44 protein-coding genes and 1 tRNA gene (2 of these 45 only partly in view) are annotated in these 57,671 nt (G+C 43.8%); 33 read left to right on the top strand and 12 right to left on the bottom strand.

All coding sequences use genetic code 11. The annotated features are described in order from the left end of the window. The 6 genes from HNQ46_RS04365 to HNQ46_RS04340 all read left to right on the top strand — a co-directional run. Window positions 1–916: the 3' portion of a homoserine O-succinyltransferase gene (locus HNQ46_RS04365; RefSeq protein WP_183683348.1), read on the top strand. The gene continues 71 nt to the left of window position 1, outside the view; the window shows 916 of its 987 coding nt (coding positions 72–987); its start codon lies off the left edge, out of view; it ends in the stop codon at window positions 914–916. Window positions 917–964: 48 nt separating this feature from the next. Further along, entirely contained in the window at window positions 965–2,203 is a 1,239-nt protein-coding gene (gene pepT, locus HNQ46_RS04360; RefSeq protein WP_183683347.1) for a peptidase T, read from the top strand. A 1,035-nt stretch (window positions 2,204–3,238) separates the two neighbouring features. Continuing rightward, window positions 3,239–6,622, top strand: coding sequence for a glycoside hydrolase family 2 TIM barrel-domain containing protein (locus tag HNQ46_RS04355; RefSeq protein WP_243155846.1), 3,384 nt, complete (start codon window positions 3,239–3,241; stop codon window positions 6,620–6,622). A 357-nt stretch (window positions 6,623–6,979) separates the two neighbouring features. Continuing rightward, window positions 6,980–7,927 carry a DUF6033 family protein gene (locus tag HNQ46_RS04350; protein ID WP_183683343.1) on the top strand — a complete coding sequence of 316 codons (948 nt, stop codon included), beginning with the start codon at window positions 6,980–6,982 and terminating at the stop codon, window positions 7,925–7,927. Between the two features lie 145 nt (window positions 7,928–8,072). Continuing rightward, the gene (locus HNQ46_RS04345) at window positions 8,073–8,666 is read left to right on the top strand and encodes a 5-formyltetrahydrofolate cyclo-ligase (protein ID WP_243155845.1); all 594 of its coding nucleotides are present in this window, start codon (window positions 8,073–8,075) and stop codon (window positions 8,664–8,666) included. A gap of 134 nt (window positions 8,667–8,800) precedes the next feature. Beyond that, window positions 8,801–10,165 (top strand): uracil-xanthine permease family protein, encoded by a 1,365-nt coding sequence (locus tag HNQ46_RS04340; RefSeq protein ID WP_183683339.1) that lies wholly within the window; start codon window positions 8,801–8,803, stop codon window positions 10,163–10,165. A gap of 139 nt (window positions 10,166–10,304) precedes the next feature. Here the strand turns inward: HNQ46_RS04340 and HNQ46_RS04335 are convergent, their stop codons facing one another. Together HNQ46_RS04335 and rfbC are read right to left on the bottom strand one after the other, a co-directional pair. After that, entirely contained in the window at window positions 10,305–11,312 is a 1,008-nt protein-coding gene (locus HNQ46_RS04335) for an RluA family pseudouridine synthase (protein ID WP_183683337.1), read from the bottom strand. A 3-nt stretch (window positions 11,313–11,315) separates the two neighbouring features. Then, window positions 11,316–11,918 carry a dTDP-4-dehydrorhamnose 3,5-epimerase gene (rfbC, locus tag HNQ46_RS04330; RefSeq protein ID WP_040649518.1) on the bottom strand — a complete coding sequence of 201 codons (603 nt, stop codon included), beginning with the start codon at window positions 11,916–11,918 and terminating at the stop codon, window positions 11,316–11,318. Between the two features lie 363 nt (window positions 11,919–12,281). On the opposite strand from rfbC, the gene HNQ46_RS04325 reads away from it, so the two are divergent. The 6 genes from HNQ46_RS04325 to HNQ46_RS04300 all read left to right on the top strand — a co-directional run bounded on the left by HNQ46_RS04325 (window position 12,282) and on the right by HNQ46_RS04300 (window position 18,342). Further along, entirely contained in the window at window positions 12,282–13,091 is an 810-nt protein-coding gene (locus HNQ46_RS04325) for a flagellin N-terminal helical domain-containing protein (protein ID WP_183683335.1), read from the top strand. A 527-nt stretch (window positions 13,092–13,618) separates the two neighbouring features. Further along, window positions 13,619–14,020, top strand: coding sequence for a Fur family transcriptional regulator (locus HNQ46_RS04320; protein ID WP_183683333.1), 402 nt, complete (start codon window positions 13,619–13,621; stop codon window positions 14,018–14,020). Window positions 14,021–14,068: 48 nt separating this feature from the next. Beyond that, the gene (locus HNQ46_RS04315; protein ID WP_183683332.1) at window positions 14,069–14,611 is read left to right on the top strand and encodes an NADH peroxidase; all 543 of its coding nucleotides are present in this window, start codon (window positions 14,069–14,071) and stop codon (window positions 14,609–14,611) included. A gap of 207 nt (window positions 14,612–14,818) precedes the next feature. Beyond that, the gene (gene rbr / locus HNQ46_RS04310; RefSeq protein ID WP_183683330.1) at window positions 14,819–15,367 is read left to right on the top strand and encodes a rubrerythrin; all 549 of its coding nucleotides are present in this window, start codon (window positions 14,819–14,821) and stop codon (window positions 15,365–15,367) included. Between the two features lie 366 nt (window positions 15,368–15,733). Further along, window positions 15,734–17,269, top strand: a complete 1,536-nt coding sequence (gene gpmI, locus HNQ46_RS04305; protein ID WP_040649516.1) for a 2,3-bisphosphoglycerate-independent phosphoglycerate mutase — start codon at window positions 15,734–15,736, stop codon at window positions 17,267–17,269. 182 nt (window positions 17,270–17,451) lie between these two features. After that, window positions 17,452–18,342 carry a DegV family protein gene (locus HNQ46_RS04300; protein WP_183683328.1) on the top strand — a complete coding sequence of 297 codons (891 nt, stop codon included), beginning with the start codon at window positions 17,452–17,454 and terminating at the stop codon, window positions 18,340–18,342. Here the strand turns inward: HNQ46_RS04300 and HNQ46_RS04295 are convergent. Continuing rightward, the gene (locus tag HNQ46_RS04295) at window positions 18,339–20,945 is read right to left on the bottom strand and encodes a ComEC/Rec2 family competence protein (RefSeq protein ID WP_183683326.1); all 2,607 of its coding nucleotides are present in this window, start codon (window positions 20,943–20,945) and stop codon (window positions 18,339–18,341) included. The genes HNQ46_RS04300 and HNQ46_RS04295 overlap by 4 nt on opposite strands. 222 nt (window positions 20,946–21,167) lie before the next feature. Then, window positions 21,168–21,431, bottom strand: a complete 264-nt coding sequence (gene rpsT, locus HNQ46_RS04290) for a 30S ribosomal protein S20 (RefSeq protein WP_040649565.1) — start codon at window positions 21,429–21,431, stop codon at window positions 21,168–21,170. Window positions 21,432–21,801: 370 nt separating this feature from the next. Between rpsT and lepA the strand changes: the two genes are divergently transcribed. The 3 genes from lepA (at window position 21,802) to HNQ46_RS04275 (ending at window position 26,091) form a co-directional block, all read left to right on the top strand. Continuing rightward, window positions 21,802–23,616 (top strand): translation elongation factor 4, encoded by a 1,815-nt coding sequence (gene lepA / locus HNQ46_RS04285; protein WP_183683323.1) that lies wholly within the window; start codon window positions 21,802–21,804, stop codon window positions 23,614–23,616. Window positions 23,617–23,654: 38 nt separating this feature from the next. Further along, window positions 23,655–24,719 carry a branched-chain amino acid aminotransferase gene (locus HNQ46_RS04280; RefSeq protein ID WP_315272257.1) on the top strand — a complete coding sequence of 355 codons (1,065 nt, stop codon included), beginning with the start codon at window positions 23,655–23,657 and terminating at the stop codon, window positions 24,717–24,719. Between the two features lie 109 nt (window positions 24,720–24,828). Then, a complete protein-coding gene (locus HNQ46_RS04275) occupies window positions 24,829–26,091 on the top strand; it encodes a sensor domain-containing diguanylate cyclase (protein ID WP_007157990.1) in 1,263 nt (420 codons plus the stop codon). A gap of 56 nt (window positions 26,092–26,147) precedes the next feature. Here the strand turns inward: HNQ46_RS04275 and hemW are convergent, their stop codons facing one another. After that, window positions 26,148–27,455, bottom strand: a complete 1,308-nt coding sequence (gene hemW, locus HNQ46_RS04270) for a radical SAM family heme chaperone HemW (RefSeq protein WP_183683319.1) — start codon at window positions 27,453–27,455, stop codon at window positions 26,148–26,150. 64 nt (window positions 27,456–27,519) lie between these two features. Between hemW and holA the strand changes: the two genes are divergently transcribed. From holA to HNQ46_RS04200, 14 genes are all read left to right on the top strand, one after another. Further along, window positions 27,520–28,548: a DNA polymerase III subunit delta gene (holA, locus tag HNQ46_RS04265; protein WP_183683317.1), complete on the top strand. Its 1,029-nt coding sequence runs from the start codon at window positions 27,520–27,522 to the stop codon at window positions 28,546–28,548. Window positions 28,549–28,738: 190 nt separating this feature from the next. Then, on the top strand, window positions 28,739–29,224 hold the full coding sequence (locus HNQ46_RS04260) for a 3D domain-containing protein (protein ID WP_243155844.1): 486 nt from the start codon (window positions 28,739–28,741) through the stop codon (window positions 29,222–29,224). 140 nt (window positions 29,225–29,364) lie between these two features. After that, complete coding sequence (locus tag HNQ46_RS04255; RefSeq protein WP_183683313.1) at window positions 29,365–31,182, top strand: ATP-dependent helicase; 1,818 nt, start codon at window positions 29,365–29,367, stop codon at window positions 31,180–31,182. An 11-nt stretch (window positions 31,183–31,193) separates the two neighbouring features. Next, entirely contained in the window at window positions 31,194–31,868 is a 675-nt protein-coding gene (locus HNQ46_RS04250; protein ID WP_007157985.1) for a response regulator transcription factor, read from the top strand. 9 nt (window positions 31,869–31,877) lie between these two features. Beyond that, window positions 31,878–33,428, top strand: a complete 1,551-nt coding sequence (locus HNQ46_RS04245) for a sensor histidine kinase (protein WP_183683311.1) — start codon at window positions 31,878–31,880, stop codon at window positions 33,426–33,428. 70 nt (window positions 33,429–33,498) lie between these two features. Next, on the top strand, window positions 33,499–34,206 hold the full coding sequence (locus tag HNQ46_RS04240; RefSeq protein WP_183683309.1) for a Bax inhibitor-1 family protein: 708 nt from the start codon (window positions 33,499–33,501) through the stop codon (window positions 34,204–34,206). 187 nt (window positions 34,207–34,393) lie between these two features. After that, the gene (locus HNQ46_RS12030) at window positions 34,394–34,699 is read left to right on the top strand and encodes a hypothetical protein (protein ID WP_243155843.1); all 306 of its coding nucleotides are present in this window, start codon (window positions 34,394–34,396) and stop codon (window positions 34,697–34,699) included. Beyond that, on the top strand, window positions 34,689–35,369 hold the full coding sequence (locus HNQ46_RS04230) for a zinc ribbon domain-containing protein (protein ID WP_183683307.1): 681 nt from the start codon (window positions 34,689–34,691) through the stop codon (window positions 35,367–35,369). Before HNQ46_RS12030 ends, HNQ46_RS04230 begins: the two co-directional genes overlap by 11 nt. Before the next feature lie 149 nt (window positions 35,370–35,518). After that, window positions 35,519–36,130 carry a 5'-deoxynucleotidase gene (gene yfbR, locus HNQ46_RS04225; RefSeq protein ID WP_183683383.1) on the top strand — a complete coding sequence of 204 codons (612 nt, stop codon included), beginning with the start codon at window positions 35,519–35,521 and terminating at the stop codon, window positions 36,128–36,130. A gap of 142 nt (window positions 36,131–36,272) precedes the next feature. Beyond that, window positions 36,273–36,836: an alkyl hydroperoxide reductase subunit C gene (ahpC, locus tag HNQ46_RS04220; RefSeq protein WP_183683305.1), complete on the top strand. Its 564-nt coding sequence runs from the start codon at window positions 36,273–36,275 to the stop codon at window positions 36,834–36,836. Window positions 36,837–37,047: 211 nt separating this feature from the next. Further along, the gene (locus HNQ46_RS04215) at window positions 37,048–37,959 is read left to right on the top strand and encodes a leucine-rich repeat protein (protein WP_183683303.1); all 912 of its coding nucleotides are present in this window, start codon (window positions 37,048–37,050) and stop codon (window positions 37,957–37,959) included. Window positions 37,960–38,077: 118 nt separating this feature from the next. Beyond that, complete coding sequence (locus tag HNQ46_RS04210) at window positions 38,078–39,847, top strand: vWA domain-containing protein (protein ID WP_183683301.1); 1,770 nt, start codon at window positions 38,078–38,080, stop codon at window positions 39,845–39,847. Window positions 39,848–39,879: 32 nt separating this feature from the next. Then, window positions 39,880–41,385, top strand: a complete 1,506-nt coding sequence (locus tag HNQ46_RS04205; RefSeq protein ID WP_183683299.1) for an ATP-binding protein — start codon at window positions 39,880–39,882, stop codon at window positions 41,383–41,385. Window positions 41,386–41,603: 218 nt separating this feature from the next. Next, entirely contained in the window at window positions 41,604–41,879 is a 276-nt protein-coding gene (locus tag HNQ46_RS04200) for a TIGR04076 family protein (protein ID WP_183683297.1), read from the top strand. Here HNQ46_RS04200 and HNQ46_RS04195 read toward each other — a convergent pair. The 5 genes from HNQ46_RS04195 to HNQ46_RS04175 form a co-directional block, all read right to left on the bottom strand. Next, on the bottom strand, window positions 41,876–42,961 hold the full coding sequence (locus HNQ46_RS04195) for a prephenate dehydrogenase (RefSeq protein ID WP_183683295.1): 1,086 nt from the start codon (window positions 42,959–42,961) through the stop codon (window positions 41,876–41,878). The genes HNQ46_RS04200 and HNQ46_RS04195 overlap by 4 nt on opposite strands. Before the next feature lie 85 nt (window positions 42,962–43,046). After that, window positions 43,047–43,874, bottom strand: coding sequence for a carbohydrate ABC transporter permease (locus HNQ46_RS04190; protein ID WP_183683381.1), 828 nt, complete (start codon window positions 43,872–43,874; stop codon window positions 43,047–43,049). A gap of 14 nt (window positions 43,875–43,888) precedes the next feature. After that, window positions 43,889–44,806: a carbohydrate ABC transporter permease gene (locus tag HNQ46_RS04185; RefSeq protein WP_183683293.1), complete on the bottom strand. Its 918-nt coding sequence runs from the start codon at window positions 44,804–44,806 to the stop codon at window positions 43,889–43,891. Between the two features lie 62 nt (window positions 44,807–44,868). Then, entirely contained in the window at window positions 44,869–46,176 is a 1,308-nt protein-coding gene (locus tag HNQ46_RS04180; protein ID WP_183683291.1) for an ABC transporter substrate-binding protein, read from the bottom strand. Window positions 46,177–46,384: 208 nt separating this feature from the next. After that, entirely contained in the window at window positions 46,385–48,397 is a 2,013-nt protein-coding gene (locus HNQ46_RS04175; protein WP_183683290.1) for a DUF5696 domain-containing protein, read from the bottom strand. A 422-nt stretch (window positions 48,398–48,819) separates the two neighbouring features. Here HNQ46_RS04175 and HNQ46_RS04170 point away from each other — a divergent pair, with 422 nt between their 5' ends. Beyond that, entirely contained in the window at window positions 48,820–49,068 is a 249-nt protein-coding gene (locus HNQ46_RS04170; RefSeq protein ID WP_183683287.1) for a phage holin family protein, read from the top strand. Between the two features lie 282 nt (window positions 49,069–49,350). Here HNQ46_RS04170 and HNQ46_RS04165 read toward each other — a convergent pair. Together HNQ46_RS04165 and HNQ46_RS04160 are read right to left on the bottom strand one after the other, a co-directional pair. After that, window positions 49,351–49,424, bottom strand: a tRNA-Pro gene (locus tag HNQ46_RS04165). Window positions 49,425–49,580: 156 nt separating this feature from the next. Then, the gene (locus HNQ46_RS04160) at window positions 49,581–54,578 is read right to left on the bottom strand and encodes a bacterial Ig-like domain-containing protein (protein ID WP_183683285.1); all 4,998 of its coding nucleotides are present in this window, start codon (window positions 54,576–54,578) and stop codon (window positions 49,581–49,583) included. A 397-nt stretch (window positions 54,579–54,975) separates the two neighbouring features. Here HNQ46_RS04160 and rpsL point away from each other — a divergent pair, with 397 nt between their 5' ends. From rpsL to fusA, 3 genes are all read left to right on the top strand, one after another. Next, the gene (gene rpsL, locus HNQ46_RS04155; RefSeq protein WP_007157964.1) at window positions 54,976–55,398 is read left to right on the top strand and encodes a 30S ribosomal protein S12; all 423 of its coding nucleotides are present in this window, start codon (window positions 54,976–54,978) and stop codon (window positions 55,396–55,398) included. A gap of 162 nt (window positions 55,399–55,560) precedes the next feature. Continuing rightward, complete coding sequence (rpsG, locus tag HNQ46_RS04150; protein ID WP_007157963.1) at window positions 55,561–56,031, top strand: 30S ribosomal protein S7; 471 nt, start codon at window positions 55,561–55,563, stop codon at window positions 56,029–56,031. 14 nt (window positions 56,032–56,045) lie between these two features. After that, window positions 56,046–57,671: the 5' portion of an elongation factor G gene (fusA, locus tag HNQ46_RS04145; protein ID WP_007157962.1), read on the top strand. 492 nt of this gene lie beyond the right edge of the window; 1,626 of the gene's 2,118 nt are visible here — the first part of the coding sequence; its start codon is at window positions 56,046–56,048; the stop codon falls past the right edge of the window.

Below are 57,671 nucleotides of genomic sequence, written 5' to 3'. Positions count from 1 at the left end.
TGAACAGAGGGCGGTATCTCAGAATATTCGACCTCTGCATATTGCCATTCTCAACCTGATGCCCTTAAAGGAAGACACGGAGCTGGATTTACTTAGGGTGCTTTCCAACTTCCCGATTCAGACGGAAATCACGTTGATGAAGATGGAATCCCATGTTTCTACCCATACCAGCTCCGTTCATTTAAATACCTTTTATGTTAATTTTTCTTCCGTGAAGGAAGAGTATTTTGACGGCTTAATCATCACCGGAGCCCCGGTGGAGAAGATGCCTTTTGAAGAGGTTGGATACTGGAAAGAACTTACGGAAGTTATGGAATGGTCCAAAACCCATGTGTTTTCCACTTTCCATATTTGTTGGGGGGCCCAGGCGGGGCTGTACTATCATTATGGAATTCAGAAAGTGCCTTTGGAGAAGAAATTAAGCGGAATCTATTCCCATAGGGTTCTTCATAGGAAGAAAATGCTGATGAGGGGAATGGATGATGAGTTTTGTGTTCCCCAATCCCGTTATACCGGACTGGATGAAGAGGCGGTTAAGAAAAATAAAGAGCTTTATGTGGTGGCGGATAGTGAAGAGGCAGGAAGCTACTTGATTTTGGCCTGCTCTTCCCGCCAAATTTTTGTTACCGGTCATTCCGAGTATGACCGGTATGACTTGGATAAGGAGTATAAAAGAGATTTGGCAAAAGGAATCAATCCGGAGGTTCCAGTGAATTATTATCCTGATGACAATCCGGAGAATACCCCGATTTTATCCTGGCGCTCCAGCTCCAACTGTACCTATAGTAACTGGTTAAATTTTGTGTACCAGGAGACTCCCTATCGTTTGGAGGAAATGCGACCGGTTTCGGAGGACAGTTATCTTCGGGATGACCATAGAAGTGAAAGAGACAGTACCGTAAAGTCTGCCGATTAAGGGAACAAATAGTGACAGAAGCAATGAGTACAAGTAAAGGAGAAAATTATGGATGCAGTAGAACGTTTGATTCGCTACTTAAAGATTGATACGGAATCCGTACCGGATCAGGAAAAGATTCCTTCCAGCGAGAAGCAGTTTGATCTGGCAAGAGTCCTGGAAGCGGATTTAAAGGAGCTGGGCGTAAAGGATGTACAGTGTACCGACCATGCCTATGTTTACGGGAAAATTCCTTCCAATTTATCGAGGGAAGAGCAGGAAAAGACTCCTGCTTTAGGTTTTATTGCCCACATGGATACTTCTCCCTCCGCAAGAGGAAAGAATGTGGAGCCCAAAATTGTAAAGGATTATGACGGAAAAGATATTGCTTTAAACGAATCGGAAGTTCTTTCTCCGAAGGTATTTCCAAAGCTTTTAGAAGCAGTAGGACAGGATTTAATGGTGACCAACGGAAAAACCTTGTTGGGAGCGGATGATAAGGCAGGCGTTGCGGAAATCATGGCTATGGTGGAATATATTCAGACCCATCCGGAGTTTCGTCATGGAGATATTTGCATAGGTTTCACACCGGATGAAGAGGTTGGAGCAGGTGCAGACCTCTTTGATGTTCCTCTTTTCGGAGCAGAGGTGGCTTATACCGTAGACGGCGGCACCCTTGGCGAGGTGGAATATGAGAATTTTAACGCTGCCGGCGGAAAGGTGAAGATTCATGGGGTGAATGTTCATCCCGGTTCTGCAAAGGATAAGATGATGAATGCCAATCTTTTGGCGATGGAATTTAATGCTTTACTGCCAAATTGTACACCTGCCAACACAGAAGGGTATGAAGGTTTCTTCCACCTGTGTTCCTTTGTGGGAGAGGAAAGTCTGGCTACTTTGGACTACATTATTCGTGACCATGACTGGGAGAAATTCCAAGAAAAGAAGAGAATTTTTCAAGAGGTGGGAGAGAAGCTGAATCAGAAATACGGAGAAAAGGGTGCACATTTTTCCGTAGAAGTGAAAGACAGTTACTATAATATGGTGGAAAAGGTTCGCCCCCATATGTATTTGATTGATGTGGCAAAAACTGCCTTTGAAAAAGAGGGAGTTACCCCGAAGGTCTTCCCCATCCGTGGAGGTACAGACGGTGCCAAGCTTTCTTTTATGGGCTTACCCTGTCCCAACCTGTCTACAGGAGGAGAGAACTATCACGGTATTTATGAATATCTGAATCTTAATTCCTTCAAAAAGATGATTCCGGTGCTTTTAAAGATCTGTCAGGAAATGATTGGGAAAAAGAGCTAAGAGAAAGGACCTTCGAGTATACATTCGAAGGTCCTTTCTTTTATCATTATAGACTGCTTTGTCGTCCATCACTGGAATCCCTTTATGAAGGGACTTTTTTACAAGTTCTGTAGGTTTATCCTACTCGTCTTGTTTCTTATACTATATTCTTTTGTATGCTAAGCGTCTCACTTATCGCTTATCCATATTTTAAAAAGTAACCCGCTTGCTTTTCTTACGATTCATTCCTCCTCTATACTAATGCTCCTTCTCTGAAACATTCGTATCGGAATTCCCTTTCCTCTTATCTCAGAGAAGAGAGCTCATCGTCACTGTTTTCATCATGGATGCTGTACATCCGATAGCATTCCTTAGGAAACTCTATGCTTCCTTTTCGGGAAATGCTTAATATTCAATTGTCTTATCTAGCCATTGGTTTGTACCACCTTTTTCCGAATCGCTTCTCTATAATTTCAAAATGGAATTTCACCATGATTTTATATATTTAAAGCGCTTATGATGGGAAACCGATTCTATTGGAAACCTGTTCTTTTCAGAAAATAAGAAGAAAGTCTTCTGCAAACCGATAGCATAATTCCCGCTATACAAGAGTTAAGTTTTCTCTACTCAGTTAAGTCTCCAGTAGAAGTACTGTTCTTCGTCCATTGGATTGTACCTCTCTTTCTTGATTATAGTTCGCAAACCTTCCGTTTGCACTTTGCAAATCTCTAACTCTTTCTCTTCGAGCTAAAGATTTTTTGCTGTTATTTTCTTTCTTGTGCCTATAGGATAGCACAAAAAATTTCTTTTGTAAAGGAAAATTAAATAAATATTATTTTTATTTTTGCGAAAAAAGAGACGATAAAAAAGAACATTTCTCTTTGTAAATAAAATTTATCGTATTAATAAAACTAATTTTCAACAATCCGATTTATAGAATCCTCTTGTTTGAAAATCGATCCCGGAGAAAAGGGAAACTATAGACGGGAAGCTTTGTTTTGCCGTAGAATAGCATATGGAGTTCAGTTAATACTTCGTATGGAGAGGAATAAAGCTATGTTTCGTTATGAAGAAATTAAAAATCCGGAATATTATCAGGAAAATGTCCTTTTGCCCCATTCGGATCATATTGCCTACCGTAATGCTACGGAAGAAAAGCTGGGGAAAAGCTCCCTGCGAAAAAGTCTGAATGGATTATGGAAGTTTCATTATGCAAGGAGAATAGAAGACAGTATTCCGAATTTTGAAAGTTCGGAGTATTCCTGTAAGGACTGGGAGGATATTGTGGTGCCTGCCCATATTCAGTTGGAGGGATATGATGCACCTCAGTATGCCAATGTGCAGTACCCCTGGGAGGGGCATGAAAGCATCCGTCCGGGAGAAATTCCCCGGCATTTTAATCCGGTGGCTTCCTATGTAAAATACTTTATTCTGCCGAAGGAGTGGGGAGATCAGCCGGTGCGTATCTCTTTTCAAGGGGTGGAAAATGCCTTTGCCCTGTACTGTAACGGAGCTTATATCGGCTATCACAGTGATTCCTTTACTCCTGCTGAATTTTCTCTTGAGGGCTTTTTAAAGGAGGGAGAAAATAAGCTGGCTGTTCAGGTTTACAAGTGGTCTGCAGCCTCCTGGTGTGAGGATCAGGATTTCTTCCGTTTTTCCGGAATTTTCCGGGAGGTATATCTTTATACCCTGCCTAAGTTGCATTTAAAGGACCTGCATCTTCGGACAGAGATGAGCAGGGATTTTAAAGAAGGAAAGCTTTATTTTTCGGGAAAAATCGAAGGCCGGGAGAAAGAAACAGAAAAAGAAACAGAAAAGGAAACAGAAAAGGAAACAGAAAAGGAAACAGGGAAGGAAGAAGGAAAGGGAATTCTTCGCTATAGCCTTTTTGATGGGGGAGTCTGCCTTCCCAAGGGAAGAGGCTTTGCTGTAGAGCAAAAGATTGTTTCTAAAGGAGAAATCCCTGTATCGGGGGGAATGAGCGTTTCCGAAGAAAAAAATGCTTTGGATTGCAAAACGAAGCTTTCTCAAAAAGCCGGGGAAGAGTTTACAAAAATCCATCAGGAATTTCCTTACAGTACCGTGGAATTTTCTATTTCACTGGAAGCTCCCAAGCTTTGGTCTGCGGAACAGCCCAATCTCTATACCTTGGTTTTGGAGCTTTGTACGGAAGAGGGAGAAGTACTGGAATATATCGTGGAAAAAGCGGGGTTCCGTCATTTTGCCCTGGAAGACGGACTGATGAAAATCAACGGAAAGCGCATTGTTTTTAAGGGCGTAAACCGACACGATTTCAGCAGCTTAACGGGAAGAGCAGTAAGTGTTTCGGAGATGGAGAAGGATATCCAAACCATGAAGCGAAACAATATCAATGCCCTTCGTACCTCTCATTATCCCAACAATTCCGCCATCTACCGTCTGGCGGATGAGTACGGCCTTTATGTAATGGATGAGTGTAATATGGAAACCCACGGCAGCTGGGACACCTATGCCTTTACAAAAGATATAGACTATGTGCTTCCCAAGGATAAAAAAGAATGGGAGGCCATGCTTTTACAAAGAATTGAAAATATGTGGCAGAGGGACAAAAACCATCCCTCCATCCTGATTTTCTCCTGCGGAAATGAAAGCTTCGGTGGATCTGTCATTCATGAGATGGCAAAACGTCTTCGCAGCTTGGATTCCTCCAGACTGGTGCATTATGAGGGACTCTTTAATGACCGCTCCTATCCGGACAGCAGTGATATGGAAAGTCGAATGTACCCACCGGTTACGGAAATCAAAGACTATCTTTCCAAGCACAGGGAAAAGCCCTTCCTGCTTTGTGAATATGCCCATTCCATGGGGAATTCCTTAGGGGCTTTGTATAAGTACACGGAGTATGCGGAAGAGGAGCCTTTGTTTCAGGGAGGCTTTATCTGGGACTATGTGGACCAAAGCCTTTGGAAGAAAAACCGTTACGGTGAAAAATATTTAGCCTATGGGGGAGATTTTTCCGACAGGCCTTCGGATTTTCAATTCAGTGCCAACGGCATTGTTTTTGGGGGGGATAGAAATCCAAAGCCCCAGATGCAGGAAGTGAAATATCTCTATCAAAATATCTTTTGTACCTTGGAAGAGGAGGAAATTTTGATAAAGAATCATTCTCTTTTCCAATCCACTTCAGAACTGGATTGTAAACTTTCCCTTTATCGTTACGGAAAGCTTTGGAAGGAGTGTTTGTTGGAAACAAATGTTCCGCCCCAATCTGAGGGGAGAATCCCTAATCCGTTTTTAAAAGAAGAATTGGAGGGAGAGTATACTCTTCGGATTAGTTTTCATTTAAAGAAGGATAGTTTGTACGGAGAAAAAGGCTTGGAGATGGCCTTTTCGGAAAAAACCTATACGGTAGAGAAAAAAGAGACTTTGAGGCTGTATCTGTTGGGGGAAGAACAACAGGAGGAACATTGGGTGAGAAGCTGGGAGAAGCTTTTGGAAGAGTGGGGAAGTGCTTCGGAAGTGCTTCCGGAAGACTTTCAGATTCTTTCCTCGCCCCATAATATTGGTGTACGAGGCAGTTCTTTTGAGGCAATCTTTTCTTTGATTCAGGGAGGGCTGGTATCCTACCGATATGGAGGAAAAGAGTATTTGGAGGCCATGCCAAGACCTAACTTCTGGCGTGCTCCCACCGACAATGACACGGGAAATCTGATGGCTTTTCGCTATGCCCAGTGGAAAACAGCAAGTCAGTATTTAAGTACAAGAAGCCCTGAGGCAAGCCTAATGTTGGAAAAACCGCAAGAGGTGCTGATGAAAATGGAGAAAGGTTGCTTCCTTATTCGTTACAGCTATCATTTGCCTACCAATCCAAGAAGCAGCTGTCAGATGCAGTACAGCGTTTTCCCGGATGGAAAAATCAGCGTAAGTCTGGACTATAGTCTGCCCAAGGAGGGAGAATCTGTCCTTCTGAAACAGCTGTCCGAGCTTCCGGAATTTGGGGCTCTCTTTACTCTAAATGCGGATTTGGAAAACTTTTCCTGGTACGGCTTGGGCGAAGAGGACTGTTATGCCGACAGAAAGCATGGCGGAAAATTGGGCATTTATCATAGGAAGGTAAGGGATAATTTTGTCCCCTATGTTTTCCCCCAGGAGTCCGGAAACAAGGCGGAGGTACGACTGGCGACTCTCACTGATGAGAAGGGCAGGGGCTTAGTTTTCTTAGCGGAAAATGAAGAGGGGCAAATGAATGTTTCAGCCCTGCCCTGGACTCCCCATGAAATTGAAAATGCCTGCCACGGTTATGAACTTCCTCCGATTCACCATAGTATCCTGCGTCTTTCCAAGGCCCAGATGGGGGTAGGAGGAGATGACAGCTGGGGCTCCTATACCCATGAGGAGTTTTTGGTGAAAGTTAAGGATAGGATTCATTTCAGCTTTTCCTTCCGAGGGATTTGCTAAAGCGGAGTTACTTAAATAATATGTGAGAGGGCTGTAAAAAATCAAAATAATTTTCTAAGCAATATAGGTCTGAAATTGGGGCACGCTTTCGCTAGCTTCGCCACGTAGCAGTACTAACTTCAAGCTTCGTTTCACTTGCTTTCAGTAAGTACTGACGGGCTCAGACTACCCCTCAGTCAGACCTATATTGCCGAAAATTTCTTTATTATTTTGATTTTTACAGCCCCTTATTTTTTTGGAGAAAATGACGAAATTTTCCTTATAGAAATGTTTCTCCCTGTACAGGGTGTTTTTCACTTGCTTATTTTGGGAAATACTTTGTTTTTTCCGGAAATGGGCTGTAGTAAAGGAGGCAATATGCTGGAAAATGTGCGTGCCGTAGGAAAGGATTCCTACCAAAACAAGATTTTATCCAAGGTTGAGAGCGGAAAAACCAAGGAAAGCCAAAAAGTGGATAAACAAGCCTCCGGCAAGGAAGCGGAGCTTGCAAAGGCTACAGGAGGGAAAGAAGCTGTAGTACAAAGAGACAGCTTGGAGCTATCCGATAGAGCGAAGGAAGTGGCAGCCAAGGGGACACAGGCGACTAAGGCGGAAAAGACGAAAGCACTGAGTGCCGAGGAGGGACTTTCCGATAAGGCGAAAACCTACTTAAAGAATTTGCGCCGTTCTCGAAATTTTGTGGATTTTCGTATTGCGGAAAAGGGAAAAGAGAATGATGCCTTAGCAGGAAAGAGCAATAAGGAATTTACCGTTGTTTTAAGCAATGAAGAAATTGAAAAAATGGCAACGGATAAGAAATTTGAAAGAGAGCAATTAAATACATTGGATCAGACCGTAAAGTCTATGCTTATGGCACAGACAGGGATAGGGAATGATAACGGGGCCAATAAGACCAATGTGGAGGACATTAAGAGTATTGCGGCAAAAACCCAAGAGGACGGCACCACCATGCTGATTGCCAGCTTGGAGAAGAGTACAAGCTCTGCCAGAAAGATTGCGGAAGAGCAGGATAAAAAGCGGGAAGCGAAGAAGCTGGAAGAAAAGCAGGAAGCGAAGAGAACGGCAGAAAAGGAAGCGCTAAAAGGCGGTAAAAAAGCGGATAAGGCCCAAAAGACAGAGAAGGCGGAGTCCAAGGATAAATTATCGGGAACAGAAAAGTCGAAGGAGGGCGAAACAGAAACAGAGACGATTCATGATGTGGAAAAAACAGCTGTGAAGCGTGTGGAAGTAAGGGGAAGAACCATAGAAGAGCTTATGGAAAACTTGAAAAAGCTGGATTGGACAAAGGTTCCGGTGACAGAATAAAGAGATAGCTCTCCTGCTTTATTGTGAAATAAAATAGGGAAGTCAATTTATAATTTGCTTATATAAATTTTATTTTTGTTTATAATTAAAAAGATTCATGCTATACTTTCTCCTTGTAAGGGTTGAACTGTCTTTAGGAGGAAGTATGGCATTTTTTTCATTTTTGGATCAGAAAAAGAAAAAGGATGCACTTAGAGAGCTTGCAAAGGAAAGAAAGAGAGGAATTTCCGCAGAACAACTGGAAAAGGCCAATAGGGAAATTCATCTTCGCCTTTTGCAATCTCCTTTTTTTCTGGAAGCGGAAAGGATCTTCTCCTATGTGAGTATGGAAGGGGAGGTGGACACCAGAATTATTTTGGAAACGGCTTTACAGATGGGGAAAAGAGTGTGCGTTCCCCGATGTATTCCGGGAAAAGAGCATCTGATGGAGGCGGTAGAGATTCATAGTATGGAGGAACTGATTCCCCAGACCTATGGAATTTTAGAACCAAGAAAAGAACTCCCTTCTTCTACGGACTGGTGCTTTGACTTGTCTTTGATTCCCTGTGTAATGGCGGATCAAAGGGGGGGAAGACTGGGGCATGGAGCAGGCTACTACGATCGATTCTTGGAAAAGAGCAGGGGAAAAAAGTTATGTTTATGCTTTTCCTGGTTACTTTACGATAAGATTCCCATGGAAAAAACGGATATCCACATGGATGCGCTATTAACAGAGGAAGGCTACTTTGCATTTCATTAAGAATCTTTCACAAAAGGGGAAAATGATTTCTGTAAGAAATGCCAAGTTGTATTCTGTTAAAAATTTAGCTAGTATAAGTGAAGTCAAAAAATTAATTTGTTCCCAAAAAATATTTTTGGTCAGGAGGAGCGAAAATGGGCGTAGAGCAAAACAAAATGGACGAGTTGTTTAAATGGGATGGAAAGCCGGATGTGGCACCTACCATTTCTTTGGCGTTACAGCATCTGGTAGCCATGATTATCGGTTGTGTAACGCCGGCTATTATTATTTCCAACGTAGCCGGATTGGAAATCGGACAAAGAATCATCTTGATTCAGGCATCCTTAACCATGTCTGCAATTTGTACCTTCTTCCAGCTTTTTCCCTTAAAGAAAGGCGTATTTGGAGCAGGCCTTCCTATGATTTTAGGAATCAGCTTTGCATACCTTCCCAGTATGCAGGCGATTGCCGGAGAAGGCGGCGGAGTAGGAACCATTGTGGGTGCTATGATGGTTGGTGGAATTGTTGCAATTATTGTAGGAATCTTTGTAAAAAGAATTCGTAAATTCTTCCCTCCACTTATTACCGGAACCGTTGTATTTACCATCGGTCTTTCTCTTTATCCCACAGCGGTAAATTATATGGCAGGTGGAGTGGCAAACAACGCTGAGTTAATTGCCAAGAAGGGACTTACCACAGCTTTGATTTACGGTTCTTGGCAGAACTGGCTTGTGGCTTTTATCACATTGATTGCTGTAATGTGCTTCAGCACCTTCGGTAAGGGCGTATTTAAGCTGGCTTCCATCCTTTTGGGAATGGTAGTAGGATATTTGGTGGCTCTTGGCTTTGGAATGATTTCCTTCAAGGAAATCGGAACCGCTTCCTGGTTCTCTCTTCCCCACTTCCTGCCCTTTGGCGTTCAGTTTAGTGTACCTGCTTGTATTTCCATCGGTTTACTTTTTGCGATTAACTCCATTCAGGCTATCGGTGACTTTACCGCAACAACCATGGGCGGATTTAACAGAGAGCCCAGTGATGATGAGCTTCGTGGCGGAATCATTGCTTACGGTGCAACCAACTTCTTGACTGCATTCTTTGGCGGACTTCCAACTGCGACTTACTCTCAGAACGTAGGTATCGTAATTTCTAACAAAGTAGTAGCAAGAAGAGTATTCGCAACAACCGGCTTGTTTATCTTAGCTTGCGGTCTTTGCCCGAAGTTCTCCGCATTACTTACCACTATTCCTCAGTGTGTATTGGGAGGAGCTACCATTACCGTATTCTCTACCATCGCAATGACCGGAATTAAGCTGATTACCCAGGAACCGTTGACTGCACGCTCTACTACAGTGGTAGGTCTTGCAGCAGCAGTTGGTGTGGGAATTGCACAGGCTCCCGCATCTTTAGGACAGTTCCCAACATCCTTCACCATGATTTTCGGAAAGTCTCCTGTAGTATTGGCAACTATCATTGCAGTATTCTTAAATATTGTATTGCCAAAGGAAAATAAAAAAGCTTAACTAAACGAGATATCGCACGCTTTGCGCACGATACTCGTTATGAATTAAAAGAGACGTTACATAAGATAAAAGAAAAAGTGCTCAGACCGGGTCTGAGCACTTTTTCTTTTGGCATCCTTTTTTTCTTTTGCCCTAAAGTTTATTTTTGGAGCATAGATAAATCCGGAGGCAGCTCTCGCTGAAAGAACATTTTTTCTTTTCCAATCGGATGGGTAAAGGAAATGGAGTAGGAGTGGAGAGCCTGCCGGGACAAGCCTATATTTTGTGAAAAAACACTTTCTTCCCCATTGCCGTATAGACTATCCCCCAGTAGGGGGCAGGAGAGGTAAGAGAGGTGGACGCGAATCTGATGGGTCCTGCCGGTGGCCAGCTGAAGTTGCAGAAGAGAATAGTTTTTCCCGGGAAAATAGTTTAAGACATTAAAATAACTGAGGGCTTCCTGCCCTTTTTGAAAATTCACAGTTCTCAGCATTTTTTCTTCTTCTACTCTGGCGATAGGCGCAGATATGGCAAAGGCATAGTTTAATTCTTTTTTTTCCTTTTCCTCAAGCCGTGTGAATCCCTGAATCTCGCCTAGGGAAAATTCAGGATTTCCCTGACAAAAAGCCAGATAGCTTCTTTGAATACGTCCTTCTTTCATGTCTTTGTTTAGAACCGATGCCGCCAGACGATTTTTTGCCAGAAGGATTAAACCGCTGGTATCCAAATCCAACCTGTGGATAAAGTGGCAAACAAAAGAAGATGCAGAAGAATTCTGCATCTGATAAAAAACTATGGCTCCGGCTAAAGTCTGTTCAAAATGTCCCGGAGAGGGATGACAGGGAAGTCCTGCAGGCTTATTTAGCAGGAGGATATCCCGGTCTTCATAAACAATGTCCAAAGGAAAATCGTAGGGAGGTGCACTGTTCTCTTCCTCCATGGGAAGGTAGACAGAAAGGCAATCCCCCTCCGCCAAAAGATCCACGGTAAAGGCCCATTGACCATTCTTTTCAATCCCGTAATGTTCCTTTTTCTCCTCAAAAAAATGAACTCTCTTTAAGGCGGAAAGAAGGCTTTTGGTATAGCCCTGTTCTAAAAGAAAAGCTTCGATTGTCTTGTTTGCAAAATCTCCCGGAACGGTATAGGTAAAAAGAGTAGGAATGCTCATGGGTTAAAAGGAAAAGGTTTCTGCCAGAGGAAGCCAGAGCTCATCCTTTTCGGAGAGAAGAAGGGGACTGCCGTCTTCCATAGTGTAACCGTCTTTTTTCGCATTTCCGGCATAAGTACCCTTTAACTCCGGCCACCGGATGCCGATGCTTGGATCATTCCATGCCAGACCACCTTCATCTCCGGGATGATAGAAGTCTGTTACCTTGTAGGCAAATTCAGCGGTATCGGAAAGAACCAGGAAGCCATGGGCAAATCCCTCCGGAATATAGAACATTTTTTTGTTTTCTTCACTGAGGGTAATGCCGAAATGCTTTCCGTAGGTCTTACTGTTCTTTCTTAAATCTACAGCTACGTCATAAACTCTTCCTTTTAATACGCGAACAAGCTTTCCCTGTGGATATTGCTTTTGAAAATGTAGACCGCGTAAAACACCCTTTACAGACATACTTTGATTGTCTTGTACAAAGCGGAGATTAAGCCCCTGCTCCTGGAAATCTCTTTCATTGTAGCTTTCCATAAAATAGCCTCTGCTGTCCTGATGGATAGTGGGCGTAATAATGCATAATCCCTCAATGTCCGTTCTTTCTACCTGAATCTGTCCCATGAAATTTATCCTTTCTCCATTCTTGTAAGTTGTAGGAAATATAGCGCTTTCTTTTTCCGAAATAGGAATAAAGTAAGAAATACCATCGATATTTTAGCATAAAATTTTTTTTTCACATAATACTTATTTTTTAATATTTGTCTCCGATATATATACTGTAACAAGAATAAAACAAAAAAACTTGTTACAAAATATCTCTTCTATAAAGAAGAGGACATTGGTCTTCGGACCCTAACAGCCAAAAGGCAAAAATTCGTCGAAAGACAAGAAAAGGCAAAGAAAATTCTTCTTTTCTGGCGCCGGAAAAGGAGATTTGCATAGGACAGGGAGGTTCTGGCATGCCGAAATCAGGAGGATATTACTATGGTTATTCAACACAATATTGCAGCAAACAACGCTTACAGAAACCTTTCTTCTAACGCAACTAACAGCCAGAAGAACTTAGAGAAGCTGTCTTCCGGTTATAGAATCAACCGTTCTGCAGATGATGCAGCAGGTCTTGCTATTTCCGAGCAGATGCGTTCCAAGATCAACGGTCTTGATCAGGCTTCTGCAAACGCAAGTGATGCAATCGGCTTAATCCAGACTGCTGAAGGTGCTTTAACAGAGACTCACTCCATGTTACAGCGTATGGTAACTCTGGCTACTCAGTCTGCTAACGGAACTTACAACAGTACCGCTCGTGCAGCTATCGGAGAAGAGGTTACTGCTTTAAAGGCAGAAATCGACAGAATTTCTTCTACAACTGACTACAACGGTGTTAAGCCAATCGGTTCTACTTCCGCTATCACTGTTCAGATTGGACCAACTTCTGTAGAAACTTTGAGCATCGCTGCTGCAAAGATGGATGCAACCAGCTTAGGTGTTAGCGGAATTGATGTATCTTCTGTATCTGCAGCTAACTCTGCTATTACAAAGATCAACGAGGCTATCAACACTGTATCTACTCACAGAGCAAAGCTTGGAGCATCTCAGAACCGTCTTGAGCACACCATCAACAACCTTAAGACCACAAACGAGAACATGACTGCAGCTGAGTCCAGAATCCGTGATACGGATATGGCTAAGGAAATGGCAGCTTTCACTAAGAATAACATTCTTAACCAGGCTGCACAGTCTATGCTTTCTCAGGCTAACCAGCAGCCACAGGGAGTTCTTTCTCTCCTTAGATAAGCTTTATAGTATTTTTAAGACCATCGGAGCTGAAAGAAAAAAGAAGAGGCAAGGTTCATCAGCTGATTCTTTTCTTCCGATGGAGTCCCACTTAAAAATAGAATGGATTATTATGTCTATGGAAAGAAGTTATCATAGTTTAACTATGGTGACTTCTTTTTTTGTTCTATCTTATATTGAAAGCGATCTATCGAAACATCCCCATCGGAACCGATCTATCGAAATATCCCCATCGAAACCGGTCTATCGAAATATCCCCATCGGAACCGATATATCATGAAAACGGAGGAACGAAGGCTTGGTGAAAGCTAATGCCATTTCCTCGTAAAGCAAGAGAAGAAAGAGGAAAAATAGTTAGATGGAACTAACTTTCAGTATTTTTTAAAAAACAAAAAAATTTTCAAAATCCGTTGACAAGGACAAAAAAAAGCGATTATAGTATGCCATGTTGATAGTAATTATCAATTTTGTTTTTTGAAAGCCTCAGGAACTTTTGAAAGACAAAGCAATAAAAGAAAGGACGGCCGATGAATTATTCACGACAGCGTGCAGAGGTACTGGATCAGATTAGGGAGCATGAAGACCATCCTACTGCAGATGTAATATTTGCAGAACTACGCCAAAAGGATCCCAGCATCAGTTTGGCAACGGTATATCGGAACTTAAAGTTACTTTCGGATTTAGGAGAAATTCGGAAACTTAGCTTCGTATCAGGAGCGGATCGTTTCGATCCTACCGTAAAACCCCATTATCACTTTGTATGTGAGAGATGCGGGAAGGTTTATGACATTCCTATGAAGGTTGCGGAAGCACTGGATTCGGAGGCGGAAATGTATATTCCGGGAGCCATTACAGGTCATGATTTGGTGTTCCGAGGAATATGTGATGAATGTGGAGCTTTGGAGGGCTTCAAGGATTCACAAAAATAAGTTGAGTTTGAGCATTTGCCTTAAAAAAGGCGGAAAAGGAGAGAAGTTATGAAGACTTGGGTTTGTTCAGTATGTGGTTATGTTTATGAGGGAGAGACTGCTCCTGAGAAGTGTCCGGTATGTAAGGCTAGCAGCGACAAGTTCGTTGAGCAGAGCGGAGAGCTTACATGGGCAGCAGAGCATGTAATCGGAGTAGCTAAGGATGTTTCCGAGGATATCAAGAAGGATTTAAGAGCTAACTTCGAGGGAGAGTGCTGTGAGGTTGGTATGTACCTTGCTATGAGTAGAGCAGCTTACAGAGAGGGATACCCTGAGGTTGGTGATTACTACAGACAGGCTGCTTTCGAAGAGGCAGATCACGCATCTCGTTTCGCAGAGCTCTTAGGAGAGGTTGTATCTCCTTCCACAAAAGAGAACCTTATCGCTCGTGTAAAGGCTGAGAACGGTGCTACTGCAGGTAAGGTTGACCTTGCAAAGAGAGCTAAGGCTCAGGATTTGGATGCTATCCATGATACTGTTCACGAGATGGCTCGTGACGAGGCTAGACACGGTAAGGCATTCCAGGGTCTGTTGAAGAGATACTTCAGCTAATCACAACAGTTGGTAACACCGTAGTGCTTGCCCTTTCGATATTTGGAGAAAGGACAGCAGATTGTACAAAGGAAAAACTTGTTTTTTCTTATAGCTATTATAAAATGCTTTTGTAATAGCGCAGGTTGAGTCTTGGAACAGAGGAGGAGCGCTCCTCTGTTTCAATTTTTAGACAGGCGAGTATGCTTGTCGGGAAAGGAGAGCAGTATGGCAAATTATAAGGGAACAGAAACAGAGAAGAATTTATGGACAGCCTTTGCAGGAGAGTCTGAGGCAAGAAACAAGTATACTTATTTTGCTTCTCAGGCAAAGAAGGACGGTTATCAGCAGATTGCAGCAATCTTAGAGGAGACTGCGGCCAATGAGGAATACCACGGAAAGATGTGGTTTAAGGAGCTGGCAGGACTTGGCGGCGGAATCGGAAACACCCAGGAGAACTTAAAGGCAGCAGCTGCCGGTGAGCATTATGAGTGGACCGATATGTATAAGAGCTTTGCAGAAGTTGCAGCAAAGGAAGGCTTCCAGGAGCTTGCAGCAAAGTTCCGTCTTGTTGCTCAGGTGGAGAAGACTCACGAAGAGCGTTTCTTACAGCTTTTACAGGGAATCTTGGATGATACCACCTTTAAGGCTGAGCAGCCTACTCTGTGGCACTGCAGAAACTGCGGTTTCATCTATGAAGGAGAGGAAGCACCTGAGACTTGCCCATGCTGCAATCATCCTAAGGCTTACTTTGAGCGTAAGGCTGACAACTATTAAAAAGTACTTCATCTGATAGAAAAAGTACAGAAATTCTATTCAGTAAAAGTAAGCATCTGTTTTATAAATCCACAGTCTTTTCCGGACAAAGAGGAAGAGACTTGTGGATTTTTTTATGTGTGAAATACTCCTTTCTTATATGGACAGAAAGGAATTGTATGAAACTAGAAAAATTAATATTTTTTTCATTGCCGGAGGGCAGAATCCGTGAAAGCATGCATTGACGGAAGGAAAAGTTTAGGCTAGACTCTAAGCTTAGGGATGAATCCTTAAGACTGCTGTTTTCCAAGCAAAATAAAAGAAAAAGGAAGATGGCAAAGCACATTTTGTATAGAGAAAAGTAGAGATAGAGAAAGAGGCGTTGCAATGAAAAAAAGTACAGTTTTATTAATCCTGGACGGCTACGGAGATCGGAAGAGTAAAGAGGGAAATGCTATTGCTTTGGCGAATACGCCGGTAATGGATCATTTGAAAAAGGACTATCCCTATGTGGAAGGACAGGCTTCCGGCCTGGCTGTAGGACTTCCCGACGGACAGATGGGAAATTCCGAGGTTGGACACATGAACATGGGAGCGGGCAGAATTGTTTATCAGGAATTGACCCGTATTTCCAAGGCTATTCAGGATGGAGATTTTTTTGAAAATGCTGCCTTAAAGGGCGCTGTGGAGCATTGCAAGAAAAAGGACTCCGCCTTACATTTTATGGGCCTTTTGTCCGACGGAGGTGTGCATTCCCACATTGAACATATTTATGGACTTTTAGAGCTGGCAAAGCGTGCCGGTCTGAAGAAGGTTTATCTTCATGCCTTTTTGGATGGAAGAGATACTCCTCCCGATTCCGGAAAGCATTTCCTTATGCAGATTGAAAAGAAAATGCAGGAAATCGGTGTGGGAGAGGTAGCCAGCATTGCCGGAAGATACTATGCTATGGATAGAGACAAAAACTATGACAGAGTGGAAAAGGCTTACCTGGCGATGACCCAAGGAATCGGTGAGAAGGCGTCTTCCGTAGAGGAGGCTATCAGTGCGTCCTACGCCAAGGAAGTTTTTGATGAATTCGTATTACCTACGGTAATTGAGAAAAATGGAGCGACTCATCTTATTTCTGACGGAGATGCTTGCATTTTCTTTAACTTCCGTCCGGATAGAGCAAGAGAGATCTGTCATTGCTTCTGTGATGATGACTTTAGCTTCTTTAACCGTGGGGCAAGAAAAGAGGTATATTTTGTCTGCTTCACCGACTATGACCCCACTATTCCCAATAAGGAAGTGGCTTTCCATAAGGAAGAAATTTCCAATACCTACGGAGAGTATCTGTCCTCCCTGGGAAAGACTCAGCTTCGTATTGCGGAAACGGAGAAATATGCTCATGTTACCTTCTTCTTTAATGGAGGAAAGGAAGAGCCCTTTAGCGGTGAAGATCGTATTCTGGTTCCCTCTCCCAAGGATGTGGCAACCTATGATTTAAAGCCGGAGATGAGCTGTTACACGGTAACGGAGAAGCTTACAGAGGCGATTCGTTCCGGAAAATATGATGCTATTGTGGCAAACTTTGCCAATCCGGATATGGTAGGACATACCGGTGTTCTTCCTGCAGCCATCAAGGCTATTGAAGTGGTGGATGAGTGCGTGGGAAAGGTTGTGGAGGCTGTGCAGGAAGTGGGAGGTAATCTCTTCATTCTGGCCGATCACGGAAATGCGGATATGATGGTGGACGAGAAGACGGGAGAGCCCTATACCGCCCATACCACCAATCCGGTACCTTTCATTCTTGTGGCAGCGGACAAGTCGTTAAAGCTGAAGGAAGGGGGATGCCTTGCGGATGTAACTCCAACCCTTTTGGATTTGATGGGTATTCCAAAGCCGAAGGAAATGACAGGAAAGAGCCTGCTGGAGAAGTAAAGAAGTATAGCGTAGAGTGGCAACATATCCAAGGTCGGAAGTATAGCCAAGGACAGAAGCGTAGCCAAGGATAGAAGTGTAGCCAAGGACGGAAGTATAGCCAAGGACGGAAGTATAGCCAAGGACGGAAGTATAGAGAAGCTTAGAAGTAAGGACGCTAGAGTACCTGGAAGGAGTTATTCATGAAAATAGGAATCTGTACAGATTCCGGATCGGGAATACGGAAGGAAGAAAGTGAGATATTCGGGATTACCGTAGTTCCCATGCCCTTTCGAATGGGAGATCAGGAGTACTTTGAAGGAATCAATATGAGTCGGGAGCTTTTTTTTGAAAAGCTGGCAGAGGGGGAGGAAGTTTCCACTTCCCAGCCCTCCATGGAAAGCCTTATGAAGGCCTGGGATGCCCTGCTTTTGGAAAATGATGAAATCGTTCATGTTCCGCTAAGCTCCGGACTGTCCGGTTCCACCCAGACAGCTCTGATGCTTTCCCAGGAAGAACCCTATTTGGACAGAGTATTTGTTTCAGATAGCAGAGGGGTTTCGGTTACCCAGAGAATGCACTGCCTTTTTGCCAAGGAATTGGCGGAGAAGGGATATACCGGGAAGGCTATACAGCATCTTTTGAATTCTATTGCGGGAGATAACGGCATTTATATCGGGGTAAGTACCTTGAAGTATCTTAAGCGGGGAGGCAGAATAACTCCGGTAGCCGCAGCCATCGGCAGTCTTTTACAGATTAAACCGGTTCTATCCATCAATAAGGGAGGAAAATTAGACTCCTTTAAGAAGGTAAGGACGGAAAGACAGGTACGGGAAGCCATTATTGAAGGCTTGAAGGATAGTCTGGAACGAATGGGAGATTCGGAGGCTAGAAAGTCCTATATTGCTGTAGCATATACGGACAATCTGGCCCAGGCGGAAGAGTTTCGCACACAGCTTGCGGAGACCTTCCCCAATCGTTACGAGGAAGAAATTGTGATTTCTCCTTTGTCCTTACTGATATCCTGTCATATTGGAGAGAATGGTCTTGGCGCTGCTGTGATTAAGCGTCCGGATGCTTTGGAAAATACTTAAGCTTGGGGAGCAGTGATTTCAAACTGCTCTCCATTTGTTTTGATGAGAATTTCTCCCAGCTTGGCCGTTTCCAAAGGAAAGAGCCGATACTTCTTACAGTTTTCCACAGTGCTTTTGTGAGGATGTCCGTAGCGATTCTTCTTTCCATAGGAAAATAAGGCAAATTTTGCCCGGGTTTCTGACAGAAAACTGGGGCAGGAGGAGGTTTTGGAGCCGTGATGAGCGAGCTTCAAAACATCGACTATGGGAGATGCTTCCATCTCCCTGCAATTTTCCAATATTGCCTCCTCGGACTCCTTAGGCATATCTCCGGTGAAAAGCATACGAAAATGTCCATACTCCAAAAGACAGCCTATGGAGTGAGCATTAGCTTCTTCCATATATGAAGCATCATTGGGATAAAAACAACGAATATGAAGCTGATGCCCCTTAGTATCGGGGCCTCTTTTTTTGCTTGTAGAGGGACTTTCTGCCCAAGCAGTTTTTTTCGCGGAAAGACAGATTCCCTGTTCGGAAAAGACCAGTTCATCTCCCTTTTGCCAATAAGAAACATCCGCTCCGTGATTGTAGGCCAAACGCTTTAACAAGTCATAACGATGATCCTGCAAGGCGGAGGCAGGAAGAATTAAATGGGATAAGCTTATTGAGGGATTCTTTTCCAAGAGAGCCTGTATACCGCTGATATGATCCCGGTCACAGTGGGTGAGCAGAGCATAATCGATATGCTGAATTCTTTTAGCCTTACAATAGGGAAAGAAAATCTGTTCCGGAAATAAGTTCTTGCTGGTGGAACCGTTATCGATGGTAAAGACCAGAGCTCCTTTTCGAAGGACAAAGCCGTCACCCTGCCCCACATCAAGGGCGGCAATTTCCAGTTCCTTAGGGGGCTTGGGCAGGTAGAGAGGAAGGGAAAGTAAAAAGCCCAGGGAGAGCAAAAGGGACAAGCTTTTTGCTTTGGGAAAGAAAAAGAGAAGGTAGAGAAAAAGAAAATAAAATATCACAGAGAGTGCTTGCATTTTCCCAAGGAGAATCTGAGAAAAGGGGAGAGTAAGGCTTTTTTCCATGAAAAGGTGAAAAATTTGGAACAGAAGGTTTAGCAGAAATCGGGAAGAAAAGCTAAAAAGACGAAGAAGTAGAAAATCCCGCTCCGGCAGATAGGAAAGAAAGATAGATACTGCCCCAAGGAGAAAGAAAAAGGGAAGGAGCGGGAGTAGAAGCAGGTTTAATAAAGGGGCATATAGGGGAAAAGAGAACTGGGTTAAGGAAAAAAGGGGGAGCATAGCCAGATAAAAAAGGAAGCTGCCTTGTAAACGATGGGGTAGAGTAGAAAGTAAGCAGGGAATAAGCTTGGAAAGATAAGCAGGAAATTTCAAAAGAAGAGAGGGATGCTTGGAAAAGCCAAGCGCATGCTTTTTACAAAATTTGGAAAGGGCTTTTTCTTTCTTTTTTCGAACTGCTTTTCCGGGCCTTTCTTCTAAAAGAAAGAAAACAAAGAGGGTGAAAAAGGAGCACTGCATGCCGATGGAATAGAGGGAGAGAGGATTCAGCCAAAGTAAAAACAGTAAAGCGAAGGAAAGCTGAGAAAGCAGATCCTTTCCTTTGCCAAGCTGTATGGCGGCAAAACGGAGAAAAAGCATGAAAAGAGCCCGAAAGGCGGAGTGGGAAGAACCGGTAAAAAGAAAATAGGAGAAAAGAAAGAAGGAAGTGATAAGAGAGGAAAGTAGGGAAGATAGCTTTATTTTCCGAAGCAGCCGGTAGAAAAAACCTCCCAGAAGAGAAAGATGCAGGCCGGATATGGCCAGAATATGGGAGATACCGGCACTTTGATAGAGGCTTTTTTCCGATAAGGTGATTCCTGAGCGTTCTCCCAAGAATAGACTTTTTAAAAAGCCTGCCGGGTCTTCCGGATAAAGTGCATCTATTCTGTTTCCAAGGCTTTGCTTCAGAGTGAACAACTCTTTGGCAAAGGGGGAGGACTCTCCCCGGACCAGCTCTATAGTCTTGGCTTGAAATACACCGGAAATTCCTTCCCCCTTATAATAGGAGGGGAGAGAAAACTCCCCTTCGTTGGTGGCAGGGCTAAGCTCTAAAAAATGACCTTTTACAGAGCAGATTTGTCCCGGAAGCGGAAGGTGCATAGAGCCTTCCCCGGTGGATTCCTTCGGGAGATAAAGAATCAGCTTTTGAAAGTGCAGATCATTTCTTTTTTGATATTTTTCTTCATTCTTTAAAGAAGAATTCTTATTTTCCAAGGCGGTATCTACGATACAGGCGCTGAGAAGGAGCTTCCATTTCTTTTCCTGCTCCTCGACATACATCACCTTGCCTCTCAGTACAGCCTGTAAAGGAAGGATATAACCAATGCTTTCCCTTTCCGCCCGGTAACGATGATTTACGGAATAGAAGTTTAGCATAAACAGGGTCAGGCAAAGGAGGGAGCAAAAAAACAGTCGATTTTTCTTTTTCCGGAAGAGAAAGAGGAAGAGAAACAACAGGAAAAAGAGAAATAAGAAACGGTAAGAAAAAGGAATTTCAGGAGTAAGAATCAATTCTCCCAAAAGGGCAAAGAGAGCCAAAAAGAATAGGGGACGGGAAAGAAACATATTGTGCTCCTTAGATAGAAGAAGTTAAAGATAAATATTATGGATGATGAATAGCCTGTGAATGCAAAAAGAATGCAAAATAAATGCGAAAAAGAAAAGTTAGCGGTAGGGAAGCCGTAAAGAAAATATTGAAAATAAAAAGATATTTTCTCTATCCTAATGCCAAAGCCGGAAAAAAGCAATAAAAAAACTCCCCAAAATAGGGGAGCCTTTTTGTGCAGTTTACTGCATCTTGTTTACAGCTGTGTAAATCTGAGAAATCTTACGAGAAGCGTTGTTAGCCTTGTAGATGCCCTTGCTACGTGCCATTGCAATCTTCTTCTGTGCCTTAACCAGCATGGTCTCGGCAGTTGCCTTGTCACCGGCTTCTACAGCAGTGAAAACCTTCTTCATGTAAGTCTTAACTTCGGAACGGATTGCCTTGTTTCTTTCATTTCTCTGTGCCGCTACCTGAATTCTCTTTTTTGCAGATTTGATATTTGCCATGATTAAAACCCTTTCTTCCATAAGACTTTCCTGCCGCGGAAAACAAAATCCTATGGGAACAAAATAGAATGTATTCTTGTATTCTCTCTTGTTTTCAAATATCTGGACACGGACAGTTTGAAAACATACGCAACAATAATAGCGAAAACAGCTAGAACTGTCAAGGCGTGTATGCAGAAAAATAAAGGAAATACAGAGATAAAATGTAGTATAAATACAGTAGGGAAATACAGCAATAGCATTTTGTGGAAAAATCTTCCTTCTTATGGTATAGTTCCGAATGATTCTATTGCATGAAAGATGAGTTTTATGGGGGATATGCCTTAGATTTAGGAAAGGAACCCCCTATTCATTCTTTATAGGAGACAGAATGGAAAAAATTAAGCAAGAGCGAATTCGCAATTTTTGTATTATCGCCCATATCGATCACGGAAAATCCACTTTGGCGGATCGTATCATTGAAATGACAGGCACCTTGACGGAAAGAGAGATGCAGTCTCAGGTTCTGGACAATATGGACATTGAGCGGGAACGAGGAATCACCATCAAATCCCAGACCGTTCGTATTGTGTATAAGGCGGAGGATGGGGAAGAATACATCTTCAATCTTATCGATACTCCCGGACACGTGGACTTTAACTATGAGGTAAGCCGTGCATTAGCGGCCTGTGACGGCGCTATTTTGGTGGTGGATGCCACACAGGGAATTCAAGCCCAGACTTTGGCCAATACCTATTTGGCTTTAGATCATAATCTGGAAATTATTCCGGTCATCAATAAAGTAGACCTGCCCTCTGCGGATCCGGATCTGGTAGCCCATGAAATTGAGGACGTTATCGGGATTGAAGCCCTGGATGCTCCCCGAATTTCCGCGAAAACCGGTTTGAATGTGAAAGAGGTATTGGAAGCGGTGGTAAAGCGTCTTCCTCCTCCCGGCGGTTCTATTGAGAATCCCTTGCAGGCCCTGGTGTTTGACTCCTTATATGACAGCTATAAGGGGGTTATCATTTTCTGCAGAATTAAGGAAGGTAGCGTTAAAAAGGGCAGCAATATTCGTTTCATGGCCACCGGTGCGGAATTTACCGTAACAGAGGTGGGAACCTTTGCGCCGGGACAGTTTATCCCCGGGGAGGAATTGACTCCCGGTATGGTAGGCTATATTACCGCATCCATTAAAAATATCCGGGATGCTAGAGTAGGTGATACGGTCACCACTGTGGATAAGCCTGCGAAGGAAGCCCTTCCCGGTTATAAGAAGGTGCAGTCCATGGTATACTGTGGAATCTATCCCTCTGACAGCCAGAAATATCCGGATCTTCGGGATGCTTTGGAAAAGCTGCAATTAAATGACGCGGCACTGAATTATGAGGCGGAAACCTCTGCGGCTTTGGGCTTCGGCTTTCGCTGCGGATTTTTAGGCTTACTGCATCTGGATGTGGTACAGGAAAGATTGGAAAGAGAGTACGATTTGGATCTAGTAACCACGGCGCCCTCCGTTATTTACCATGTGTATAAGACGGACGGCTCCATGATGGAGCTGACCAATCCTTCCAATCTTCCGGATCCGGCGGAGATTGCCTATATGGAAGAACCCATTGTAGAGGCGGAAATTATGGTGACCTCGGAATTTGTGGGAGCCATTATGACTCTTTGTCAGGAGCGAAGAGGCATCTATAAGAGTACGGAATACATTGATCAAACCAGAGCGGTTTTGAAGTATGATTTACCCTTAAACGAGATTATCTATGACTTCTTTGATGCCCTAAAATCCAGGAGCCGGGGCTATGCAAGCTTCGACTATGAATTAAAGGGCTATCAGGAAGGTAAGATGGTGAAGCTGGATATTTTGGTGAACAAGCAGCAGATTGATGCCCTTTCCTTCATTGTCCACGCAGGCTCTGCCTACGAAAGAGGAAAGAAAATGTGCGAGAAGCTGAAGAATGAAATTCCCAGACAGCTTTTTGAGATTCCCATTCAGGCGGCAATCGGCGGTCATGTGGTGGCAAGAGAAACTGTGAAAGCCCTTCGAAAGGACGTTTTGGCTAAGTGCTACGGCGGAGATATTTCTCGAAAGAAGAAGCTTTTGGAGAAGCAGAAGGAAGGAAAGAAGCGTATGCGACAGTTCGGTAACGTGGAAATTCCCCAAAGCGCTTTCATGTCCGTGCTAAAGCTGGATGAGGACTAGACGGCATTTTTTCCATTCATTTTGAAACAATATTAATAATAGTAAGAAAAGTAGACGAGAATAATAGGAGGAGTAAGAAGATGGCAAAGAACTTGGATTACGCAAACATTGGGTTCGCATATCATAAAACCGATAAGCGTTACATTTCCTATTGGAAGGAGGGGGCTTGGGATGCAGGCTGTCTTAGCGAAGACAGTAACGTGGTGCTCAATGAGTCCGCAGGAATTCTGCAGTATTGCCAGCAGGTGTTTGAAGGCTTAAAGGCCTATCGCTGGAAGGATGGCTCCATCGTCTGCTTCCGTCCGGATATGAATGCGGAAAGAATGTTTCATTCCGCTGAATTTCTGGAGATGCCGGGATTTCCCCAGGATCGTTTCTTAGAGGCCTTGGATGAAACCGTAAAAGCCAACGCGGACTGGGTTCCTCCCTTTGGATCCGGAGCGACTCTGTATATCCGTCCCTATGAATTTGCCTCCGGCATCGTCATCGGGGTAAAGCCTGCGGATGAATATACCTTCCGTATTTTTACCACTCCTGTTGGCCCTTATTTTAAGGGAGGGGCGGTACCCATCGCACTGATGATTTCCGATTTTGACCGGGCGGCTCCCCATGGAACCGGAGCCATTAAGGCAGGATTAAACTATGCTATGAGTTTACATTCCCATGAAATTGCGGTGGAAAAGGGATTTACGGAAAATCTTTATCTGGATGCGGGAAAGCGGGAGTTTGTGGAAGAAACCGGTGGTGCCAATGTGCTTTTCGTAGATGAAAAGGATCGTTTGGTGGTACCGAAGTCCGATTCTATTCTACCTTCCATTACCAGAAAATCTTTAATCTACGTGGCAGAGCATATTCTTCACATTCCGGTGGAGGAGAGAGCTGTCCGTTTGGAGGAACTGAAAAGCTTTAAGGAGTGCGGACTTTGCGGTACCGCAGCAGTGATTTCTCCGGTAGGTAAAATTCAGAATCATGAGGAAGAAATTTGCTTCCCCAGCGGTATGGAGAAGCCCGGAAAAATTATGGATGAGTTATATAGAACCCTTATTGCGATACAGGATGGAGAAATGGAAGCCCCGGAGGGTTGGATTCGCCATATTCAGTAAGTAAACGCCCTGCACAGGGAAGTGCCGGGGAAAGGACATTGTCCGAAAAATCAGGGAAAGTACAGGAGCTTATTCTGCCCTTTCTACAGAGAAAAACTAAAGGAAGAAGATGAATAAAAAAGAAGAAGAAAAGGGAATAGGCTCAGTTGCGTTTTTAATTGTGATAGCTTCTACACAGGCTATTCTGTTTTTGTTTTTGCTTTTGGTCTATATCCGGACCTCTTACCGGAGATCCATGGTGGGAATCACCCTGGATCAGAAAAAGGCCTATATTCAGCAAACGGTAGATAACTTGGTGCAGGATTTGGATGATCTGCATGATGCTTTGCCGAAAGAGCAGGCGGAAAAGCTTTTCCGACAAAGTATTGACCAGCATTATTACGGGGAAAACAGTTATATCTGGGTGAAAAAGGTCTTGAACTATGAAGGGGGAGACAATTATGCAGTAACCCTGATGCACCCCAGAGACAAGAGCATGGAGGGGAAATACCTTTCCACCAACGAGAAGCTTTCCGGAATTTTTCATAATAAGGAAGAATTAGATGGAATTCTACGGGATGGACAGGTTTTTACCAAGATCGTTTTCCGTAATGAGGCGGGAGAAGAGGTGGATGAAAAAATCATCTACTCTAAGCTTTATAAGCCCTATGACTGGGTTATTTCCATGGATTTGGATGTGGAGGATATTAAGAAGGATGTCCATTTCATGGATAAAACCATACAGAAGATTAACTATCGAATTCTGTTCTTTTTAGGCGGTATTTTCACCTTTGTGATTGTGTCTTTGAATCTGGTGCTGTTTTACCGTTCCAGACGGAAGTATGTTTCCAGAATTCAGGAGCTTTCAGAGGAAAATGCCATGGATGAGCTTACCGGGGCAAAAAGCCGAAAGGCCGGAAAGCGTATCTTGGAGCATAGTTATAACCGTTATAAAACCATAGGAGTCAATGCCAAGATTTTGATGATGGATGTGGATTATTTCAAGAGCTATAATGACCGCTACGGCCACAGCTTTGGAGACCAATGTCTACAGCACTTGGTGAAGGTGATTCAGGAGACGGTGCGTTCCTCCGACGATGTGATTCGATGGGGAGGAGATGAGTTCCTTTGTGTACTGTATGATTTAAATGATCTTTATGCGGAAAAGGTTTGTAACAAAATTTGTGAAGCGGTGGCAAGCCACCCGATTAAGCATGGAGAGGAAGAGCTGAATATGACCGTTTCCATAGGCTATTCCGGCTTTCATGAAAGCGATGAGGATGCGGAAGAGGTGGTAAAACGGGCAGATCGGGCTCTGTATGACGCAAAGTATCATGGCAGAAATCAGGCTATGATGTATGATGAGGAAAATGATATCTACCGGGATCGTTAGATGTCATAATGTCTCCGTAAGCCCTGCGATTTTTGCAGCCAGCCTCCGGAAAGTTTTTAAAGTAAAAATTCTGCCAGCAAAACGTTGGAAAGATTCATGCCCACTTCGGTAAAACGATAGTGGGCATTGTCATGGAGCAGATAGCCTTCCTCACATTGCTTTTCCAGCACAGCACCGAAAATCTTATGCATATCAACGGAAAAGCGTTTCACAAAGTCGATTTCGGAAACGCCGGCGGTTCTTCGCAAGCCAAGGTAGAAGAACTCTTCCATTTCCTCTTCTTTCGTTAAGACTTGCACATCTTCACAAAGCTGTTCCTCGATGGAGGGACGGCTTTTTTGCTTTTGTGAACTTAGAAAAATAGAAGAGGAAGAAGTCTCGTCAAGGCTTTTTTCAACAGGCCTTTGCCCCGACTGGACAGAGGAAGAATCTCCTTTTTCGAAAAAGGGTAAAGAGAGGTATAGGGGGAGCTTATTTGTATTTTTCCACCGCTTATGCTGAAAATAAGAAGAGGAATGAATACCAAAGCCCAGGTAGGGAACATTGGACCAGTAGCCGTAGTTATGCACGGAAAAAAAGCCCTCCTTGGCATAATTACTGACCTCGTAGGGGGACATCCCCATTTTACCGGTCCATTCCTTTGTAAGGGCATCCATTTCCAAAAGCTCCTCCTCGGAGGGAAGGGGCAGCTTTCCTTCTTTGGCTAAGGCATAGAAGCGGGTTCCTTTTTCGATGATTAAGTTGTAAATGGAAAGGTGCTCCGGCTTTAAAAGACTGATATTTTTCAAGGTCTTTTTATAGCTTTCCGGAGTCTGCAAGGGAATCCCGTTCATTAAATCAATGCTGATATTTTTAAAGCCCAGCTTTCTGGCCTCCTGATAGGCGGTAAGGAAGGTGGAAAATTGATGCTCCCTTCCCAGAAAACGAAGCTCCTCCTCTTGGGTGCTTTGTAAGCCAAAGGACAGACGGTTAATACCGGAGCGTTGATAAGCTTCCAAAGCCTCCTTACTTGCGGATTCCGGGTTGCATTCAATGCTGGCTTCCCAATCGGAATAGATAGGATAGCAGTTTCGGATCACTTCCATGGTCTTTTCAATTTCTTCGTATGGTACGGCACTGGGGGTGCCTCCGCCGATAAAGAGGGAGAGGACCTCATACGGCCCCTTTTGAAAATCCCTGCTTCGCCACTCCAATTCCTCTCGGAGCTTTGCCATGTAGGCGATTTTTTGCTCCTCCCTGGAAGGAAAGGAGAGAAAATCGCAGTAGGCACATTTTCTTGCACAGAAGGGGATATGTAGATATAATGCAAGAGGTTTTTTCCCTCGTTTTTCAAATGATTCCAGTAGGGTACGGTACTTTTCCATGGAGATTCCTTTCAATGTTTTCTCCACTTTAGCACAGAGCATTTTTTTCGGCAAGGAGGACAGCTTGGGATACAAAAAAGGAGAAAGAGAAGAGTTTCTGGATGCCCAGAAGAAGATTCAGGAACAGCTAAAAGAGAAGAGTTTTTTGCCCTTATATCTCCTCTATGGGGAGGAGGATTATTTGCTGTCCTATTATAAGAAAGCCTTCTTCCAAGCCTTTTCGGAAAATGAAGGCATCAACTGCATGGTGGTGGAGGAGCTTCCCCCTACGGATGAACTGATTTCCGCGGTGGAAACCCTGCCCTTCTTCGCCCCATACCGACTTATGGTTTTTCAGGGGAAAAGTAGCGGCAGAAAAAAACTTTCAGAAGATTTTATTCAGTATTTGAAAAACAGCCCCAAAGAAACAGTGCTGCTCTTTATTGAAGAAAAAGTAGACAAACGAAGCAGTCTCTATAAGGTGGTGAAGGAGAGAGGACTCTGTCTTGCCTGTATGGAGCAGGATCAGGCTTTTCTCCAGCGTTTTGCTTTGCAGCAGTTGAAAAAGGAAGGAAAGAAGATTCGGGAAAATGTCCTTGGACTCCTCCTATCCAGAAGCGGCAGCAGTCTGTATCGAATTGTAAATGCCTGTAAGAACTGCGTAGACTATATCGGAGATGAGGAAGAAATCACCCAAGAGGCGGTGGAAGCAGTGGTGGAGAAGCTTCCTGAGGACAGAGTTTTTGATTTGATTGAAGCTTTAGGCCGGGGAGATCAGGAAAAGGTCTTTCAATATTACGGAGACCTTCTACGTTTAGAGGAAAAACCGGCGAAAATTCAGAATCTGATTCGGAAAAATGTGGAAAAGCTTCTTATCGTCAGAGAATATTTGACAGAGGGACTTCGGGAGAGAGAGATGGAAACTCGGCTTTCCATGGATTCCTGGAGAGTTCGAAAGTATATCGGCCAGGCCAGAACCTATACTCAGTCCGGCTTGCAAAATCTCTTCCATAGTTTACTTCGTTTAGAAGAAGAGAACAGAAAGGGAAGAATCTCTGACAGCCTGGCTTTAGAGCTTCTATTGGCGAATCAGGCGGAGAATCTTTTGCCCTAAGAGCTTTTTTCATGCTCTGTCCCGGAAGAAATACTCTTTTTAGTGTTTTTTCTATGGGGAAAGAAGCAGGATTTTTTAGAGAAAATCACCAGAAATTCATAAAAAACGAATTTTTTTGCGATTTTGTAAGATAAATGAAAGAAAAACAGAATTCCTCTGTGCTAGAATGCAGGAAGCAAGGAGGATTTTTATGCTTAAACAAATCAAAAAAGGAATCGTTTTTTCCTTGAGTAGCCTGATGTTACTTTCTTCCTTTTCCATTGTGGGAAGGGCGGAAGAAGTGGTAGCACCCCCTGTAGCCAAAGAAGATGTTATTGAATTTACCGATATCCCTGAAGGGCTTGCCAATGAAATCAGTCAGGGAACAGCAGAAAGTGCAAACTATACAAAGGGTGCATCCCTTGGAAAGTTCCAGCTGGTAGGATACAGCGGAGACGGAATGACCTATTCCGGAGCAAAGACTCAAGCGAAGCATACCATTGCGGCAGACTTAACGGTACTGCCACTGGGAACCAAGATTTTTATCGGTGATACCGTATATACCGTGGAAGACATTGGTTCCGGTGTAAAGGGAAAGATGGTGGATATTTACTTTGACACCATGGCGGAAGCCAGAGCCCTTACCCAGAAGGGAAGAGTTTACGAGGAAGTGTTCGTGGCGGTTCCCAAGCAGTAAGATTTTAAGGAAAAGACAAGGCTTGCCTTGTCTTTTTTTGTGCGCGTAAATTAAGAATAGATTGAAGCCACTTCTCCAATAGCCTATAATTCTTAATATAAAAGACGGCAGTGCATTGGGAAAGGAGCAGGCAGGAATTCATGGAATTTACCCGGGAGCAAAGACAGGCAATAGAAACAGGGGCGGAGAAGGCCCTGGTGGTGGCGGGGCCGGGTTCCGGGAAAACCACCGTGCTTACGGAGCGTCTTTGCACCCTTTTGGAAAGGGGAGTTCCGGCGGAAAAAATCCTGCTTCTTTCCTTTACCAGAGCTTCCAGTAAGGAGATGGAGGAACGCTTTTTCCGGAAAATGGGGATTAGGGCAGGGAGACCGAGATTTTCCACCATCCATGCCCTTTGCTTTTCCCTACTTCGAGAGGACCTGGGCTACAAAAAAGAAGATCTTGTAAACCTTTATGAGAAGATGGACTGGCTTTCCCAATATTATTTGGAAAAGGGGATTCTTCGGGAGGAAGTGCAGGAACTGCTTCCCGGCCTGATTGCCCGGATTTCCTATTTTAAATCCATAGGAGAAAGGGAAAGAATTGCCTACCTGCAAAAGGAGAAGCAGGAGGATTTTCTTGCCCTCTATCATTTTTATGAGGAGAGCAGGAAAAAGAGGGGAAAGCTGGATTTTGAGGACCTGCTTTTAGAGGTACTCCGCATCTTCATGGAAAAAGGAGACTTGGCGAAAGCCTGGCAAAGCCGTTTTTCCCACATCCTTGTGGATGAGTTCCAAGACCTTTCTTTGGTGCAGTATGAGATTATCAAGGCTTTGGCAAAATCTCCCAATGCTCTCTTTGTGGTGGGAGATGAGGATCAAAGCATTTACGGCTTTCGGGGAGCCAGTCCCGGTATTCTCCTCTCCTTTACCAGGGACTATCCGAACTGCGAAAGGATTTTTTTAAGTGATAATTTCCGTTCCTATAGGGAAATTGTGGAGTTAAGCAAGAGGCTCATCGGAAAGAATAAGGAGCGTTTTCAAAAGAAGCTACAGGGCAGGCAGGGAAGCGGAGGAAAGGCCAAGTACTATGCCTTAGCCACCGGAAAGGAAGAAGCAAGACTTTTACTCCGGCATATTGAAGAAGCGAAGGAAGAGGGCTGTCCTTTGGAAGAGATGGCTATTCTATGCAGAAGCAGAAAGCAAATTCCCGCCTTACTGCCTCTCTTTATGGAAAGGGGCATTCCCTACAGCCTTACGGAAGAGGTGCAAAATGTTTTTCAGCATTTTGTGGGAAAGGATTTTTTGGCCTATCTTCGCCTGAGCATGAATATTGAAAGCAGGGGAGAGCTTCTGCAAATCCTGAATAAGCCCTATCGGGGCTTGCTTCGGGAGAAAATCCAAAGGGAAGAAAGGCCCTTTTCAGATTTGAAAAAGGCTTACAGAGGAAGAAAAGAGGAAAGAGCCCTGCTTCTTTTGGAAGCTCAGCTTCAGAAAATGCAGGAGCTTCCGGTACAGGAAAGAATCCTCTATATCCGAAAAGATATGGGCTATGAGCAGTATTTGGAAAGCTTTGCCAAGAAGAAAAATCGGGACTTTGAGGAATTGCAAAGTCTTTTGGAGGAGCTTACGGCCATGGCGGAGCAGACGGAAGGGGTGGAAGCCTTTTTCCGATTTGTGGAAAAATTTAATGCGGACTGCCTGCAAAGGCAGAAGGAAGAAAGCGGGGAAGGGGTTCGGATTATGACCTACCACGGGGCAAAGGGATTGGAGTTTGATGAGGTCTTTTTGCCGGACTGCATCGAGGGAATTATTCCGGACGGAAGAGCCAAAACCCAAGAAGAACTGGAAGAAGAAAGAAGAAGCTTTTATGTGGCATTGACCAGAGCCAGAAAGAAAATTCACATCTATGTCACAAAAGAACGATACAGTAAAAAGGTAAAACCCTCCCGCTTTATTCCGGAGCTTTTAGGAGGGTAGGAAGGGGCGAAATGGAAAAGATTAAGATTTTAGTGGTGGATGATGAAGAAAGAATGCAGAAATTGCTGAAGGACTTTCTGAAAATGAAGGACTACGAAGTGCTTTTGGCCGGAAACGGAGAGGAAGCCATTGATTTATTTTTCAAGGAGAAAAGCATTGCCCTGATTATTTTAGACGTGATGATGCCTAAGATGGACGGTTGGACGGCCTTGAAAACCATTCGAGAGCATTCTAAAGTTCCTGTGATTATGCTGACCGCCCGTTCCGAGGAAAATGATGAGTTAAAGGGCTTTGATTACGGGGCGGATGAATACATTTCCAAGCCCTTCTCCCCGAAGATTTTGGTGGCGAGAGTGGAAGCTTTACTTCGCCGTTCCGGGGTGCAGAAGGAAGAGCTTTTGGAGGTGGGAGGCATCGTGATTGATGAGGCGGCCCACAGCGTTACGGTGGACGGAAAGCCTATAGAGCTTAGCTTTAAGGAATATGAGCTTTTGCAGTATTTTGTGGAAAATAAGGGTATTGCCTTGTCCAGAGAAAAAATTCTTAACAACGTTTGGAACTACGATTACTTTGGAGATGCCAGAACCATCGATACCCATGTGAAAAAGCTTCGTGCCAAGTTAATGGACAAGGGAGAGTATATCAAGACGGTTTGGGGCATGGGCTATAAATTCGAGGTGGAATAGGAGGGTATCTTGGCTGAAAAATGTCGAAAACGAAACAGTTTGCAAAGGCGCTTTACCCTGCTTTTTGCCTTTGTGTTTTCCATGCTTTTGATTCTTCTTCTGGTGGGAAACAGCTTTTTTCTGGAAAGCCTTTATGAAAAACGAAAGGTGCATGTGCTGGAGAAGGCTTATATGGAGCTGGATCGGATATTGCAGCAGGGAGAGGGATTTTCCAAGGACTTTCCTACGGAAGCGGAAAGCCAGGAAGGGAAGGAAACTGCCGCCAGCAAATATGTTCGCTTTTTAACGGAGAAGGAAAATATCTCCATTATCGTGATGGATGACAGTAGCGACGGGGTGTATACCTCCTCTGCCAATCCCCAGTCTTTGATTCGCAGGCTTTATTCTTATATTTTTGGGAAGGCGGATGGAGATACCCAGAAGATTTTGAATAAGGGGGATAATTTTTCCATTGTGAAAACCAAGGGGGAAAACAAGGAGACAGGGTACCTTGAGGCCTGGGGATATTTTTCCAACAACAGTACCTCCTTTATGATGTCCATGCCCCTGGCCAGCTTAAGGGAAGCGGTATCCTTCTTTAACTATCTTCTCTTATTTTTAGGAGGCAGTATTCTGTTCTTCGGTACCTTGGCGGTGTATTTTACCGGGCGAAGAGTGACAAGACCTTTAAAGGAGCTGGCAAAACTTTCCCAAAAGATGAGCCAACTGGATTTCACCGCCCGTTTTCAGGGGAGCAATCTGGAGGAAATCGAGGTTTTGGGAGAGTCCATGAACAGCCTTTCTCAAAGGCTGGAGGATACCATAGGAGATTTAAAAAAAGCCAACAATGAACTGCAAAGCGATATAGAGAACAAAAATCTCATCGACCAGAAAAGACAGGAATTTGTGGCCAATGTATCCCATGAACTAAAAACCCCTATTGCTCTGATTATGGGCTATGCGGAGGGACTGGGAGAGGGGCTTTGCGAAGACGAGGAAAGCAGAGCCTATTATTCCTCTGTCATTGTGGATGAGGCGAAGCGAATGAACCATATGGTAAAAGAGCTGATGAGTCTTTCCGCCATGGAGCAGGGAAAGGATTTACCGGATTTCAGCCTTCTGGATATGGCCAAGCTTACCAAGGGGGTACTCAGCACCATGGAGATTCTTTTGAAACAGGAAGGGATTTCCGTGGAGGTGGATATTCCGGATGGGCTTTTCCTTTGGGGAGATGAATTCAAGGTGGAAGAAGTCTTGATGAATTATCTGCAAAACGCTATTCACCATGTGGGAGAGCCGAAGCAAATCAGCGTTTATACGGAAAATCGAGGACAAAAGACGGTGGAAATCCATGTACGAAATACCGGAAATCCCATTCCCGAAGATGATTTACCCAGAGTATTTGAGAAATTTTACAAGGTGGATAAGGCCCATTCCCGTTCCTACGGCGGCTCCGGCCTGGGGCTTAGTATTGTAAAGGCCATTATGGATAGCCATCATCAGGAATGCGGTTGTAAAAATACTTTAACCGGAGTGGACTTTTGGTTTACTTTGGAAAAGGGAGAGATGGGGAAAACTTAATTTCTTTGAAATTATGATGCAAAATAGTATTTCTATGCTATACTGTAGAAGATTCTGAAAGGAGGACTTCATGGAGAATATGAACAACATGAACAATTATGAAAATGACAATATGCAGAACTGGCAGCAGCAGGAAGAGCTTCCTGTTTATCAGCGTGAGCTTTCCAGAAGACAGTACAATGTACTGATTGGTGTGCATCTGCTCTATGGTCTGGCACTAACCGCCTTTATATGCATGAAGCTGCCATATATTATGCCTCAGATTTATTCTGTACATCCTGTGGCTTTTACTGTAGGCTTCTTTGCTATATGTCTATTTGGAGGAGTTATTGGAAAAAGAGAAAACTATATTCTTTCTTTTATTAGCTATACTATAATAGTGCTTGCTTTTGGGGCGTCCCTTTCTTTTACCCTTCTATTATACCCGGTATACTTGATTTTTATTGCGGCAATTTTAACCTTTGTAGTGGTATTAACCATGACAGTGGCGGCAGTCTTTATGCCGGATGCTTTCCTTTCCTTGGGGAAAGTACTCTTTATTTCCCTGATTGGTTTGGTAATCGCTGAACTTACTTGCGTTGCCTTAGGTCTTTTTATACCAAATTTCCTTTTACTGATTGGTATTTTTATTTTCTCCTTATATGTAGGGTATGACTGGGCAAGAGGGCAGCAGTATCCTTCCACTCCAAGCTATGCTTGCTATACCGCATTACAGCTGTATATGGATATCATTAACCTCTTTATTCGTATCCTTCGCTTGATGGGTAGAAGAAGATAATATTAAGAAACGAAAGAGCTGTAAGTAAGCGAACAGGATAAGGATATTTCGTATTCGTAATAAGTTCAGAATTTTTAAAGGAATTTACCAAGGAAAAGGAAGACAGGGATGTTGGTCTTCCTTTTTTCTCGCAAAGAAAGTATTGTGTTTTTAAGAATATAAGCACAGCAAACGAAAAGAGAATCGAATGAAAGAAGAAGCATTGCAAAGAGAAAATCTGCGAAGTACGGTCTCTCGAAGAGAAGATCCGCAGATAGAGATAGAGAGTCTGCAAATAGAAGAGTTGCAAAGAGAACTTAGGATATTGATGCAGGAGATGCTGTTAAAGCATCAGGAATCGGATGCGGAAGTCTTTCGGGTTTGGTGGGAGGAAGAAGGACGGGAGGGACGTTATTTTTCCCTCCAAAGAAGAATTGAGGAACTGGAAGAAGCGGAGTGGAAGAAGAGAATTCTTCCCTATGCCTATGAAGAGGATGTGTTTCATGATATGTAAGCATTGTCAAAGGGAAATTGAAGATTCGGCTACTGTATGCCCCTATTGTAAGACTCCCGTCATTCGTATTACGCCGAAAAAGGTCTGCGGGTATTGCTACACGGAGTTAAAGAAGGGGGATAAGGTTTGTAAAGGTTGTGGCAGGAAGATTCCGGAGGAACTTTTAAAGCTTTGGGCGGAAGAGGCAAAGTCTTCCCAAAATCCGGAAGGACAGCAGAACAAGACAGGAGCGGAAGAGTCTATGCAGCATGAGAAGAATCCTTCTGAAAAAAGAGAAATTCTTCTCTTTTCCAAAAAGGGAAAGGAGGCAAAGCCCAGTGCTCCGGATCAGGAATTTTTATGTCTGATGTTAAGCATTTGTCCGCCCCTTGTGGCGGTAATCTTTCGTCTTCTCTTTTCTTCCACAGGATTTCTGCCCTGGCAGATAACCATTCTTTTCGTCTACTGCCTTTCTTCCATGGCCTTGGCGTATTTTTTGGAAGGAAGCATTGCCAAGCGTTGGAAAGAGGAGAAGGGGAAGGCACTGGGGGAAGGGTACAGGAGCTTGTTTTATCTTTGTCCCCCGGCTACCATTTACTTCCTTCTGAAGGAAAATGAGAAGAACCAATTTTCCTTCTTCCTGGTTCTGCATTTTGCTTTATTAGTACTCTGCTTTTTGCCCTTTTATTGATTTTCGGAAAATGAAGATGGATAGAAAAGAAGAAAAGTTTCTGAATAATTGAAGGAACAATGAAAGAAGAGAAGCTTCTGAATAATCGAAGGAATTATGAAAGAAGAAAAGCCTTTGAACAATTGAAGGAACTAAGAAAGGAGAACAACTTGATCTATTCCTTTTTTGCCCTGCTTTCCCGAATGAAATACATTGACCGCTGGGCTTTGATGCGAAATGCCAGGGAAGAGAATCTTTCCGAGCATTGCCTGGAGGTGGCAATTTTAAGCCATGCCCTGGCGACCATAGGAAATCTTCGCCTGGGAAAGAAGCTTTCTCCGGAAAAATTAGCCTTGAGAGCCTTGTATCATGATGCCTCCGAAATCCTCACCGGAGATATGCCCACTCCCGTAAAATATGGAAAGGAAACTCTTCGTGCCGCCTATAAAGAAGTGGAAAAGGAGGCGGAGGAGCAATTGCTTCTGGCTTTGCCTAAGGATATGCAGGGGGCGTACAGGGAACTGTTCTTTCCGGCTGAGGAGGAGAATGCCGCCTATGAAAATAGGCTCTTAAAGGCGGCGGATAAGCTTTCCGCCTTAATTAAGTGTAGGGAGGAAATCAGAGCCGGCAATCAGGAATTTTCCACAGCTTTACAATCCACAGAAAAGATCATAGAAAATCTGGCGAAGGAGCTTCCGGAGCTTCGTATTTTTATGGAGGAGTTTTTACCGGCCTACGGAAAGACGCTGGATGAACTTACGGAATCTATTTTGCAAAAATAAAAGAGCAACAGCAAAAATAAAAAGTCGGCTATATTTTTGCATTGACAATGATAGAATACTCCTATAGAATAATGATAATAATTATTGTTTTAAAACTTCTGTTACCCCAAAGCGGTAACAGATTATAGAAAAAGGAGGTAGTATGTCATTATTAAACAAGGAAGTGGAGGATTTTTCCGTTAACGCTTACCACAAGGACAGCTTTTGCACTGTGGAGAAGAAGGACATTTTAGGAAAGTGGTCTGTATTCTTTTTCTATCCCGCGGATTTTAGCTTTGTTTGTCCTACAGAGCTGGAAGATTTGCAGAACAAGTATGCGGAGTTTCAGAAGATTGGCTGTGAAATCTATTCCGTATCTACCGATACCCATTTCGTGCATAAGGCTTGGCACGATGCATCTTCCAAGATTGGAAAATTAAGCTTTCCGATGCTCTCCGATCCCAGCCATAGCCTTTCCAAGGCCTTTGAAGTATTTCCGGAGAACGGAAACCTTGCAGAAAGAGGAAGTTTCATTGTGAATCCGGAAGGAAAGATTGTAACCTATGAAGTAAGTGCCGGAAATATCGGAAGAAATGCGGATGAGCTTCTTCGTAAGGTTCAGGCCTGCCAGTTTGTAGCTGAGCATGGCAATGAAGTTTGCCCTGCAAGATGGACACCGGGAGAAAAGACCTTAAAGCCCGGAATTGACTTAGTTGGAAAGATTTAATAAAGAATTGAATCAAGAGATTTTCCCATTCGCAATTCTGTGTTAGAATTCTGCGAATGGGATTTTTTATTCTTAACGAGTATCCTACGTCCAGTGTGATATATCTCGTTTGTTATGGACTTCTTCATGTAGGGGAAGATTGTAAAATCTAGGGTGAGATGATAAATCTTCTGAAATAGAGTGTTGAAATATAGGGGAATAAGGGGAAAGTATGGGATTTCTCTTTGAAGAGAAAGAAGATAGGAATGGAAAATATGCGGAAATCACCGGATATGAGGGACGTATCCGTCATTTGTTGATTCCGAAAATGGTGGAAAACGAAGCGGGACTCATCCTTCCGGTGCGGGTGATTGGCAGCCATGCCTTTGACGGCAGGGAGGATTTATGTTCGGTGGAGCTTCCGGAGACGGTACACACCCTAAGAAGTTTTTCCTTTTTTAACTGTGTTCACCTTTCTCATATTCGTCTCTTTGACAGCATTGAAGAGTATTATGACGGCAGCTTCCGGCAGTGCAGAAGTCTGCAGGAAATAGATGTACATTTGCTTAGAGAGGGACGTTTTCAGATTCTTAGAGATATCTTAGGGGACAGTGACAGGCAGATTCTTCTGCATCTGACGATGGAAAAAGGGGAGTGCGCCCTGCTTTTTCCCGGATATGTGGATAAGGTTCGGGAAAATACCATGGCCAGGCAGATTCACGATACGATAGAGGGTTGCGGCTACAGCTACAGGCAAACAGTAGGTCGTTCTCAAATAGATTTTCGTCTTTATGATAAGCATTTCCAAAGGGCTACCTATGATACCAAAGAGGCGGCGGTGTTGATTGCCCTTTGCAGACTCCGATATCCTATGGAGTTACTGGACTGGGCGAAGGAAGAGTATCTTCATTTTTTGAAAGAAGAAGGAGAATTCTCCATTTCCTTTCTTTTGGAAGAAGGAGAAGAGGAGTGGATTCGTTATTATTTGTCTTTGGAAATTTTGTCTAAGGAGGCCTGTGAGAAGGCTCTTTCTCTCTTGTGGAAGCAGGAGCGTCCGGAGCTTACGGCCCTGTTTTTAGCTTATCAGGAAAAGCATTTTCCCAAGAAAAAGGAGGAGATGTTCTTTGATATTTCGGATTTGTAAGAGGAAAAGTTTAGGGAAGAATGATTTGGAAGAAATGATGCGGGATAATGCTCGCTGATTGAGAGAAATTCTCGTGGATATTGTAATCTTGTGAAATTGTGTATGGAAAGGAAGGAAAATGAAGGGAAAAAGGGAAGAAAGACGTCCTACCGCCCAGGGAAGTTTAAATGACCTTGGCAGCAGGATTTTAAATCAATCTCGTTATGAACTAAGCCTTTCCATGCGGCACTTGGCCAGAGCTTTGGATAGGCTTCCCTATGAGATGGATTTTAATACCCAAAGGATGGGAACAGAGGGGGAGCGGATTCATTTTCATCCCGAGTTCATCTTCCAGCTTTTTATGGAAAGCCCCCAGAAGTTAAATCGTCTTTATATGCATAGCCTGCTCCATTGCCTTTTTCGGCATATATTTAAAAATGAAGATAAGAAGGAAGAACTTTGGAACATGGCCTGTGATATTCATGTGGAATATGTGCTGGATTCTTTGGATGTGGATTTACTGAAAAGACCTGCGGGGGAATATCGGGAGAATACTTTCCAAAAATTGGAAGAGAAAATCAAAACCTTAAGTGCGGAGCGAATTTATCAGTATTTGGAAGAGGCGGATTTGGATTATGATGCCTGGGAACGCTTAGAACGGGAGTTTTACAAGGACGACCATGTATTTTGGAAGGTCATAGACAGAAAGGATGCTCCCGGACAGGAAGGAGAGGGGGATAGCGACGGGGCGCCCCTTCCTTTGCCGGAGGATTTTACGCCCAATGACAACCCTTCCAGGGAAGAGAATGAGGGGGAGAAAAAGGACAGTGGTGATAATACTTCGGTTGAAAATTCCGAAGATAAGGATAAGTCTCCTCGAGAGAGCAAGTCATCAGAAGATGCTTCCCCGCAAAGTGGAACGCCCTCTAATGGAGAAGGCAAAGAAGAGAAGAATCAAGAAGCTGGGAATCAAGAACCCGAAAACCGGGGAAGCGAAGGCGAAGGAAACACGGGAGAGGGAAACTCGGGAGAAGACAGCCAAGGAGAAGCCAAGCAAGAGGATAGTCAAAGTGGGAATTCTTCCGGAAAAAAACAGGAAGAAAGAAAAAAAGCGGAAAACCGAAAGCCCACAGGACAGGAGAAAAGAGAAGAGCGGGAAGCTAAGAAAAAGAGGGATGATCTCTCTAAGGAATGGGAAGATATTAGCAAACGAACGGAGCAGGAAATCGAACATTCCTCTAAAGAAAAACAAGAAGAACAGGGGAGTCTGGCCTGGTTTTTGCGTTTGGAACAGAAGAAATATACGGATTTTCGAGATTTTCTCCGGAGGCTGTCCGTGGACAGGGAAGAGATGGAAGTAGACTTGGATTCCTTTGACTACGGTTATTATTACTACGGCTTGGAACAGTATGGAAATATGCCTCTAATCGAGGAAAATGAATATAGAGAAGGCAGAAAGTTGCAGGAGCTGGTCATTGCCATTGATACCTCTCATTCCACCAAGGGAGAGATGGTTAAGGGCTTTTTGGAGGAAACCGCCGGCATTTTAAAGCAAAAGGACGCCTTTTTCCAAAAGGTGAAGGTGCACATTTTGGAATGTGATGATGAATTACGGAAAGATATTTGTCTGGAAAATGTAGAGGATTTAGAACAATACAGCAAAAATTTTGCGGTAAAGGGAGGCTACGGAACGGATTTCCGCCCGGTTTTCCGCTATGTTTCAGATTTACAGAAACGGGGAGAACTGAAGAATTTGAAGGGGCTAATGTATTTTACCGATGGGAAGGGGCGTTATCCCAAGGAGGCACCGCCCTATGTTACCGCCTTTGTCTTTCCCAAGGGAGAGGATATCGATGATGACAATGTTCCCTTCTGGGCGATGAAGCTGTACCAAAGGGAGAAGGATTAGTAAAAAAGCGAAGAGACTATAAGGAGAATTTAATGAATATAGAAGAAGCAAAAGAAGAAATCAAAAGGACGGTGAAGGCCTATCACCAAAAGGATGCCTCCGGTTGCTATAAAATTCCGGTGGAACGGCAAAGACCTTTGTTCTTGATGGGACCTCCGGGAATCGGAAAAACCGCTATCGTGGAGCAGGTGGCAGAGGAGCTGGGAATCAATCTGATTTCCTATACCATTACCCACCATACCAGACAGTCTGCCATCGGACTGCCTTATATTTCCAAGAAAATGTATGGAGACAGAGAGGTTTCCATTACGGAATATACCATGTCGGAGATTGTGGCCTCCGTTTATGAACAAATTGAAAAGACCGGTATTTCCGAAGGAATCCTCTTTCTGGATGAAATCAATGCGGTGTCGGAGACATTGGCGCCTACCATGCTGCAATTTCTTCAGTATAAGACCTTCGGTATGCATCAGGTTCCGGAGGGCTTTGTGCTGGTGACTGCAGGAAACCCTACGGAGTACAACAAATCCGTTCGGGACTTTGACATTGTAACCTTGGACAGACTGCGAAAAATCGAGATTCAGGAGGATTTTTCCAGCTTTAAAAACTATGCCTATAATGCAGGGCTTCATTCCGCCATCCTTTCCTACCTGGAAATCAAAAAGGAAAATTTCTACTTTGTAAAGCAGGATTTAGACGGAAAACGCTTTGTTACCGCCAGAGCATGGGAGGACCTGTCCAAAATTATGCAGGTCTACGAGGAGCTTCATTATCCTTTGGAAGAAAAGCTGATGGCGGAATATCTTGCGGATGAAGAGGTGGCTAAGGACTTTGCCCTTTATTATGACCTGTATTGCAAATACAGAGAAATCTATCATGTACCGGATATTTTGGCAGGAAAAGAAATCAAGGATATCAGTCTCTTTGTACAGGCTCCCTTTGACGAAAAAATCAGCTTGCTATCCCTTTTGGTGGAGGCTTTGCAGAATGGATTTTATCGTTACAAGCAGGAACAAAAAGAACAGGAGCATATCTTCGGTCTCTTAAAGAAGGCGAAGGAGAAAATGCAGGAGCTTCCCTTGGAGCAGGTACTGGGGCAGGAAGAAAGGACTTTGGAGCAACAGAGAAAACGGGCTAAGGAAGCAAAAATGCTTTCCAAAGATCAGGAAAAGCGCTATGCCCATCTGCTTACCACCCTGTCGGAGTACTTAAAACTTTTACAGGAACAAGGCCAAGCTTCCGAAGAAGAGAAGTTTGGGCTTTTGAAGACTGCGTTCCAAGAGAAAGAGGAGGCAAGAAAAAAGGACGTGGAAGAAACCGGGAAGATGCTCAGCAACGCTCTTCACTTCTTAGGAGAAGTCTTTGGAGAAGGGCAGGAGTTGCTGCTCTTCTTATCGGAGCTTAGTAAGAGTAAGTATGCCTTGGCCTTCTTATCCGAGGTGGGAAATGAAACCTATTCACAGTATAACCAGTACCTTTTATTGCAGGATCAGAAGAAGTCCTTGCAGGAAGAGCTTAGGGCGCAAATGGAGCTGTAAGAAGAAAATATTTCCGGATTTTTTATCATTAGCCTTAATGGCTCTCCGGAATTTAGGAATAGTATAAGAATATTTGATAAATTCACTGCATAAAATTATAAACATAATTTTTGCTTTTTCCTAGCCTTTTTTCTTGCTTTGTCTTAATATAAAGAAGATAAACCAAGCTGTTTAGATGCAGTTTTATATACATTTTTGTTGAGAAAGAGTAGGGCGCTATGGGAAAGAGACCAAGAATCAAATTAACGGTTACCGACAGAAGAGGCAAGATGGGCTGCCATAGAGGACACCATATAGGACAGACCTTTGATTTTGATACGGAGCGGGGAGAGATTTGCCCTATGGCCATGCACTGTGCCTTTCCTTATATTGATATATTACGTTACGGCGGAAAGATTCCCGGACAAGAAGAAGGAACAGCAGAGTTTTGCTGTTCCGATGCAGATACCATTATGGTATTTAAGGCAGAAATTGTAGAGGACGAGGGGGTTTAGAAGACAAAGCCGTACTTATGGAGAAGCTTCTTCGCCATTTCACAATCCTCTCCGGTGTAGAAGGAGATTTGTAGGGCTCCTTCCCCTTTTTCCCGGTTATGATTAATACCAAGATTACGGATGCTGACCATGTTGGAAGCCAGAATGGTGGAGATAATGGAAATGGCACCCGGATGATCCTGCACATGAAGAGAAATTGCATATTCGCTATGAATCAGTCCCTGGGCGGAGCTGTCCATGGAATTCCGGTATTCTCCGGATTCCCGGAAGAGCTCTGCAATGCCCTGGGGCTCTTCTTTTTCTATGGAAGCTTTGATTTCCTCCAGCAAATTTTGGTAATGGGCAATCATTTGAAGAATCGGTTCCTTATTACTGAGGCAGATTTGCTGCCACATAATGGGAGAAGAGGAGGCGATACGGCTAATGTCTTTAAAGCCTCCGGCGGCCAGCTTTTTCATGGTCCCCTTCTCATCCTCTTCCTTCAAAAGCTTCACAAGACTTGCAGCAATCAGATGGGGGAGGTGGCTCACACAGGCTACAGCCTTATCATGCTCCTCCGGACTCATCACAAAGGGAATGCTGCCTATAGAAGAGAGGAAGTGCTTCATTTTCTCGATAGCTTCTGTAGGAAAGCCCTGTCCCGGAGTCAGGAGATAATAAGCATTTTCCAAAAGAAGAGAGTCGGAGGCCTTGTATCCGGAAGATTCTGAGCCTGCCATAGGGTGTCCACCGCAAAAACGGGAGGCAAGTCCTAAAGCTTCCGCTTCTTCCATAATGGAGCGTTTGGTGGAACCCACATCCGTCAGCAAAGCATGAGAAGAAAGCTTGGGTGCCAGTTCCCGTAAGAATTTTCGGTTCCATTCCACCGGAGTGCATAAAAAGAGGAGCTCCGTATCCGCAGGAATTTCTTCAATACTTTGCAGTCCTCTTTCTATAATTCCTTCCGAAATAGCCATCTCTACGGAATGTTGATCCTTCTCCAGTACAGAAATCTTGGCATTAGGATAGGTTTTTTTGATGGCTTTCGCAATGGATCCCCCGATTAAACCCAAGCCGATTAATGTAAAGTTTTGCCATTCCATAGCGAAATCCCCCTTACTTCATATAGTATTTTCAGATTATACAGGAAAATGACGGAGAAGAAAAGAAAGGGGAAGGCATCCTCTTTTATCCCTTAATTCCTGATTGTGCCACCCCTTCGATAAACTGTTTTTGGAAGAGGAAGAAAATCAAAATGACGGGAATCACCGCCATCACCGCTCCTGCCATCTGCATGGGATACTGGGTGGTGTACTGCCCCTGCAGGGTGGAGAGGGCAGGTCCCAGAATCATGTTTTTTGGAGAGGTGTTTACAATGAGGGGCCACATAAAGTCATTCCAGGCAAATTTAAAGGTGAAAATGCTTAGCGTCACCAGCCCCGGCTTCACCAAGGGTAACATGATTTTCCCGAAAATCTGATAGCGGTTGCAACCGTCAATAATGGCCGCTTCTTCCAGTTCCTCCGGTAGGGAGAGGAAAAATTGCCGCATCAAGAAGGTTCCGAAGGCGCTGAAAAGGTTCGGAATAAAGAGGGCGGGGATACTGTCCAAAAGCCCCATTTTCTGAATAATCAGATACTGAGGAATCAGGAAGATCTGTCCCGGTACCATAAGGACGGAAAGCAGCAGAATAAAGATGAGATTTTTAAAGGGAAACTTTATTCTGGCAAAGGCATAGCCCGCCATGGCGCAGAAGAGTAGCTGTGCCACTACCGTAATCACTGTAGATAAAATCGTATTAAAGTAAATCCTTGCAAAGGGTAGGGAACTTATAATTTGGGTATAAGCCACAGTGATAAATTTCTTTGGGAAAATGGAAGGTGGTATTTGCATGGCTTCACCGCTGGTCTTAAAGGAGGTCAGCACCATCCAAAGAAAGGGGAAGATGGTTACGCCGAGACCGGCGAATAAAACCAAATGAACAAGGAGCTTTTTCCAAGAAAATTTCTGATTCATCATGTTCCTCCTTTCTAATAATTTACCCACTTCTTTTGTACAGAGAACTGTATCAAGGTAATCAGCATAATTACAGCAAAAATCAAGATGGAAATGGCCGCCGCATAGCCCTTATAGCCGTAATCAAAGGCCTGCCGGTAGAAGAGCATCACCACAGTCTGGGTGGATTCATAGGCAGGGTTTGATTTCAATACCATCATATACACTACATCAAAGACCTGAAAGGCGCTGATAATGGAGGTAATCATGACAAAGAAAATGGTGGGGGTCAGTAAGGGGATGGTAATCTTAAAAAACTGAGTCAGGGAACCTGCTCCGTCAATGGCTGCCGCCTCATAATAGGTTTTGGAGATTCCCTGCATACCGGCTAGAAGAATAATCATGTTATAACCTACAGTCATCCAAAGTCCTACCAGCATAATGACGAAAATAGCGGTTTTGGAATTGGTTAGCCAGCCGATTCGAGGGCCTCCGAAGGAGGTGATTACAGCATTTAAAATGCCCATTTTCTCGTTAAAAACCCATTTCCAAACCATGGCAACAGCCGCCGCCATGGTGACGGAGGGAAGGAAGTATAGGGTGCGGTAAATAGACTTTCCTTTTATCTTGGCATTCAGTAAGGCCGCAATGACCAGAGAAAGAAAGAGACCTACCGGCACGGTCACCACAACATATTTCAGGGTGTTTCCAAAGCTTTGAAAAACCTCTTTGTCAGAAAGCATCTGGCGATAGTTATCCAAGCCGATAAAATGGGTCACATTGAACTTATTGACATCGTTAAAACTGAACCAAAAGTTTTGGATGAAGGGCCAAATATAAAAGACCATAAGTCCTATGGTGACCGGGGCAATAAAAACATAACCTGCAATCCAGTCCTTTACCTTCCAGGACAGTCCGGCCTTTTTCCCTTGTAATTTCTCTGCTGATTTCATATTTACTCCTTTACCCTAAAGAGAAAATATCCCGGAAGCTTTTTCTCCCGGGATAGTAAAGCTTATTGATTCTTGGCAAGGAATGCATCAGCTTCCGTCTTTAAAGCCTTACAAGCCTCTGCAAGACTTTCCTCTCCACTATAGGCCTTTTGTAAAGCCTTAGATTCCATATCGTAGAGCTGTGCCGCATTTTTACATACAGGAAGGGGATAGGCCTTGTCTGTGTGGGCGGTATAGACTGCTAAAGCATACTTGTCGCTGGACTTGGCAAAGAGCTCCTGAGATTCATTTCTTGCGGAAATAACCACACCGGTATTTCCCTGAATATCCATAGCTTCCTTACTGCTGAGCCAGATGGCAAATTCTGTAGCAGCTTCCTTATTCTTACTTCCTTCGTAAACCGCAAAGCCTAAACCGTTGATACAGTTGGTTTCGATTCCGTTAAAGCTGGGAAGCTCTACGCAATCAATCTTATCCTTGATATTGTCGTTGGAAGTATACTCCGGAACCATATAGGATCCGGCAAAGGTCATTGCCAGCTGTCCCCCTTCAAACATAGCATCTGCAGAGGTCTCGGAAAGAGCTGCAGAGCTGGGAGATAGTTCCTTATCAATCATATCAATCCAGCACTGAATTCCGCCCTGGGTTTTGGGATCCTCATAGCCGGAAGTCTTTTTGTCTTCACTGAGAATCCAACCACCGTTGGCAAAAACGGTCTGATAGTACCAGGTTTGGAAGTCTACAGGGCAGGCAAAGGGATAAACACTCTCATCCAATCCGGCTTGCTTCAACTCCTCAGCCTTAGCCACCAAGTCTTCATAGCTCATGTCGTTTGTCGGGTAGCTTACACCGGCTTCATCAAAGATTTCCTTATTGTACCAAAGGGCATTGGTATCAAAATCCTTAGGAACGGCGTAGTTCTTTCCGTCACGAACATAGTTGTTTACCAAAGACTCAGGGAAATTATCCTTAATATCGGACTTGGCGATAGCATCGCTAAGATCTGCCAGGATTCCCCCATCCACATAGCTGTCGGTATGGAGTACATTTAACCAGAATACATCAGGAGCCTTTCCGCCTGTAGCGGCAGCCTCCAGCTTGGTCCAGTATTCTCCGCCCTTATAGGGGGTAAGCTGTACTTCAATGCTGACATCAGGATGAGCCTTGGTATAAGCTTCTGCTAATGACTCGGTCATGGCCCTTTGCTTTTCATCCCAAATTGCCATGGAAAGGGCTACTTTTCCTTCGGACTTTGCTTCTCCGGAAGCACTTTCTCCGCTTGCCGCCTTATTACCGCAGGAAGCCAATAGGGCAGCTCCCATGGTCCACAGGGTAGCCAGTGCCAAGAGTTTTTCTGTTCTTTTTTTCATAATTTTCTCCTTTGCTCTTACTTTATTCTTTACAAGCCTTGCAAAAGTGATTTGCAAGCACTTGTGATGAACCAATTTTTTCTGAAGTGAAATCCAGTTTATAAAGAGGCATACACTTTATAAAAAGGAATGTACTGTGTGAAACGAGATACATTTTTGAAGCGAAATGGAGGCATCCAAAGCTTCTTTCCTAGCGGAATAGTCCGGGTTAGTCTTTAGAAATTCTATAACTGCCTGTCTGTAAATCCACCTCTACAGCATATCCGTTTGCAAATGTGGATCTTTGCCGAAATCCCTTATCATCCAGAATTTCATGTTTTACAAGCTCCGCATCTCCCACATTTTCATGGAAATCACTCACAATACCTACCCTTTCCAAATGTTTTTCCCAAGGCATTTCCTCTTCCAAAGTAAAGGCTCCGTCAATGCCGAGATAGGCAGGATCTCGAATAAGATAAGGGGCACCGCCGTTTAGCAGGGCATAAAGCATGTAGTCCTCCTCCGGAAGCTTTTCCATCATCCAGGGAATTACCAGACAGTCATGGTAAACCAGATTAAACATGGGGATGGGGATTCCGTACTTGGGGCTTCCCGGTTTCCGAAGCATAAAGTCATAGGGGGCGTAATGGCAGAAGATAAGCCAGGGCACAGCCCAATCATTTACCTCTTCGGAGCTTGGTAAAATGTCTTTGCTCAGAAGATAACGGAAGCACTGGCATCGGTATTCATAGGAATCCTTCCGGCGCATTTTATGTCTGGGATTTATACATTCATCTCCCTCGTTACAGGTAAAGACATCCAGATAAGCGCCGTCTAAATTTATTCCCTCATCCAAGAGTCTTTCAAAGTTTCTTCGAACATAATAGGGAGCCTGACTGGTACAGAGGTAGGCTTGAGGACCTCCTGCCCAGCGGGCGTGGGTGAAAATGCTGCCATCGGGACTTTTGCAAGCCAGATCATCATGATAGCTTTCCGCTTTTTTATAGAAATCTCTGTACTGGTCATGGATCCCGAAGAGGAAGCCCAGTTCTTTCATGGTATCGGACAATTCCCGCATACCTTCCCAACCACCGGCTTCTATGCAGGCAGGCCCCACATCCGGGTGCTTATTATCATAGCCCGCATCTCCCCAGCCATCCAAATGGAAGTAGAGCTTCTCTATACCATCCGCCTTTAAAGCTCTCATTTCCTCTGCCCTCTTTCGGAAAGTAGTGAGGTGGTTATTTTTATCCGGGGCATCCTTATCGAAGAACTCCGAATCCGGCTGGACGCAGGTTTTTATCCCCTTGTGCACAAAGGAAGCGCCCAAAAGCTTTCTTACGGAAGGGTTGGCCACTTCCTTTTCCTTTAGCGTCTTTAGTTTGCCTTCCTCCCTTGCCAGCTTCCGATACGTCTTTAAAAGACTGTTGTAGTCACAATCCGATAGAAAGAGATAGCGCATAATCCGGCGATATTCCATTTGCCCAAGACTTGGTTCAATACGAAACTCTATGCTGGTTTCCATGCTTCCTGCTTCATGCACCGCCTCATAGCCCATGTTCCAAGGGGTAAGGCTCTCCGCAAGATAGCCCTCACCATCCTTAATCTGTCCGAAAATGGGGAGGTAGGCGCTGGCTGTACCGAAGCGTCCCTTAAAGCCGTCCTGATGAAAGCTTACATCCCAGGTATTGGGAATCAGGATGCCCTGCTCCTTAGGGATAATGCTGTACCAGGAAGAACTTTCTTTCTGAAAAGCAAAAGGGCCCGGAAAGAGGATTTTATCAATACAATCTATAGGAGCTTCTGTTAAGGGAATCCATTCAAAATATACCTGCTTTGTGCTGTACTCAATCCAGACATAGGTTTCAAAGGAGAAGGAGAGAAGCTCTTCCTTCTTATTACTATAGGACGAGGGGAGAATGAAATCTTTGTAAATGCTGCGAATTCCTTCACCTACGCCGGTACGAATCAGCTCATGGCTTTTGCTTTTGGCATCTTTAAAGTAGAGTAGGGCTTTTATTGTTTCGTTTTCCTCTTTCTCTTTTTCTGCCTTGTCTATCTTGCTATCTTGCCTTTCACCGTTAGATAAATTATCCTTTTTTTCCTGCAAAACAATATAAGGAGAAAAATCTGCCCTAGTTTCCCATTTGGTCTTTCCAGTGTCGATAGAGTATCGTAGGGTTTCTTGATTAAATTCCAATGAAATGTCTTTATAAGAAAGCTTTAATTTTGACGTATTCATAATCCGCACACTCCTGAGCAGCTTTTTGATTTGAAATATTTTGCTATATTATATCCTTTTTTTTGATTTTATTTGTTGAAATATACTGTAAAATAGCTTTTTGTGCAAATACTACATTGAAATGTGCAAATGAAAATAAAGAAGAAACAAAAAGAAAAAAGAGGCTTTATAAGCCTCTTTCGTAATATTGAAAATTAGTGAAATGGATAAATTGAGGAGAAAAAATTTTTCCTTTTCTTTTTTATTGCTAGGGCATCAAAAAATAATAACCGGTAGTATGGCGAAAGAAACTGGAAAGGAGGAGAGAATATGAAGTAGAGACTAAAACCAGCATTACACAAAGTGTAGCTATGTATATTTCTAAGCAATGTGATTTACGTATCATAATGAACTGTTTTACACAAAAGAAGGGAGAATAAGCAATGTTTTATGAAATTGGAAGAGTAGAAGTCATCACAGTCATTACCTACCTTATCTATTTAGGATGCAAGGAATTTAAAGATTTGGATAATAAATACATTCCTTTGATCTGTGGAGTTACTGGGGGAATCCTTGGAGTTATAGGTATGTATACTGTGCCTGATTTCCCAACTAAGGACATTTTAAATTCTATGGCTATTGGAATTGTAAGTGGTCTTTTTGCCACAAAGGCTAATCAGATAAGTAAGTAGCTTATTAAATAAGCATAATAGGGATAAGGAGGGTGAAGGGGATTAAGGGGTGGAGTATGTATCGCCCCTTTTGTGTTAGAGGAGGTGAAAGGAGGGCGGTACATAAGTAAGATGCTCTACATGAAACATTTGCGATAAAAGTTTTCTTTTTTTGCGGGAAAATATACATTTTAAAAAGTGGTCGAAGTAAGTCATAAAAGAAAAACATAAAAAAGCACGTTTCTAAGCCAATCCGCAAGGGTTTAAGGTTTAAAAACGTGCTTAAAAATTTCCAATAAAAAATCGAGGTGACAAGATTCGAACTTGCGACCCCCTGGTCCCAAACCAGGTGCTCTACCAAACTGAGCCACACCTCGGAGTTCCTTCCGTTGAGAAAAGGAACGTCGTTATATTACCCTAAAAGTGAATATTTTGTCAATAGAATTTTTAGAATTTTGATCATAAAAATTTTGAAATTGTTTAGAAAAATGGAGGTAGAAGACTTAGCTCTACCTCCTGCATTTCTATTACAATTATTCCTCCGGAATAGCGTTTCGAACAGCTTCTACTAAAGCATTTCTACTGAAGGTGCATCTCGCAACGGCGTCGATGTCATCTACAGTATCTCTGTTCTTTCCTGTTAGAGCAGGCATGGCAGTTCTTTTTACCTTGTTCCAAAATGAAGCATTTGTGTCGGCAAAGGTGTCATTATCTTCTACTTTGATAATTTTCTTTGCCTTGCTATCCCAGGTTACCTTTACCTTTACGGTGTAGTCATAGGGGACAACTTCGCTTTCTCCATAGAAGGTTTTGATATAGCTGGGATCTGTCTCTTCCTTAGGTTTCTCTGCCGGATTGCTTTCCTCCTTCTTATTAGGATCTTCGGGAGTGGTATTTTCCGTATTCTCTTCATATTTCCAAATGAAGGTCAAATTCATTTTTCCCCACTGAGGATGGGGATTCTTCAGGTTTACTATAAGGCTGGATATTTTATCGGGATTCCAAGCGACATGATTCTGGGGAAGCTCCTTGCCCTTTTGGTTTTTAACAACTACGCTGTAATCGCTGGTGAAATTTCTCTTCTTTTTGCCTGGAACAGAAACATCATATGTTAAACGTCCCTTTGCAGCTTGAATCTGCTCTTTGGAAATGTCTTTTTCCACAAGCTTTTCTCCATGCCAAAAAACTTCTGCATGGCTGGGGAGAAGATCATCTACTGAGCTTTCATCTCCTGTGGAGGGTTTATTTTCCGTCGGATCCTCTTCATAGCTCCAGACATAGTCTATCCGCATGGGAGTCCATTCAGGATATCTCTTTTTCAATTCGATGTGAATTCTGGCATGACTTTTCGAATAAGGAGTATCCAGTTTTGTATAAGGAAGGTCTTCCCCTTTGCTGTTTTTTATTACTATGGTAAAGTTCTCCTCTTTGTTCTGCCCTTTCATTTTTGCAGGAACCTTTACACCTTTGAAGATAAGTTGTCCTTTGCGCTTCTTTACTTCTTCCAAGCTGTAGTCTTTATCTACAATCTTTTCTCCACGCCAATAAACTTCTACGTGTCTGGGGACAACTGCTTCCAGAGATTCATCTGTAGTATTGTTTTCCTCTGGCTTCTCAATGGTGGAAGAGGAAGTTTTCTCGTCCTTTTTCGGTGTCTCCTCTTTAGGATTCTCCGGCTTTGTATCGGGTTTTGAAGCGTCCGGCTTTGGCGTTTCGGGTTTAGGACTCTCAGTTTCTTCCTTTTCAACCGGCGCATTTTCCTCGAACTTAAAGTTTAAAGAGAAGGTTCCTGTTCCTACAAAGTTACCGGAGCTGTAGCTCGGGAATTCTACACGGAACATAATTCCCCTGCTAGTACTCACTGCTGTTAACTCTTCACCGTCCTTATTATAGGCCTTTGCCATAAACTCCTTGGCATTCCATGCTTCTTGGAACTTCTTTGGAATAGGCTGATTAAAACGCTTAATTCCTCCGCTACTTTGTTCCCATTCTTCCTGTGTAAAGCTATAGCGCTTTATTAGTTCTCCGCTCTTGGTACGAATTTCCACCTTAGCGGGAACCTGATTAGCCAGATCTTTAACATTTACGGTAAAGCTTTGGGATAAATCCAGGTCGCCCTTGTGGAAGCGAATGGTAATAGTATTTTCGCCCACGGTATTTAAGCTTGTGTTATTTTCCGGAGTGGAACTAAAGCCTGCGGCCTTTGCCAGCTCCCAGTTTTGATACAGTTTATTGTTACCCTGCTCGGTAACTGCCTCTACGATTAAATCATCAATCTTTAGAGCATCTCCCACATGATATTCCTTCTTTGCCAAATGAGAATCCAGCTTAAAGGAAGCGATGGGAGAGTTGTCCTTGCTGGTATCCACCTTTACGGTATAAAGCTCATAGCCCCAGGAGCTGAAGCCTTCGTGGGAAACATTCTTTAAGGAGAAGCTCCACTGGTTGGCAGCAGCATCATACACGGATCTTGCCACTTCCTTATCCCCATCCATTAAGTGCATGTGGTCAATTTTTCCCTTAGCGGGAATGGTATACCGGAAGTTCTCTTTATCCAGCGTAATGGTAGAGCTGTCTCCATTTGCATAATGTACGTGGATTTCTGTAGGATATTTCTTGCGAATCTCCGCTCTCGGTACGATGGCGCTGACCAAGTCGATATCCATATCCTTTTGTAGAAAATGTACCAAAATCTCCTTGGTTCCTTCCTTAATAGGAGAACCCTGTGCAGGGCTGGTGCTGATACCGTACTGCGCAAATTCCTCGGGACTTACGACTTTCGTTTCTCCGCTTGGAAAATGTAGCTTTAGGCGGGTATCGCTTAAATCCAAAGTCTTACCGCTCTGGCTGGGGTTGGGACGGCTTTCAAATTCCATATAACTAAAGGGGGAAGCCTTCCGGCCTTCTTGCTTCTTCGCTTGATTTAAAGCATTTTCCAGGGCTGAGGTATGGGAACGAAGAGTTCTGGTGGCTCCTGCCAACCCGTCATAATACTTTCCGCTCTTACTGTTAACGGATTTTTTCACTTCGTCAACAGAGTCCAAGCCTTTGACTCTTTCCAGAAGCCGGTCTCTGAACTTGGCAAAAAAGTCCGGTTGTGTGTCATCGGTAAAAACCACACTTTCTGCGGAAACAATCTTTCCGTTTTCAATCCGAACCTTTACGATATTCGCTCCCTTTTCCTGAAAATGGATGCCTTCCTTGGAGGTTCCATAGTAAATCCCATCGGTCAGCCGATTCTCCTCCTTAGGTTTTTCGGGATTTGGTGTTTCCGGATTTACTTTCTCGTTTTCATCCTTTTCTTCCGGGGCATTTTCTTCAAACTTAAAGCTCAGACTCAGCATAGCATTCTGATAAGCTACATCATGGGTATAATTCGGGAATTGCACGCGGAATAGAATTCCTCGTTTGTTTACTTCCACCTTCAATTCGTTGCCATCCTTATTGAAGGCTTTTGCGGTAAATTCCTTGTTGTTCCATGCTGTTTCAAACTTCTTGGGAACAGGAACCTGCACATAGGAAAGCATACCCTGTTTTTCTTCCCATTGAGCTTCGGTAAAGCTGTAGCGCTTTACCAGTTCTCCCGCCTTGGTGCGAATCTCCACCTTAGCGGGAACCTGATTAGCCAGATCTTTAACATTTACGGTAAAGCTTTGGGATAAATCCAGGTCGCCCTTGTGGTAACGAATGGTAACAGTATTATCGCCTACGGTATTTAAGCTTGTGTTATTTTCCGGAGTAGAGCTAAAGCCTGCGGCCTTTGCCATCTCCCAGTTTTGATACAGTTTATTGTTACCCTGCTCGGTTACAGCTTCCACGATTAAATCATCAATCTTTAAAGCATCTCCCACATGGTATTCTTTCTTTGCCAAACGAGAATCCAGCTTAAAGGAAGCGATGGGGGAGTTGTCCTTGCTGGTGTCCACCTTAACTGTATAAAGCTCATAGCCCCAAGAGCTGAAGCCTTCATGGGGAACATCCTTTAAGGAGAAGCTCCACTGGTTGGCAGCAGCATCATACTGAGATCTTGCCACTTCCTTATCCCCGTCCATTAAGTGCATGTGGTCAATCTTTCCCTTAGCGGGAATGGTATACCGGAAGTTCCCTTTATCAAGCGTAATGGTAGAGCTGTCTCCATTTGCATAATGTACGTGGATTTCTGTAGGATATTTCTTTCGAATCTCTGCTCTGGGTACGATGGCGCTGACTAAGTCGATATCCATATCCTTTTGCAGAAAATGTACCAAAATCTCCTTGGTTCCTTCTTTAATGGGAGAACCCTGCGCAGGACTGGTGCTGATACCGTACTGCGCAAATTCCTCCGGGCTTACGACTTTCGTTTCTCCGCTTGGAAAATGTAGCTTTAGGCGGGTATCGCTTAAATCCAAAGTCTTACCGCTCTGACTGGGGTTGGGACGGCTTTCAAACTCCATATAGCTAAAGGGGAAAGCCTTCCGGCCTTCTTGATTCTTCGCTTGATTTAAAGCATTTTCCAGGGCTGAGGTATGGGAACGAAGAGTTCTGGTGGCTCCTGCCAACCCGTCATAATACTTTCCGCTCTTACTGTTAACGGATTTTTTCACCTCATCAACAGAGTCCAAGCCTTTGACTCTTTCCAGAAGCCGGTCTCTGAACTTGGCAAAAAAGTCCGGTTGTGTGTCATCGGTAAAAACCACGCTTTCTGCAGAGACGATTTTTCCATTTTCAATTCGAACCTTAACAATATTTGGACCCTTTTCTTGGAAGTGGATCCCCTCCTTGGAAGTTCCGAAATAAACACCGTCCATAAGACTTTGCTTTTTTTCCTCTTCCTTAGGAGTCTCAGGCTTCGTATCCTCCTTAGGAACTTCAGGTTTCTTATCTTCCTTGGGAATTTCAGGCTTCTTGTCCTCCTTGGGACTTTCGGGTTTTTTATCTGCCTTCGGCTGTTCCGGTTTGGCCTCTTCCTTTGGGGCTTGAATCTGGCTGTCGGAACTGCTTCTACGGGAACGGCTTCTATAAGAGGAATCGGCTGAAGCAGAAGGAATCGATCTGCTGGCTCCGGCAACGCTTTGACCGCTTTCCGTGCCGGGAAGTCCCTTTCCGGCTTCATACACTACCTTGCCATTGGAAAGATAACGTCCGTTTTCGTCTACCGTGTATCCATCCTTGGTTAAGCCGGATACTTTTAACTCTCCCAGAGTTTTAGGATCCTCTGCTTCAAAGAAATAGCAGTAACCGTCAATCCATTGCCAGCCGGTCAGTAATTTTCCGAATTGTCCATTGTGCAAAGTATTGAGGAAATATTTCTTTCCGTCTAAGCTTAACCAACCGGACTGAAGCTCTCCCGAATCCTTTTGGAGATAAAACCAGTCACCATCAGAGACAATCCATTCCTTTCGTAAGTTTTCTTCGTCTTTTCCATAATACCATTTTCCGGAACGGTTAAACCATTGTCCGGCGGTGCTTGCCGGCTTGGCAAAGCTGATACCGGGAAGCAACATTGCTGTGGCTATGGAAAGGACAGCGCATGAAAATGCTTTCCTTTTCATAAGGAACTCCTTTCTACCTCTACAAGAGATAGTACGTGTGATGATATGGTTAGAAGGGAAGAAAAATGATGTAGTATATAGCTAACCATATTCTTAATACTCTTTATTTATGCGAAAATAAAGTTAGTCAAATCTAACCACAAAGAAACGAGATTAAACTATCACAAGAGCAAAAGCCAGTCAATATCTATGATATGCAAAATAATTAATCACTAATATTTATAATAATTATAATAAGGAAGGATTTTTCCCTTGAAAAAAGCCGTGATTTTTCTTGACTTTTCTTTATCCCAAGCTTATATTTGTTGAGCGTGAGTTTTCTCGCGCCTTTCTTTATGCATGCCTTTCGCAAGGTGGTCACATAAAGGGAGCAAAACTATTATGAAAGGAGACCAAAATGCCAACATTTAACCAGCTCGTTAGAAAGGGTAGAGAGACCAGCAAGAAAAAGTCCACTGCCCCTGCTCTTCAGAAAGGGTTCAACTCTTTACAGAAGAGAGCAACTACGAACAGCGCTCCACAAAAGAGAGGTGTTTGTACAGCCGTAAAGACTGCAACACCGAAGAAGCCGAACTCTGCTCTTCGTAAGATCGCCAGAGTACGTCTTTCCAACGGAATCGAAGTAACATCCTACATTCCCGGAGAAGGACACAACCTTCAGGAGCACTCTGTTGTTATGATTCGTGGTGGCCGTGTTAAGGATCTTCCCGGTACACGTTATCACATCATTCGTGGTACTTTGGATACTGCAGGCGTTGCAAATCGTATGCAGGCTCGTTCCAAGTACGGCGCAAAGAGACCTAAGGCAAAGAAGGCTTAAGCCGAAATCGTAGTTTCATTTAGACATGGTTATGACGGAAAATTTGGTCACAAAGATAGATAAGCCTGTGTCCATTTCCGCATGAACTCAAAGAAGATGGGAAAAACATTTTCCTAAGAGAGTACCGTTGATCTAAATCCAGTATTTAAGGAGGGAAGTAACGTGCCACGTAAAGGACATACGCTACACAGAGATGTACTGGCAGACCCAATTTACAATTCCAAGATTGTAACTAAGCTTGTAAACTCCATCATGTTAGATGGTAAGAAGGGTGTTGCACAGAAGATCGTTTATGGAGCATTCGAGAAGGTTGCCGCTAAGGCAGAGAAGGATGCTGTAGAAGTATTTGAAGAAGCAATGAACAACATCATGCCTGTACTTGAAGTAAAGGCAAAGAGAGTTGGTGGTGCCACATACCAGGTACCAATGGAAGTAAAGCCTGAGAGACGCCAGACCTTGGCATTAAGATGGCTTACAGAGTTTTCCAGAAAGCGTTCTGAGAAGACTCAGGCAGAAAGATTAGCAAATGAAATTATGGATGCAGCCAACAACACAGGTGCTGCAGTAAAGCGTAAAGAGGAGATGCATAGAATGGCTGAGGCCAATAAGGCATTTGCTCATTACAGATTCTAATAGGAGGAAAGACATTGGCTGAAAGACAGTATTCCCTTGAGCACACAAGAAATATTGGTATCATGGCGCATATTGACGCCGGTAAAACAACACTTTCCGAGCGTATCCTCTATTACACCGGTGTAAACCACAAGATTGGAGAAACCCACGAAGGTAGTGCTACCATGGACTGGATGGAGCAGGAGCAGGAGAGAGGTATCACCATTACTTCCGCTGCAACCACTTGCCACTGGATTCCTGAGAAGGAGCACAAGAAGATTAAAGGGGCACCGGAATATAGAATCAACCTTATTGACACCCCGGGACACGTAGACTTTACCGTAGAGGTTGAGCGTTCTCTTCGTGTTTTGGACGGCGCAGTAGGTGTATTTGACGCAAAGAGCGGTGTAGAGCCTCAGTCTGAGAACGTATGGCGTCAGGCAGATACCTACAATGTACCTCGTATGGCGTTCATCAACAAGATGGACGTTGTGGGAGCGGATTTCTTCCACTCTGTTCAGACTATCGTAGACCGTTTGGGTAAGAACTGTATCATTACCCAGGTTCCGATGGGAAGAGAAGACACCTTTAAAGGAGTAATCGATCTCTTCGAGATGAGAGCTTACTTCTACAAGGATGACAAGGGTGAAGATATCGAAATCACAGATGTTCCTGAAGAGTTCAAGGACTTGGCTGAGGAATATCGTGAGAAGTTAGTAGAGCAGATTTCCGAGTTGGATGATGACCTTATGGAGAAATACCTTGAGGGAGAAATTCCAAGCGAGCAGGAATTAAAGGCAGCCCTTCGTAAGGGTACCATTGCAGGACAGGCTATTCCTTGTCTTTGCGGTACTGCTTACCGTAACAAGGGTGTACAGAAGCTTTTGGATGCGGTTATTGATTTCTTACCTGCACCGACAGACGTTCCCGATATTCAGGGAACCGATATGGATGGAGAGCCTGACAGCAGACCTTCTTCCGACAGTGCACCTTTCGCTGCTCTGGCATTCAAGATTATGACTGACCCCTTCGTTGGTAAGTTGGCATATTTCCGTGTGTATTCCGGAACATTAAAGACCGGTTCTTATGTTCTGAACTCCACAAAGGAAAAGAAGGAAAGAGTTGGACGTTTGCTGCAGATGCACGCAAACAAGAGAAACGAGTTGGATGAGGTATTCTCCGGAGATATCGCTGCGGCAGTAGGATTTAAGCTTACTTCCACAGGAGATACCATCTGTGATGAGCAGCACCCCATCATCCTCGAGTCCATGGAGTTCCCGGAGCCTGTTATCTCTGTGGCTATCGAGCCTAAGACTAAGGCTTCTCAGGGTAAGATGGGTGAGGCTTTGGCAAAGCTTGCCGAAGAAGATCCTACCTTCCGTGTTAGAACCAACGAGGAAACAGGACAGACCATCATCTCCGGAATGGGAGAGTTGCACCTTGAGATTATCGTAGACCGTCTCCTTCGTGAGTTTAAGGTAGAGGCAAACGTTGGTGCTCCCGAGGTTGCTTACAAAGAGACTTTCACAAAGCCTGTTGATGTGGAAGGAAAGTACATTCACCAGTCCGGTGGTTCCGGTATGTACGGACACTGTAAGGTTAAGTTCGAGCCTATGGATCCAAACGGAGAAGAGCTTTTCAAGTTCCAGTCTACCGTTGTG

The organism is Oribacterium sinus (assembly GCF_014202695.1).
Lineage (GTDB): Bacteria > Bacillota > Clostridia > Lachnospirales > Lachnospiraceae > Oribacterium > Oribacterium sinus.
Note: the sequence above shows the minus strand (reverse complement) of the source record. Positions and strands in the feature narration are given on the sequence as shown.

Bases quoted from the DNA above. Each gene is read 5' to 3' on its own strand.
- HNQ46_RS04240 (WP_183683309.1), top strand. From the start codon at position 33,499: ATGGAGAATATGAACAACATGAACAATTATGAAAATGACAATATGCAG.
- HNQ46_RS12030 (WP_243155843.1), top strand. From the start codon at position 34,394: ATGAAAGAAGAAGCATTGCAAAGAGAAAATCTGCGAAGTACGGTCTCT.
- HNQ46_RS04195 (WP_183683295.1), bottom strand. From the start codon at position 42,961: ATGGAATGGCAAAACTTTACATTAATCGGCTTGGGTTTAATCGGGGGA.
- HNQ46_RS04340 (WP_183683339.1), top strand. From the start codon at position 8,801: ATGGGCGTAGAGCAAAACAAAATGGACGAGTTGTTTAAATGGGATGGA.
- gpmI (WP_040649516.1), top strand. From the start codon at position 15,734: ATGAAAAAAAGTACAGTTTTATTAATCCTGGACGGCTACGGAGATCGG.
- rpsT (WP_040649565.1), bottom strand. From the start codon at position 21,431: ATGGCAAATATCAAATCTGCAAAAAAGAGAATTCAGGTAGCGGCACAG.
- HNQ46_RS04345 (WP_243155845.1), top strand. From the start codon at position 8,073: ATGGCATTTTTTTCATTTTTGGATCAGAAAAAGAAAAAGGATGCACTT.
- pepT (WP_183683347.1), top strand. From the start codon at position 965: ATGGATGCAGTAGAACGTTTGATTCGCTACTTAAAGATTGATACGGAA.
- HNQ46_RS04160 (WP_183683285.1), bottom strand. From the start codon at position 54,578: ATGAAAAGGAAAGCATTTTCATGCGCTGTCCTTTCCATAGCCACAGCA.
- HNQ46_RS04205 (WP_183683299.1), top strand. From the start codon at position 39,880: ATGAATATAGAAGAAGCAAAAGAAGAAATCAAAAGGACGGTGAAGGCC.
- HNQ46_RS04260 (WP_243155844.1), top strand. From the start codon at position 28,739: ATGCTTAAACAAATCAAAAAAGGAATCGTTTTTTCCTTGAGTAGCCTG.
- HNQ46_RS04185 (WP_183683293.1), bottom strand. From the start codon at position 44,806: ATGAAATCAGCAGAGAAATTACAAGGGAAAAAGGCCGGACTGTCCTGG.
- HNQ46_RS04200 (WP_183683297.1), top strand. From the start codon at position 41,604: ATGGGAAAGAGACCAAGAATCAAATTAACGGTTACCGACAGAAGAGGC.
- HNQ46_RS04210 (WP_183683301.1), top strand. From the start codon at position 38,078: ATGAAGGGAAAAAGGGAAGAAAGACGTCCTACCGCCCAGGGAAGTTTA.
- HNQ46_RS04215 (WP_183683303.1), top strand. From the start codon at position 37,048: ATGGGATTTCTCTTTGAAGAGAAAGAAGATAGGAATGGAAAATATGCG.
- HNQ46_RS04170 (WP_183683287.1), top strand. From the start codon at position 48,820: ATGTTTTATGAAATTGGAAGAGTAGAAGTCATCACAGTCATTACCTAC.
- rpsL (WP_007157964.1), top strand. From the start codon at position 54,976: ATGCCAACATTTAACCAGCTCGTTAGAAAGGGTAGAGAGACCAGCAAG.
- rbr (WP_183683330.1), top strand. From the start codon at position 14,819: ATGGCAAATTATAAGGGAACAGAAACAGAGAAGAATTTATGGACAGCC.
- HNQ46_RS04190 (WP_183683381.1), bottom strand. From the start codon at position 43,874: ATGAATCAGAAATTTTCTTGGAAAAAGCTCCTTGTTCATTTGGTTTTA.
- lepA (WP_183683323.1), top strand. From the start codon at position 21,802: ATGGAAAAAATTAAGCAAGAGCGAATTCGCAATTTTTGTATTATCGCC.
- HNQ46_RS04295 (WP_183683326.1), bottom strand. From the start codon at position 20,945: ATGTTTCTTTCCCGTCCCCTATTCTTTTTGGCTCTCTTTGCCCTTTTG.
- HNQ46_RS04320 (WP_183683333.1), top strand. From the start codon at position 13,619: ATGAATTATTCACGACAGCGTGCAGAGGTACTGGATCAGATTAGGGAG.
- HNQ46_RS04255 (WP_183683313.1), top strand. From the start codon at position 29,365: ATGGAATTTACCCGGGAGCAAAGACAGGCAATAGAAACAGGGGCGGAG.
- HNQ46_RS04180 (WP_183683291.1), bottom strand. From the start codon at position 46,176: ATGAAAAAAAGAACAGAAAAACTCTTGGCACTGGCTACCCTGTGGACC.
- HNQ46_RS04335 (WP_183683337.1), bottom strand. From the start codon at position 11,312: ATGAGCATTCCTACTCTTTTTACCTATACCGTTCCGGGAGATTTTGCA.
- ahpC (WP_183683305.1), top strand. From the start codon at position 36,273: ATGTCATTATTAAACAAGGAAGTGGAGGATTTTTCCGTTAACGCTTAC.
- HNQ46_RS04355 (WP_243155846.1), top strand. From the start codon at position 3,239: ATGTTTCGTTATGAAGAAATTAAAAATCCGGAATATTATCAGGAAAAT.
- rfbC (WP_040649518.1), bottom strand. From the start codon at position 11,918: ATGGGACAGATTCAGGTAGAAAGAACGGACATTGAGGGATTATGCATT.
- HNQ46_RS04315 (WP_183683332.1), top strand. From the start codon at position 14,069: ATGAAGACTTGGGTTTGTTCAGTATGTGGTTATGTTTATGAGGGAGAG.
- HNQ46_RS04250 (WP_007157985.1), top strand. From the start codon at position 31,194: ATGGAAAAGATTAAGATTTTAGTGGTGGATGATGAAGAAAGAATGCAG.
- HNQ46_RS04325 (WP_183683335.1), top strand. From the start codon at position 12,282: ATGGTTATTCAACACAATATTGCAGCAAACAACGCTTACAGAAACCTT.
- HNQ46_RS04300 (WP_183683328.1), top strand. From the start codon at position 17,452: ATGAAAATAGGAATCTGTACAGATTCCGGATCGGGAATACGGAAGGAA.
- HNQ46_RS04230 (WP_183683307.1), top strand. From the start codon at position 34,689: ATGATATGTAAGCATTGTCAAAGGGAAATTGAAGATTCGGCTACTGTA.
- HNQ46_RS04175 (WP_183683290.1), bottom strand. From the start codon at position 48,397: ATGAATACGTCAAAATTAAAGCTTTCTTATAAAGACATTTCATTGGAA.
- hemW (WP_183683319.1), bottom strand. From the start codon at position 27,455: ATGGAAAAGTACCGTACCCTACTGGAATCATTTGAAAAACGAGGGAAA.
- HNQ46_RS04275 (WP_007157990.1), top strand. From the start codon at position 24,829: ATGAATAAAAAAGAAGAAGAAAAGGGAATAGGCTCAGTTGCGTTTTTA.
- HNQ46_RS04350 (WP_183683343.1), top strand. From the start codon at position 6,980: ATGCTGGAAAATGTGCGTGCCGTAGGAAAGGATTCCTACCAAAACAAG.